General features: G+C 61.2%; 34 protein-coding genes and 1 tRNA gene (1 of these 35 running past the window's edge). 18 read left to right on the top strand and 17 right to left on the bottom strand.

Annotation, left to right across the window (positions count from 1 at the left end; all coding sequences use genetic code 11):
• The 8 genes in view from HY962_05305 to vanZ are tightly spaced (at most 58 nt apart) and all read left to right on the top strand, a layout consistent with a single transcriptional unit that may run on beyond the window.
• Positions 1-151: the final stretch of an NADH-quinone oxidoreductase subunit J gene (locus tag HY962_05305; protein MBI5646330.1), read on the top strand. 371 nt of this gene lie to the left of the window's left edge; only the last 151 of its 522 coding nucleotides appear in the window; the start codon falls outside the window, past its left edge; it ends in the stop codon at positions 149-151.
• A 19-nt stretch (positions 152-170) separates the two neighbouring features.
• On the top strand, positions 171-473 hold the full coding sequence (gene nuoK, locus HY962_05300; protein MBI5646329.1) for an NADH-quinone oxidoreductase subunit NuoK: 303 nt from the start codon (positions 171-173) through the stop codon (positions 471-473).
• 30 nt (positions 474-503) lie between these two features.
• On the top strand, positions 504-2,441 hold the full coding sequence (gene nuoL, locus HY962_05295) for an NADH-quinone oxidoreductase subunit L (GenBank protein MBI5646328.1): 1,938 nt from the start codon (positions 504-506) through the stop codon (positions 2,439-2,441).
• 2 nt (positions 2,442-2,443) lie between these two features.
• A complete protein-coding gene (locus HY962_05290; GenBank protein ID MBI5646327.1) occupies positions 2,444-3,994 on the top strand; it encodes an NADH-quinone oxidoreductase subunit M in 1,551 nt (516 codons plus the stop codon).
• 58 nt (positions 3,995-4,052) lie between these two features.
• Positions 4,053-5,498, top strand: coding sequence for a sodium:proton antiporter (locus HY962_05285; GenBank protein MBI5646326.1), 1,446 nt, complete (start codon positions 4,053-4,055; stop codon positions 5,496-5,498).
• Positions 5,499-5,534: 36 nt separating this feature from the next.
• Complete coding sequence (locus HY962_05280; GenBank protein ID MBI5646325.1) at positions 5,535-6,962, top strand: NADH-quinone oxidoreductase subunit N; 1,428 nt, start codon at positions 5,535-5,537, stop codon at positions 6,960-6,962.
• On the top strand, positions 6,959-8,521 hold the full coding sequence (locus HY962_05275) for an NAD(P)H-hydrate dehydratase (protein ID MBI5646324.1): 1,563 nt from the start codon (positions 6,959-6,961) through the stop codon (positions 8,519-8,521). Before HY962_05280 ends, HY962_05275 begins: the two co-directional genes overlap by 4 nt.
• The gene (gene vanZ / locus HY962_05270; protein ID MBI5646323.1) at positions 8,518-8,940 is read left to right on the top strand and encodes a VanZ family protein; all 423 of its coding nucleotides are present in this window, start codon (positions 8,518-8,520) and stop codon (positions 8,938-8,940) included. Before HY962_05275 ends, vanZ begins: the two co-directional genes overlap by 4 nt.
• 193 nt (positions 8,941-9,133) lie before the next feature.
• On the opposite strand, the gene HY962_05265 is transcribed toward vanZ, so the two are convergent.
• The 8 genes from HY962_05265 to HY962_05230 form a co-directional block, all read right to left on the bottom strand.
• A complete protein-coding gene (locus HY962_05265; GenBank protein ID MBI5646322.1) occupies positions 9,134-9,538 on the bottom strand; it encodes a hypothetical protein in 405 nt (134 codons plus the stop codon).
• A 49-nt stretch (positions 9,539-9,587) separates the two neighbouring features.
• Positions 9,588-12,710: an efflux RND transporter permease subunit gene (locus tag HY962_05260; GenBank protein MBI5646321.1), complete on the bottom strand. Its 3,123-nt coding sequence runs from the start codon at positions 12,708-12,710 to the stop codon at positions 9,588-9,590.
• A 59-nt stretch (positions 12,711-12,769) separates the two neighbouring features.
• Positions 12,770-13,924, bottom strand: a complete 1,155-nt coding sequence (locus HY962_05255; protein MBI5646320.1) for an efflux RND transporter periplasmic adaptor subunit — start codon at positions 13,922-13,924, stop codon at positions 12,770-12,772.
• A 4-nt stretch (positions 13,925-13,928) separates the two neighbouring features.
• A complete protein-coding gene (locus HY962_05250) occupies positions 13,929-15,161 on the bottom strand; it encodes a TolC family protein (GenBank protein MBI5646319.1) in 1,233 nt (410 codons plus the stop codon).
• A gap of 28 nt (positions 15,162-15,189) precedes the next feature.
• Positions 15,190-16,272: a redox-regulated ATPase YchF gene (ychF, locus tag HY962_05245; protein MBI5646318.1), complete on the bottom strand. Its 1,083-nt coding sequence runs from the start codon at positions 16,270-16,272 to the stop codon at positions 15,190-15,192.
• Positions 16,273-16,362: 90 nt separating this feature from the next.
• Positions 16,363-23,085, bottom strand: coding sequence for an SBBP repeat-containing protein (locus HY962_05240; GenBank protein ID MBI5646317.1), 6,723 nt, complete (start codon positions 23,083-23,085; stop codon positions 16,363-16,365).
• A gap of 178 nt (positions 23,086-23,263) precedes the next feature.
• The gene (locus HY962_05235) at positions 23,264-24,541 is read right to left on the bottom strand and encodes a citrate (Si)-synthase (protein ID MBI5646316.1); all 1,278 of its coding nucleotides are present in this window, start codon (positions 24,539-24,541) and stop codon (positions 23,264-23,266) included.
• Entirely contained in the window at positions 24,484-24,657 is a 174-nt protein-coding gene (locus HY962_05230) for a BC10 family protein (protein MBI5646315.1), read from the bottom strand. Before HY962_05230 ends, HY962_05235 begins: the two co-directional genes overlap by 58 nt.
• A gap of 120 nt (positions 24,658-24,777) precedes the next feature.
• Here HY962_05230 and HY962_05225 point away from each other — a divergent pair, with 120 nt between their 5' ends.
• From HY962_05225 to HY962_05190, 8 genes are all read left to right on the top strand, one after another.
• A complete protein-coding gene (locus HY962_05225) occupies positions 24,778-25,185 on the top strand; it encodes a (deoxy)nucleoside triphosphate pyrophosphohydrolase (protein ID MBI5646314.1) in 408 nt (135 codons plus the stop codon).
• 1 nt (position 25,186) lies between these two features.
• Positions 25,187-26,164, top strand: coding sequence for an A/G-specific adenine glycosylase (locus HY962_05220; GenBank protein MBI5646313.1), 978 nt, complete (start codon positions 25,187-25,189; stop codon positions 26,162-26,164).
• Positions 26,161-26,799 (top strand): N-glycosylase/DNA lyase, encoded by a 639-nt coding sequence (locus tag HY962_05215; protein MBI5646312.1) that lies wholly within the window; start codon positions 26,161-26,163, stop codon positions 26,797-26,799. Before HY962_05220 ends, HY962_05215 begins: the two co-directional genes overlap by 4 nt.
• Complete coding sequence (locus HY962_05210; protein ID MBI5646311.1) at positions 26,796-27,650, top strand: ABC transporter ATP-binding protein; 855 nt, start codon at positions 26,796-26,798, stop codon at positions 27,648-27,650. Before HY962_05215 ends, HY962_05210 begins: the two co-directional genes overlap by 4 nt.
• Position 27,651: 1 nt before the next feature.
• Positions 27,652-28,128: a transcription antitermination factor NusB gene (gene nusB, locus HY962_05205; GenBank protein ID MBI5646310.1), complete on the top strand. Its 477-nt coding sequence runs from the start codon at positions 27,652-27,654 to the stop codon at positions 28,126-28,128.
• Positions 28,129-28,137: 9 nt separating this feature from the next.
• Positions 28,138-29,478 (top strand): MFS transporter, encoded by a 1,341-nt coding sequence (locus tag HY962_05200; GenBank protein MBI5646309.1) that lies wholly within the window; start codon positions 28,138-28,140, stop codon positions 29,476-29,478.
• Between the two features lie 73 nt (positions 29,479-29,551).
• A tRNA-Pro gene (locus HY962_05195) sits at positions 29,552-29,625 on the top strand.
• Positions 29,626-29,644: 19 nt separating this feature from the next.
• Positions 29,645-30,124: a putative metal-dependent hydrolase gene (locus HY962_05190; protein MBI5646308.1), complete on the top strand. Its 480-nt coding sequence runs from the start codon at positions 29,645-29,647 to the stop codon at positions 30,122-30,124.
• A gap of 227 nt (positions 30,125-30,351) precedes the next feature.
• On the opposite strand, the gene HY962_05185 is transcribed toward HY962_05190, so the two are convergent.
• The 5 genes from HY962_05185 to HY962_05165 form a co-directional block, all read right to left on the bottom strand.
• Positions 30,352-33,480 (bottom strand): DNA polymerase III subunit alpha, encoded by a 3,129-nt coding sequence (locus HY962_05185; protein MBI5646307.1) that lies wholly within the window; start codon positions 33,478-33,480, stop codon positions 30,352-30,354.
• Positions 33,481-33,497: 17 nt separating this feature from the next.
• The gene (locus HY962_05180) at positions 33,498-38,828 is read right to left on the bottom strand and encodes a hypothetical protein (GenBank protein ID MBI5646306.1); all 5,331 of its coding nucleotides are present in this window, start codon (positions 38,826-38,828) and stop codon (positions 33,498-33,500) included.
• A gap of 46 nt (positions 38,829-38,874) precedes the next feature.
• On the bottom strand, positions 38,875-44,193 hold the full coding sequence (locus tag HY962_05175; GenBank protein MBI5646305.1) for a T9SS type A sorting domain-containing protein: 5,319 nt from the start codon (positions 44,191-44,193) through the stop codon (positions 38,875-38,877).
• A gap of 51 nt (positions 44,194-44,244) precedes the next feature.
• The gene (gene lexA / locus HY962_05170) at positions 44,245-44,883 is read right to left on the bottom strand and encodes a repressor LexA (GenBank protein ID MBI5646304.1); all 639 of its coding nucleotides are present in this window, start codon (positions 44,881-44,883) and stop codon (positions 44,245-44,247) included.
• A gap of 344 nt (positions 44,884-45,227) precedes the next feature.
• Positions 45,228-46,082 (bottom strand): metallophosphoesterase, encoded by an 855-nt coding sequence (locus HY962_05165; protein MBI5646303.1) that lies wholly within the window; start codon positions 46,080-46,082, stop codon positions 45,228-45,230.
• Between the two features lie 244 nt (positions 46,083-46,326).
• Here HY962_05165 and HY962_05160 point away from each other — a divergent pair, with 244 nt between their 5' ends.
• The gene (locus HY962_05160; protein ID MBI5646302.1) at positions 46,327-48,666 is read left to right on the top strand and encodes an Omp28-related outer membrane protein; all 2,340 of its coding nucleotides are present in this window, start codon (positions 46,327-46,329) and stop codon (positions 48,664-48,666) included.
• A 380-nt stretch (positions 48,667-49,046) separates the two neighbouring features.
• On the opposite strand, the gene HY962_05155 is transcribed toward HY962_05160, so the two are convergent.
• From HY962_05155 to HY962_05140, 4 genes are all read right to left on the bottom strand, one after another.
• Positions 49,047-51,128 carry a S9 family peptidase gene (locus HY962_05155; GenBank protein MBI5646301.1) on the bottom strand — a complete coding sequence of 694 codons (2,082 nt, stop codon included), beginning with the start codon at positions 51,126-51,128 and terminating at the stop codon, positions 49,047-49,049.
• Positions 51,129-51,241: 113 nt separating this feature from the next.
• Complete coding sequence (locus HY962_05150; GenBank protein MBI5646300.1) at positions 51,242-53,620, bottom strand: glycoside hydrolase family 31 protein; 2,379 nt, start codon at positions 53,618-53,620, stop codon at positions 51,242-51,244.
• 445 nt (positions 53,621-54,065) lie between these two features.
• A complete protein-coding gene (locus HY962_05145; protein MBI5646299.1) occupies positions 54,066-55,514 on the bottom strand; it encodes a hypothetical protein in 1,449 nt (482 codons plus the stop codon).
• A gap of 54 nt (positions 55,515-55,568) precedes the next feature.
• The gene (locus HY962_05140) at positions 55,569-56,924 is read right to left on the bottom strand and encodes a hypothetical protein (GenBank protein ID MBI5646298.1); all 1,356 of its coding nucleotides are present in this window, start codon (positions 56,922-56,924) and stop codon (positions 55,569-55,571) included.
• Positions 56,925-57,110: 186 nt separating this feature from the next.
• Between HY962_05140 and HY962_05135 the strand changes: the two genes are divergently transcribed.
• Positions 57,111-57,371: a hypothetical protein gene (locus HY962_05135; protein ID MBI5646297.1), complete on the top strand. Its 261-nt coding sequence runs from the start codon at positions 57,111-57,113 to the stop codon at positions 57,369-57,371.
• The last annotated feature ends 300 nt before the right edge of the window (positions 57,372-57,671 follow it).

Genomic DNA, 57,671 nt, shown 5'->3' with positions numbered 1-57,671 from the left:
CGCGCAGTCGAATCCGGCCACGCTGGGCACGGTCGAGAGCATCGGCAACGAGCTGTTCCGCAACTTCCTTTTCCCCTTTGAAATGGCTTCGCTGCTGCTCCTCGCCGCCATTGTCGGCGCGGTGGTGCTGGCGAAGAAACGATTCCCCTGAACCCCTGCCCCACGCGACTATGATTCCCATCGAATGGTATCTGATCCTGAGCGCGGTGATGTTCGTGATCGGCGTTGCAGGCGTTTTGACGCGTCGGAACGCCATCATCATCTTCATGTGCATCGAGCTGATGCTCAACTCCGTGAACCTGACCTTTGTCGCATTTTCGGCCTATCTGGGCTCGGCGGCGGGACAGATCATCGTCTTTTTTGTGATGGCGGTGGCCGCCGCCGAAGCGGCGGTGGGCCTGGCCATCGTGATTGCGCTTTTCCGCAACAAACAGACAGTCGACATCAACGACGTGAACATTCTCAAGTGGTGACACGCGGCATCCGCCGTCTCTCGAGGTCTCATGCACGCCTACACGCCCCTCATCGTCCTTTTCCCGCTGCTCGGTTTTCTGTTCAACGGCCTGTTCGGCCGGAAGCTCCGTAATGAAAACCTGATCGGCTGGATCGGCAGTCTTGCGGTCGGCATTCCCTTCGTGGTTGCCGCTGCCATTTTCTTCTCGCTGCTCGGCGCGGATCCGGAACACCGCAGCCACATCGTGCCGTTGTTCACCTGGCTCACCGCGGGCTCCTTCACCGTGTCGGCCGCGTATCAGGTGGATCAGCTCTCGATCCTTATGACGCTCATCGTCACGGGAGTGGGTTTCCTGATCCACATTTACTCGATCGGCTACATGCACGGCGACCGGGGCTTCTGGCGCTTCTTCACCTACCTGAACCTCTTCATTTTCGCGATGCTCAATCTTGTGCTCGCGGACAATTATGTGCTGATGTTCCTCGGGTGGGAAGGCGTGGGCTTGTGCTCGTATCTGCTGATCGGCTTCTGGTACGACAGGAATTTCGAAGGCACGGGCATTGTGTGGACCGGCGACGCGGGCAACAAGGCCTTTTGGGTGAACCGCATCGGCGACTTCGCCTTTATGCTCGGCATGTTCCTGATCTTCCGCGAATTCGGTTCGCTGACTTTCCGCGAAGTCTTTGAAGGAGCGGCCTCATACAGTCCGGGCAATTCTACCATCATGTGGGCCACGCTGCTGCTCTTCATCGGCGCCACCGGCAAGAGCGCGCAGATTCCTCTGTTCATCTGGCTGCCCGACGCCATGGCGGGTCCCACTCCCGTGAGCGCCCTCATCCATGCCGCGACCATGGTCACCGCCGGCGTGTACATGGTGGCGCGCAATTCGCTGCTGTACGCGCTTGCACCCGACACGATGGCCGTGGTGGCCGTGATCGGCGCCCTGACCGCCATAGTGGCCGCCTCGATCGGCATCGCACAGAACGACATCAAGAAAGTGCTTGCCTATTCGACAGTGAGCCAGCTCGGGTACATGTTTCTCGCCCTGGGTGTCGGCGCATTCACCGCGGGCATTTTCCACGTGATGACACACGCGTTTTTCAAGGCCTGCCTCTTCCTCGGCAGCGGATCGGTGATACACGCCATGCACGAGGAACAGGACATCCGCCGCATGGGCGGACTCAAATCCGTGATGCCGCGCACGTACTGGACCTTCCTCATCTCGAGTTTCGCGATCGCGGGCTTCCCGCCTCTGTCGGGATTTTTCAGCAAGGACGAGATATTATGGAGCGCCTTCGCTGATGGATCCGTGCTGCTGTGGATGATAGGTGCGGCCGCCGCGCTGATGACGGCGTTCTACATGTTCCGCATGGTCACATTGACCTTCGACGGCGCCCCGCGTTGGGAGGCCGGCAAACATCCGCACGAGTCGCCCGCGACGATGACGATACCGCTGATACTGCTGGCCGCGCTGGCCGTGGTGGGCGGCTTCCTCGGCGTGCCCGCGGCTCTGGGCGGCGGCAACGCCCTGCATCAGTGGCTGCATCCCATCTTTGCTCCGGCCGCGGCGCATCTGCACGCGGGCCACGAATACAGCCATGCGACGGAGTACATTCTCATGGCCGTGAGTGTGGCCATCGGGGTGACAGGATTCTGGTTCGGCCGGAAAATCTACCGCGCAAATCCCTCGGCCGATGAGTCCTTCGTGGCGCGCGCCGGCGGTGTGCAGCGGACCCTCGCCCGCAAATACTACATCGACGAGGCCTATCTAGGCGCCATCGTCCGTCCGCTGGTCGGAGTCTCCGACCGCGTGCTCGCGCGAATCGTCGACACACGTCTCATCGATGGATTTGTCAACGGACTCGCCACCATCACCGGCAGGACGGCGGCCGGTATGCGTTTGATCCAGACCGGCGTCGTGCAGACCTATGCGACCATGATTGTCGCCGGCATCCTCATCGTACTCGGACTGCTTCTCCTCGCCTGACAATGCCCATGATCCCGAACCTGCTGAGCATTCTGATCTTCACGCCCGCGGCCGCCGGCGTGTTGCTGTTACTTCTGCGCCGCAACGAGCGCGTCATGAAGGCCGGCGCCGTCGCCATTAGCGCCGCGCTGTTTTTCCTTTCCCTGCCTCTCTACTTCGCCTACGATCCCGCGAACGCCTCGATGCAGTTCATCGAAAAGACGTTGTGGATCCCGTCGTTCAACGTCAGTTACCATGTGGGAATCGACGGACTTTCTCTGCTGCTGGTTTTGCTCACGACGTTTTTGACACCGATCGTCATCGTGTCATCGTGGAAGTCCGTCACAAAGCAGGTGCCGCTGTACCTCTTCCTGATGCTGCTGCTCGAGACAGGCATGCTGGGTGTTTTCTGTTCGCTCGATACGTTCCTTTTCTACGTGTTCTGGGAAGTGATCCTCATCCCGATGTACTTCATCATCGGCATCTGGGGCGGAAAGAACCGCGTGTACGCCACCGTGAAGTTCTTCATCTTCACGATGGTCGGCTCCCTTCTCATGCTGATTGCGATACTCTGGATGGGATGGTACGCGTCCACGCTGCCCGGAGGTGTTTTCACCACCGACTTCACCGCGCTGCTTGCCCTTGCCCCGCAGATTCCCGCACCGGCGCAGGCCTGGCTGTTCGCGGCCTTCGCCCTGAGTTTCCTGATCAAGGTGCCCGCGTTCCCGCTTCACACATGGCTTCCCGACGCACACGTCGAGGCGCCCACGGGTGGATCGGTCATACTCGCGGGTGTGCTGCTGAAACTCGGCACCTACGGCCTGGTGCGTTTCAACGTGCAGCTCTTTCCCGGCGCGACGCTCGAGTACGCGGGATGGCTCGCGGGGCTCGGCGTGGCGGGCATCATCTACGGCGCTCTCGTCTCGATGGTGCAGAAAGACGTGAAGAAGCTCGTGGCATACTCGTCCGTCAGCCACATGGGTTTCATCCTGCTCGGCATTTTCGGATTGACCGTCGAGGGCATGCAGGGCGGACTCATTCAAATGATCAACCACGGACTCTCCACGGGCGCGCTCTTCCTCCTTGTGGGAATGATCTACGACCGCAGGCATACGCGTATGATCGAGGATTTCGGCGGCCTGGCGCGCCACGTGCCGGTCTTTTCGACCATCTTCCTCATCGTCACCCTCTCGTCGATAGGGCTGCCGGGACTCAACGGTTTTGTGGGTGAATTCCTGATCCTGCTCGGGTCCTTCGGCTCCGTGACACTCGGTTCCATCTGGTACACCGTGTTTGCATCCACAGGTGTCGTGTTATCGGCCGTGTACATGCTGTGGATGTTCCAGCGCGTGGTGTTCGGCACGACGCGCAATGACGAGAACACACGCATCGCGGATCTCTCGCGCCGGGAAATCGGACTGCTTATTCCGATTCTCGTCTTCATCGTGTGGATCGGCGTGTTTCCCTCCACCTTCCTTTCAAAAACAGAACCGACGATGAAACGCATCGTCGGGCAGTATCACAGCGTTTCCGCGCCCGCGACTGCTCCCGCACCCGCCGCCGCGTCGAAGTGATCCCATTCCCATGACGTTCCGACTCCGCACATTCGGACTCGCGGCAACTGCGGCCGCGATGATTCCCGTCGTTACCGCGCGCGCCTCCGAGACGCATGCGGTGTCGCAGCCGCACCCCGCGATGATAGCCCCGTTCATTCTTCTGCTGCTGGCCATCGCGCTCATGCCCTTCATTCACAAACACTGGTGGGAGAAGTACTACGCGCACGTCTCCGTTGCGCTTGCGCTTGTCACCATCGTGTACTACGTCGGGGTGCTGTCGAATCCGGTGCGTATGCTGCATTCGGGCATCGAATTTTTCAGCTTTATCTGTCTGGTGGGATCCCTGTTTGTTGTTGCCGGCGGCATGCATATCGGTCTGAAGGGATATTCGACACCCGTGTCGAACACCATCCTCTTGCTGTTCGGCGCCGTGCTGTCGAATCTCGTGGGCACGACGGGCGCCTCGATGGTGCTGATCCGCCCATACATCAGGAACAACAGATATCGCATCCATCCCTACCACGTCGTCTTTTTTATCTTCATCGTGAGCAACATGGGCGGATCGCTGACGCCCATCGGCGACCCGCCGCTGTTCCTCGGATATCTGCGCGGCATACCCTTTTTCTGGGTGCTCACGAATCTCTGGCCGATCTGGCTGCTGTCGATAGCCCTGATACTCGCAGTGTTTGTGGTGATCGACACCCGCTACTACCGCAAGGTTCCCGCCAGTGTGCGCGCGTCGCTGCATGCCGGCGAGGAACACGCGAAGTTCGAGGGCTGGCACAACATGGGATTTCTGCTGGTAATACTCCTCGCCGTGTTCATCCAGGAGCCGCCGTATCTGCGCGAAGCACTGATGCTCGCCGCGGCGGCGGGCTCGTATCTCACGACCAACCGGAATATTCACAAGGCGAACGATTTCAACTTCGCGCCCATCAAGGAAGTGGGTTTCCTGTTTATCGGTCTTTTTGCAACGATGGTCCCCGCGCTCGACTGGCTTGAAGCGAACGCCGTGTCGCTCGGCATCACTTCCCCGGGCCATTTCTACTGGGGCTCTGGCGCGCTCTCGTCGTTCCTCGACAATGCCCCGACCTACCTGAACTTTCTGAGCGCGGCATTCGGCTTGTTCGTGACACCCGCCACGATCGACGCGGTACAGGCCCTTGTCAACTCGGGCGCGCCCACCGTTGCGGCTCACGCGCACGACGTGCAGCAGACCTACGCGATGCTGGTATCACATCATGCCGACATGGTGGCCGCGAAGTCGGTGCCCGTGGCCGACATCCAGGTCAGTTACCTGATGGCGATGCACCCGATATACATTCAGGCGATCAGCATCGGCGCCGTGTTTTTCGGCGCGAACACCTACATCGGCAACGCGCCGAATTTTATGGTGAAATCCATCTCCGAGCAGCTCGGCGTGCGTATGCCGTCGTTCTTCGGATACATGGTGCGTTATTCAATTCCCGTACTCATACCGATTTTTACGCTCGTGTGGCTGCTGTTCTTTTCAGCACACTAGACTCCGATTTTGCAACCCGACAGTCCCGTAGACCTCATGCAGCAACTCCTCACCGACACACTCGCCGCCGCGCCCCTCAGCGCCCTCATTGTCAGCAGTCTGCTCGTGATACTCCTGCACACGTTCCGCAAGGACGCGGAGCACGGCGTGTTCCTGCTGTCGCTCGCGGGCATCGCCGCTGCGCTCGTTTACGCCGTGCTGATGTTTCCAGAACGCGGGATCGCCTTCTCGGGCATGATCGTGACAGGCGGCTACGCGAGCATCATCACGGTCATCCTGCTGCTTGCGGCCGCGCTCGCGTTGTTGCACGCGCGCGAAGTTCTGCCGAAGATCGGCGCGCATTACGGCGAGTTCTACATCCTCGTGATGCTGTCCCTCACGGGTATGGTGACGCTGGCCACTGCGTACGATCTCGTCGCCGCGTTTATCGGACTCGAGATCATGTCGGTTTCGCTGTACGTTCTGGCGGGTCTGCTGCGCGCGCAGCGCCGCGCAAACGAGGCGGCCCTGAAGTACTTCCTGCTCGGCGCCTTTTCGACGGGCTTCATGCTCTATGGCATCGCGCTGATATACGGCGCAACCGGTGGCACGGGATATGAGATCATCATGCGTTCAACGGCCTCGCATGGCACGCCCGTCTTTCTTGCGGGACTCGGTCTGCTGCTGGTCGGTTTCGCCTTCAAGATCGGCGCGGTTCCCTTCCACATGTGGGTGCCCGATGTGTACGACGGCTCCTCCACGCTCGTCACCGCTTTCATGGCCACGGCTGCCAAGGCCTCCGCATTTTCCGCGATCATCGTCTTTTTCTCGATGACGTTCGACACCGGCGACAACCGCATAGGGATCACGATCGCCGTGCTCGCCACTGCCTCGATGCTGGTCGGCAACGTCGCCGCGCTTGCGCAGGACAGCGTGAAGCGTATGCTCGCCTATTCCAGCATCGCACACGCAGGCTACATGCTCGTCGGAATTTCATCGCTGTCGCTCGACGGGATGACTGGCGTGCTCTTCTATCTGCTCTCGTACGTGTTCACCACCGCGGGGTCCTTCGGTCTCGTGGCGCTGGTCGAGTCAGCAAACGACGGCGACGCATCCGTGAAACGTTTTGCGGGACTCGGCCGCACATCGCCGCTGCTTGCCGCGTTGATGACCCTGTTTCTGCTCTCTCTTATCGGCCTTCCGCCGCTCAGCGGATTTTTCGGAAAATACTACGTGTTCTTCGCCGCGGTGAAAGACGGCGCGATCTGGCTCGCCATCGCGGGCGTGGTGACCAGTATGATCTCGTTGTACTATTACCTGCGCGTGATCGTTGTTATGTATTTCACGACGGATGAGGATAGCGCTGCCGTGCCGGTCGGCGGGCTGGGCCTCGCCTCGCTGCTCCTTTCAGCGGCCGGCGTGCTGCTCTTCGGACTTTTCCCCCGCCTCTTTATCGACGTGGTGAAGCAGCTCCCCGGATCATGAAACCCGTCTTCACCGCGGCAGAAATGCGCGGCTGCGACGAGGCAGCCACCACGCGCTACGGCGTGCCGGGTATAGTGCTGATGGAAAACGCCGCGCGAGGCGCGGTGGATCTTGCCGAAGAGTGCCTCGGCGGATTACAGGATAAACACCTCCTGTTTCTGTGCGGGCGGGGGAACAACGGCGGCGACGGATATGCCATGGCACGCCACGCGCTGAACCGCGGAGCAAGGGCGACAGTGCTCGCGCTCGCCTTTGATAGCCACGGCGATGCCGAAGCGAACCTGACGATGCTGCGCGCTGCTCTGGCGGACACAACGCTGGGGCGGCTCGACGTACTGGATGACGGATCGCTGCAGGCCGCGCTCGATACGCGCCCGGATCTGCTGATCGACGCGCTGCTTGGCACAGGACTGACATCCGCCTTACATGATCCGGTGAGCGCCTACGTGCGCCAGGTGAACGACGCCGCTCTCCCCGTCCTTGCCGTCGATATTCCGACCGGAGTGAACAGCGACACAGGCGAGGCGACGGGCGGAGCCATCATGGCACGCTGGACGGCTGCCATGGGCGGCCTGAAGCGCGGACATCTGTTTGCGGACGGACGGAACCACAGCGGTATCACGGACGTCATCGACATCGGCATGCCGCGCGCGGGATATTACTCCGCAGCGACATCCACCTGGCTGATAGAATCAGGCGACGTTGCGGGGATGCTGCCGCGGCGAGCCGTCGACGCACACAAGTACGCGGCCGGCAGCGTCTGTATTGCCGCGGGATCATACGGGATGACAGGTGCGGCAGCGCTTGCAGGACTCGCATCACTGCGAGCCGGGGCGGGCATCAGTTTCCTTGCAACACCCGCGCCCCTGCACGACGCGCTCGTTCAGAAACTCACTGAAGTTATTCTCTGCCCCATGCCCGCGACCTCGGGTGCTGCCTTCGCGCGCGACGCGGTGTCCGGCCTGCTCGAACGCATGCGGACGTCACGCGCCTCCGCCATCGGTCCCGGCATCTCCCGTGACGAGGAGACGCAGGCGTGTGCGCGTGAGCTGATCGGCGCGGCCGATTTTCCGCTCGTCATCGATGCCGACGCGCTGTACGCGCTGACAGGACACCTCGACGTGCTGGCCGCCAACGCGGGTCGTTCGATACTCACACCACACGCGGGTGAATTCCAGCGGCTCAGCGGCATGACACGCGAGGATGTTTCGCGCGATCCCGTCGAGTGCGCGCGAAGTTTCGCGCGCGCGCACGGCTGCACGCTGCTTTTAAAAGGCGCACCCACTGTGATCGCGACGGCCGACGGCCGTGTGTTCGTCAACAGCACCGGGAACCCCGGAATGGCTACGGCCGGGTCAGGAGATGTCCTGACGGGCTTGCTCGCCGGATTTCTTGCACAGGGATTAGATCCTGTCGCCGCCGCGATCTGTGGCGCCTTTGTCCATGGCCAGGCGGGCGACCGCAGCGCGGCGGTGACGGGGATTCATTCACTGATCGCAGGCGACATTCTCGACCATATCCCGGAAACGCTCCGCCTGCTCACACCTTCCACGGCATGACCCTTTCGAAAAACGTCACCCTGTGGCGTATGCTCGCGGCCGGCTGGGCGGCCATGATTCTTTTTGTGCTTCTCGTGCCCGGTGACTCTGTTCCAACACTGCCCTACTGGCCGTTCCCCGTCCCGTACGACAAAACCGTACACACCGTCCTGTTCTTCGTGCAGGCCGTGTGTCTGCGGAAATCCATCACGGTGGCCGAGGGCGGAGACCGCCTCTTCGCGGCCGTCGCCGTGGCGCTCGCAACCAGTTCCTTCGGCACAGCGACGGAGGTGCTGCAGATGCTCGCCGTCGCGCGTTCGGCCAGCATGCTCGACGCCTTCGCGGATCTTGTCGGCGCGTGTGCGGGGGCGATGCTGGTGTACGGACTCGAGATGCGGGCCAGAAAAAAAGACGGACGCCCCGGGGGACGTCCGCAGTAACTGCTTCGGTGATATCAGAGTATCCGATCCGATACTCCCGTGTGTTAGAACACTCCCAGGAGTTTGAGGAGCAGCGCGGCGAGACCCGCTGCTATCACGAGTGCCATGAATAGAAATTCGCGCGGAAATGCGCTTCCGCCCTTTTCTTGTTCGGCCATGGAAAACCTCCGGAATGGCGTGAGAAATGACGCGTTCAACAGGTGTATGCGTTCATCCACACGCCGGCGGGCGGCGCCCTTGTAAGCCGTTCGTTTCCTCTACGCGGGACGTATTCCGGACAGATGTAGACGTCATACACGACGCGCACACGCGCACGGCGGGAGTCGATCCCGGCGCTGCGCACCTGACGGACAGCACGTTTATGGGTCGCGCAAACCGCGACGGCGTTCGACCGGTAGGACGCGCCTTTGTCATGATCCGGCGCCGCGGGGGGCACGGCACAGGGATTAAAGACATTGAGATGATGACGCGCGGCGCCGGTGTCGTCGTAGCGCCACTGACCGGCATGCCACGCGAGCATGCCTGCAATAACAGCCCCGAGAATCAGGCAGCGCGCGGCGAGCCGCGGCAGGGACCGGTATTGATAATCAGGTGTCATAGCAGTTGTAGAGTACGACATTCTCACGAGAAAATCACACCCGAACGTATCACCAGAACGACTTCGGCAGAACGATGCGGCGCAAGGTCTGCATGCCGCTCATCGAGGGTTCCACGCGTCGTTCAATCCACGCATAGAGTGTCGGAAGCACCAGCAACGTGAGAAGCGTCGATGTAATGAGACCGCCGATCACCACCGTGGCAAGCGGCCTCTGCACCTCGCTGCCCTGCGACGTGTTCAGCGCCATGGGCAGGAAGCCCAGACTCGCCACAAGGGCCGTCATCAGCACCGGACGGAGGCGGTCGATGGAGCCCTCGGTCACCGCCTCATCCAACGGACGACCGGTATGGCGCAGGTGATTGAGGTGTTCCACCAGCACAACGCCATTCAGCACAGCCACGCCGAACAGCGCGATGAACCCGATGGCGCTGGTGACACTGATGTTGAGTCCGCGCAGCCACAAAGCGATGAGTCCGCCGCTCAACGCGAAGGGCAGATTCGTCAGAATAAGCATGGCGTGCCGCAGTTTGCCGAACATGGTGAAAAGCAGCAGGTAGATGATGAGCAGTGCAAGAGGCACCACAAGCAGGAGGCGGCTCATCGCGCGCTGTTGATTCTCGAACTGTCCACCGTACTCGAGGAAATAGCCTGGAGGCAGCTTCAGGGAGGTCCCGATGCTCGCGCGCAGATCCTGTACGTAGCTGCCGACATCACGATCCGCGAGATTGATGCCGACCACCATGCGGCGTTGTCCTTTTTCGCGACTGATCTGCACGGGCCCCTCCACCGCCTCCACGCGGGCAAGGGAGGAGAGCGGGACGCGTCCGCCGGACGGAAGATCCACCAGCACGTCGCGTATCGCCTGTATCGAGTTGCGGTGCGCTTCACCGAGGCGGAGCACCACCGCCGTGCGGCGCGTGCCTTCGAGCACCTCCGACACCGCCTTGCCGCCTATCGCCATCTCCACAACGTCGAGCACGGCGGCCGCATCGAGTCCGTAGCGGGCAAGCTGTTCCTGATCCATGGTGACGTCGAGGTAGGTCTGCCCCGATGTCTGTTCCACTATCGCATTGCCCGTGCCTTCGATCGATGACGCGAGCGCCGAAATATCGCGGGCCACCGCGTTCAAAACATCGAAGTCCTCGCCGAACACCTTCACCGCGATGTCCGACTTGACACCGGCCACGAGTTCGTCCACACGCATGGCTATGGGCTGTGTGATGTTGTAGCTGATGCCGGGCTCGCGCGCGACGATCTCCTCGATCTGCGCCCCTATGTCGGCCTTGGTCACGCCGTCCCGCCATTCCTTGCGCGGACGAAGCATGATGAAGCAGTCCGTCTCATGCACGCCCATGTAGTCGTTCGCAAGATCCGGCCTGCCGGTTTTGAACACCGCGGCGCGCACTTCCGGAATGGCGCGTATTTTCTTCTGCAGCGCGATTCCCCTTTCCACTGATTCCGACAGCGCGACACTCGGAAGGCGTTTGACTTCAAGCAGGAAGGAGCCCTCGTCCAGCTCCGGCAGGAATTCCGACCCGAGAAAGCCGAGCAGCAGCAGCGATGCCGCGAGTACGCCGAACGCCGTACCGAACGTGCGGCTGTAGTGCCTCAGCGACCAGACCAGCGCGCGACGGTACAGCGGCGTGAGGTGACGGATCACGATGTTCTCGCGAATGCGCTCGGGCACGGTGAGGAAAAACGACGAGACGACGGGAACGAAGGTAAAAATGAGAATAAGGGATCCGAGTATCGCAAATCCCACCGCGTATGCCATCGGTGCGAACATCTTCCCTTCCATGCCCTGGAAACTCAGGATGGGGATGTACACCATGAGTATGATCAGCACGCCGAAAGTGATCGGACGCGCGACCTCCTTCGTGCTCTCGGCGATGATGTCGATGCGCCTGCGCGCGAGTCCGCGTTGCGCCTGCATCGACCGCACGTAGTTGTCGATCAACACCACGGCGCCGTCGACGATCATGCCGAAATCGAGCGCTCCGAGACTCATGAGATTTGCGGAAAGGCCCAGCCACTCCATCCCGATGAAGGTGAAGAGCATGGCGAGCGGGATCACTCCCGCGACGATCAGCGCCGCGCGCCAGTTGCCGAGGAAGAAGAACAACACCACGATGACAAGAATACCACCCTCGATGAGATTCGTTTCGACCGTCGCGATCGTGTTGTTGACGAGTTCGGTCTGATCATAGAAGGAACGGATCACAACACCGGGAGGTAGAGAGGCATTTATCTCCTCGACCTTGGTCTTGATCCGCTCGATCACATCGCGGCTGTTCTGGCCGCGAAGCATCATCACGATGCCCGTCACAGCTTCGCCCGAGCTGTCCTTTGTCACCGCGCCGGCGCGCGTCTCGGGGCCCACGCGCACATCAGCCACATCGGAGATCCGCACAAAGACGCCACCGCGCGACGAGACCACCAGACGACGCAGGTCGGCTTCACCCGCGAGATATCCCAGACCCCGGATGATATACGACTCGCCGTTCGCCTCGAGGAAATTGCCCCCGACGCCCAGATTGTTGCGCGCCACGGCGGCCTGGACTTCCTCGAGCGTGAGTCCGGCCGCGGCCAGTTTCTCCGCGTCCACCAGGATATGATACTGGCGCACAAATCCGCCGAAACTGTTCACTTCCGTCACGCCGGGTATGGTCTTCAACTGCGGCTTGATGATCCATTCCTGAATGCTGCGCAGCTCCATGGCGCTGCGATCGGCGCCCTCGACCACGTACTGGTATATCTCTCCGAGGGCCGTCGAGATCGGTCCGAGCACGGGTTGATCCGCGCTCTCCGGCAGTTCCGACCGCATGCCGCTCAAGCGCTCCGAAATCAACTGCCGCGCGAAATACACGTTGACGCGGTCCTTGAACACCACCGTCACAACGCTCAGCCCGTGTTTCGAGATGGAGCGGACTATCTCGACATCGGGCAAACCGTTCATCGCATTCTCGATCGGATACGAGACGAAACGTTCCACGTCGAGAGGCGAGAGTGTCGGCGCGGTGGTGATGACCTGCACCTGATTGTTGGTCACGTCGGGAAACGCGTCGATGGGAATTTTCTGCAGCGCGATAATACCCAGCCCGACGATGGTGAGAAGAAAACCGATCACAAAGAGCCGGTTCTTCAGCACAAAGTTGATGATGCGCGCGCTCATGCCCGCTCAGCCCCGGATGCGCGATGTTTGGTCGTGATGCCGCAACAACGTTGCATGGCTCACTCCTCGTCCTGCGCGACTTTGAGCATGGATTTCAACGTGAATCCGCCGCGGCGGACCACAATATCACCCGGCTGTATGCCCTCGCGCAGGTCCACGCGGTCGTCGTGTTCGGCTGCGATGCGCACCTCGCGGTAGAGGAAGGTGCTGTCGTCGCTCCGCACAAACACGAAGGCGCGATTTCCGTCGCGCACGAGCGCCGAGGACGGGATGGAGAGCGCCGCGAGCCGGTCGGTCGCGATGATCAGGGTGCCGGGCAGATTCGGACGCAGGAGTCCTTTGTTGTTTTGAAAGGCGCAGCGCAGCGGCAGCGCGCGCGAGGCGGGATCGAGGACCGACCCGACATCGCTGACACGTCCTTGAAAGCTCTGTTCCGGATACGCGCGGGTTTCGAAAGTGACGGAGAGTCCGGGATGCACCAGGTCGATCTGCTCGAGGAACACTCCGCCTTCGACCACTGCCACCGACGGATCGACAATGCTGACAAGATCGGCGGCAGCGTCGGTGCGCTTGCCGATATTGGCATGAACCGCGCTCACAACACCCGTGATCGGCGCGCGCAAGCGCAGAAGTGTTTCGCCCTCACCGGGAGCGCGCAGCAGCGCGTCCAGATCCGCCTGCGCCATGCCCGCGCCGGTCAGGCGTTTCCGCGCGGCAAACACGCGCATGCGCGCTGAGACGGCCGCACTTTCCGCGTTTTGCAGTTCACGATCCGAAGCCACCTTTTCGCGATGGAGCAGTGTCACCCGCTCGGCCTCCGCGCCTGCAGCGCGCTCATCCGCCATGGCGCGAATACATTCGGCGACCATCTCGCCGAGGGCGGGACTCTCGATTTCGACGAGCACCGCACCCTTCGACACGCGCGCCCCGAGCCGCGCATGAATGGCGCGCACGCGGCCCTCCACGAGCGACCCCACGGTGGCCGAACGCGACGGATCGAGTATCACGGTTCCGGGCACACGAATGCTCCGCGATCGCGAGTCCGCATCGACGGTGTCGAATTCGAGTCCGATGCGCGCGCGCGTGTCGGCGTCTATCTGCACACGGTCGGCGAGGGACTTCTCCGGAGCCGCGTCCTTCGTCTGTCCGGAATCCCCCCCGCCGCAGGCGGCGAGGAGCAGGAGCGATACAAGAGCTGCGTTTCCGATTTTCATGATGTTATTCGTTGATGAGGGTTGAGCCGCTTGTCCGTTCGTATTCGGCGACGGCTCTCCCGAAATCCAGGAGTGCGTCGAGATACGCGAGTTCCATTGAATGCGCGCTGCGCAGCGCGTCGAGCAGTTCCATGTACGAGATCCGGCCCGCTGCAAACGAGACCTCCGCAGCGTGGAGGATGTCGCGCGCGTCCGTTTTCACCATGTCGGCATAGGTGCGCGCGGCGTTCCGGCTCGCGCGTAATTCGCCCAGTGCTGCGAGGTGTGCATCCATCCACTCGCGTTGAGCCAGCGTCGCAGCGGTCTCCGCCGCACGCGCCACGGCCTCGGCCTCTTCCGCCCTTCCCCTTTCACCGAGCAGGAACCACAGCGGCACCTGGGCCGAAAACTCCGCACCCCAGAACCAGCCCGCACCCACGGCCTCCTGCCTGAACCACGAGGCGCTGAATCGAGGAAGATACTCGAGCCATCGCCACGACGCGTCACTGCGCGCCGCCCGCGCTTCGTCCAAAGCCGGATCCGGCGGCGGATATCCTGTCACCTGCGGATCACCGACTGCGAGCACTGCCTCGAGATCCGTGTGCTGAAGATTGCCGGCCGAAAGGTCGGCGTTCCCCATGAGCAAACGCAGCCGGCGCTCGGCGGAGATCGATGCTTCCTCCGCGCGGGTGTACAACACGCGCGCATCCGCTCGCTCCGCGCGGAAGCGCAACTCCTCCAGTCGGGAGGCCTGTCCGGCCGCAGTACGCTTGGAAGCAAACGCCGCGAGAGTGTCGAGCCGCATTTGATTTTGCAACAGGATCTCGCGTTTCCGAAATGCGACCGAGGCCTCGGCGAATGCCACAATGGCATCCGCGCGTGTTTCGCGGCGGGCGCGTGCAAGACGCAGCACATCGGCACTCTCGAGATGCCGGTACTGCCAGGCGCGCGCACCGATCAGCAGCGGAATGTCGAAGGACTGGCTGATAGTGTAATACCGCATCATGCCGTCGCCGATGCCGCCCCGGCCGGGAATTTCCTCCTCGCTGTACGAGAGTGTCGGACTCTCGGGCGACAGCGCCTGCAGTCGGCGCGCGCGCGTGGCGTCGGCGCCCGCCTCAGCGTAGAGTATGCGTGGATGTGCCGCCTCAGCGCGGCGTATCACGTCGCGCAAGCCGAGGGTCTGTCCGCGCCCGGCAAGCGGGAGAACGGCGGAGAGCAGTAACAGTGTTGGGAGGAAAGGTGCGTGTCTCTTCATTGATCGCGGCGTCCTGCGCTGCCCTGTGTCAGCCGTGACGAATAAGCATCATGTCGCCATCCTTGACGACGTACTCCTTGCCTTCAAGGCGCCAGTGGCCCTTGTCCTTGCAAGCAGCAAGAGATCCGAGCGCGACGAAGTCGTCGAAGTGCACAACCTCGGCGCGTATGAACCGGTTCATGAGATCGGTGTGAATCACGCCTGCCGCTTCCTGCGCGCTGGTCCCGCGGCGGATTGTCCACGCGCGGCATTCGTCCTCGCCGTACGTGAGGAAGGAAATGAGTCCGAGCATGCGGTAGGCCGCGCCGATGATGCGCACGAGGGCCGATTCCGTGATGCCGTAATCGGCCATAAACGCGCCCGCGTCCTCGTCCGACAATTGCGCGAGTTCCATCTCGACCTTGCCCGAGAACGCATCCACCGCAATGCCCGCGCCCCCGAAGGCGGCGCGCAGCGGTTCTATGTGTGATTCACGCGAGGTGATGGCGCTCTCGTCGAGATTCAACACGGCAAGCAGCGGCTTCTCCGTCAGGAATTGATAGCCGCGGATGGCGCGCTTTTCGTTCGGATCGAGTTCGAGCATGCGCAGCGGCATCTCCTGTTCGAGCGCGGCAAAACCCTTCTCGAGCACCTGCAATTCGAACTTCTGCTTCTCATCCTGCGTCTTCTGAATCTGTTTGCGCAGCTTGTCGATGCGCGACTCCATCATGGCCAGATCACTGAGCAGAAATTCGGATTCAAGGATCCGAATATCGCGCGCGGGATCGATGGAACCCTCGGGATGCGGATACATGGGATCGTCGAATTGACGGACGACATGGATAAAGGCGTCGTTGGTTTTGACGCTGCCGAGGAAGGCGCTGGTGAACTGCGTCGAATCGCGGTCGCCCTTTTTCAGGCCCACCACGTCGACAAACTCGGTGGACGTGTACACCTTCTTTTTCGGATTGAAAATCCCCGCCAATGTGTCGATGCGCGCGTCGGGAACCTTCACCGTGGCGATGTTCGATTGCTGGCGGTGCGCCGCCCCTTCATCGAGGTGCGTGCGTGAAAGCGTCTGGAATAAGGTCGATTTGCCGCTGTAGGGCAGGCCGACGATGCCTATCTGCATGGAGTGTCCTGGAACTCGTACTGGGAGGACCGGACCACAAAAAGCGGCCCGGAAAACACCAATATCGCAAATTCCGCGGAGACTTCGTAGTTATTTGAGAACCACGAGGCGCAGGTCCGCGCGTAAAGTACCTGTCAGCAGCACGCAGTAATACGCGCCGCTGGCAATGTTGGAAGCGTCGAAATACACCTGATGTCCGCCCGCGGCAATGAGGCCGTTGACAGGTTCCGCCACACAACGCCCGAACGAATCGTAGATGCGCAGCACGGTGTACCCGGTCTCGACCGTGTTGAACTCGAGCCGCGCGCCGGCATTAAAGGGATTGGGCTGCGCCCGCAGGGCGAGGGTCTGCGACATATCGACAAGTCGCGCCCCGCCCTCCTCGCACACCTTCACCCGCAGTTCGCCGCTGTTCGTGCGTACGCTGACCGGAGCGCCGGACCAGACGAAACTCTCGACGCGTATTTCGCTGCGCTCGACCGCGCCCAGCGCCACGATCGCATCCAGGAACAGCAGTGAGTCCCCCGCTCCTGTATCGCGTCCCGTGAGTGTGACATGCCGCAGCAGACCCGTGTCCGCAAAGGCGACGTTCTGCGGCACCAGGAGATCCGCCCGGAACGACACGCGCGTGGTGAACGAGGAAAGACCGCGCGCGAAGTTCTGCGTGTTCTGCAAGACGAGCGGTATGCGGATGCGGTCGCCCGGAGCCGCCTCGATGTGCGGCACACCGATCACGGTGGATGCCGTTGCGGCGGGAGTGTAGGGGAACGGCAGGGATCTGTTCGCACAGCCGAAGGTGTTCGCAACTTCCACGACGTACGCGCCGGCCTGCGCGGGTTGCAGGGTCCGCGCGCTTTCACCGGGCAGCAGGACGCCGTCGCGATACCAGCGATACGTATCGGAAGGATCCGCGTACAGCGTGTCGCCTGAAAGCACGATGCGCGGCACGGCGGGTCGGGGATACACGACAACCCGCAGCGTATCCGTGATCCCTTCGCAGGTTCCCGCGCTGTCGACGCGCAGGAAGTACACACCGCTCGTGCGCACAACGATGACGCGCGTGCTCGCACCATTGCTCCACACGTATCGGTCGTACACTCCGTCAGCGCTCAGTGTCACACTGTCGCCTTCGCAGAATGACAGCGGACCCGATGCGAGGATGCGCGGCAGGGCTTTCGGAAGGAAGAAATACTCGTCCACGCTGGAAAGACCCGTGCATCCGTTGGAATCGAACACCGCGACGGATACTGAAGCGCGGGCACGGAGAACGATCTGCGCGGTGGTGTCGCCGGTGGACCAGCGGTAGCGCGCGTACGGCCGCGCCGTTTGAAGCACGATGCTGTCGCCGAGGCACGCAGTGCGACCGGGCGAGGCCTGTATCACAGGAGCTGGTTTCGTCGACACGGCGACGCGTACAGTGTCGGAAACACCCGAACAGCCGCGCCCGTCGGACACTTCGAGCGCAAAGGCGCCGCTCGTGTGTATGCGCAATACACGCGTGGTGTCGCCGGTGGACCAGCGGTATGACGTGTATCCGTCGGGACCCGAGAGGACGAGTGTGTCACCCTCGCAGAGTGTCGCATCTCCGGCGGGATCGAGCGCCACCTGCAGCGTGCTGCCCACGTCCACAACAATGGACGCGCTGGCATCGCAGGGTCCGGGTGCGTCAACATCGAGCGTGATTGTGTGTCGTCCCGCTGTTGCGAAGGTGAAACGCACCGTGGTTAAACCCGTATCGTCGAGCACGGTGCCGGGTCCGGCCCAGCGATATCTCGCGCCGCCTGTTGCTCCGACGGTGTACTCGGCTTCGGATCCGATACAGACATTGCGCGGTCCGCGTATGATCGTGTCGGGTCGCGCGTGCATCAACACCGCGGCTGTATCGGCCGCCCGGCAACCGGCTCCGGCGCTGACAGTCAGAATGTACAGGCCGCCGCGTTTCACGAGTATGCTCTCGGTGGTGTCGCCAGTCGACCACAGGTACGACGGCTGCGGGCTGTCGGAGCGGAGGCGCACGCTGTCGCCTTCGCAGAATTCCAGAGGTCCGGACGCGACGATGGCAGCAACGGGACGTGTCATGCCGCGTATCTCAACATCGGTCGAGACGCCCTCGCAGCCGATGCTGTCGCGCACTGTGACATGATATCGCGCTGCCGTGGATATTGCCCGTGCGAGAATGGCGCGTGTGGTGTCGCCCGTGTTCCACCGGTACATCGCGTACCCGCCTCCCGCGTCGAGCAGAACCGAGTCCCCTTCGCACATATCCAGCGGTCCCTCAGGGAACACACGCGGGGCGGGCGGCTGCTGTACCACAAATGAAACCGCAGTCGAGGAGCCCGAACATCCACCGGCGTCCTCGACACGCACGGTGTAGGAGCCACCGCTGCGTATCACGATGCGTCGTGTGGTGTCGCCGGTGTTCCAGCGGTACGACACGTACCCCTCGCCTGCGTCGAGTGTGGCGCTGTCGCCGGCACAGAATCGCGCTGCGCGGTCGGCCGTAATGCGCGGCGTCAGCGAGGGAGCAACAAGCACTTCGATGATAGTGTCGGAAGCGCATCCCGTGCGTATATCGGTGACGCGCACTTGCACACGACCTGTCAGCGGATTGTTCCAGCGCACGGCCAGGGTGTCGCCCGTCAAGGACGACTCCGCCATGCCGCCCGTAATGGACCAGCGCACGGTCTGTTCCGATCTGCGTGTCGCGTGATACAGCGCGCGCGTTCCGATACAGACCGAATTCGGACCGGCAGCGGCAACCACGGGCCGGGAGTTGAATGTGACCTGAAGCGCGGCCGACGTGTCGGGGCATACACCCGAACGCGATGCCACAAGCCGGTAGATGCCGGAAACTCGGGCGCGGTACACGGATCCGGTGTCGGGCATCAGGACGCCATTCAGCAACCACTGATACTGGACTCCGGATTCTCCCGCCGAACGCAGTCGTATCGTGTCGCCCTCACAGCCAGGATTCGCCCCCTGCACGGTAAGCGCGGTAGTGGGACGAGCGGCAAAACGCACCGGTAGCGCGGCCGAGAGAACCGTGCAGCCGAAAGGACTGCGCACACGCGCCGAGTACACACCCGATGTGCGGACGGTTAATGTGTCGGATACAGCCCCGGGGATATCGGTGCCGTCGCGCAGCCATTGCAGGTCCGATGCAAACACCTTCACCGCGCGCAGCACCACGCTGTCACCCGCGCAGGCGTCGATCTTGTCGGAAGAAATGTTGATGGCAGGCCGCGGCTTCACATCGACGATAATATCTCCCGAGGATGTGGTGCACGTGGGTGTCGCGGTGAAAATTACGGAGAAGACCCCCGGCTGTGCTGTCGCAAAACGCGGCTGCGTCGCGCCGGGAATTGGTGTTCCGTTGCGATACCACTGTATCGTCCACGATCCAGGCGGATCGGCGTTCAAACGCACGCTGTCGCCCTCGCAGATGGTATGTGGCCCTGCGGGTGATACCCGCGGCTTCGGGACCGTGTCGGTGCTGACCAACATCACTGGCGATGTGGATGTGCAGCCGGCCTTTGTTGTCACCACCACCGTGTATTCGCCCGCATCACGCACGCGCAGCGACGACGACACGGCCCCGGGTATGGCGGTGCCGTTCCTGCGCCATTGATACGTCTGGCCCGCCACCACCGAGGTCTGCAGCAGAACCGAGTCCCTGTTGCAGAGCGCATGGGGGCCGGGTGGTGTGACACTCGCATCGGGTTTTGGGAACACACGCACACGCACTGGATTCGACACGGCGGTGCATCCGTTGGGCGACTGCACCTCGATGTGGTACAGCCCGGCCACTGTCGCGCGCAGCGTGGCGGAAGTATCGTCGGGCAGGACGACGCCGTCTCGTTTCCACTGTTTGATGTACAGCGGATTGGCGGCGGACTGCAGCGTCGCGCTGTCACCTTCACAGATCGACACGGAGTCGAGAGGCGTGACAAGCACCGTGGGCGCATCGTCGAGTCGTACCCGCACACTCCCCGATGACAGCGGGCAGCGGTTCTGATTGATGATCATCACCGAGTACAGTCCGGAATCGCGCACGGCTATGCAGGACTGCGTTTCGTTCGGGATGGCGAGACCGTTGCGCTTCCACTGATAGGTGTATGTCGGTCTGTACACCGCGCAGATGCGCACGCTGTCGCCCGTACAAATGGTGGTCGAACCCGTGACCTGCAGGGCCGTGTCGGGCAGTGCGAAGATTACGATCTCGCTGCCGTTGTCGGCGCTGGTGATCTGCGGAAGGGACGATACGATTCGAACGCGGTAATTGGTTCCGGTCGGCGTGTTCGTAGGCACTGTACCGATGACGACGCCCGAGGTCGTCGACAGGACCTGACCGATCGAGACCGGTGTGGCCCAGCTTGCCGCGCCATTCGACAGTTCGAGCGTGAACATGTTCATCGGCTGATAGGAACCCGCCGCGGCGTAATACACCGTGATTGTCTCGCCTGCGCAGAGTGTGTCCTTGTCGACGTACTGGATAAGAATGTCGTTGCCCGATGAACTCCCGAAAAATCTTGCAACAAAACCGTCCTGCTGTCCGCCGAGAATCAACTGATGCGCGCTCGTTGTGGCGATGAATGCGCTGCTCGATGTGCTGCCGCAGATGACGGGACTTCCGCCCGGCATAAGCGCGATGCCGAAACCTCGATCGTCGGATCCGCCGCCGTAATATGTGGCCCACTCTATTGTGCCGGATGCGTCGAACTTCAGCAGCATCGCATCGAGCATGCCGCCAGGATTCCCCTGATGCACACTTCCGGTGGCGATACCCGTGCTGCTGTTGGTCCAGCCCGTGACAAAAATGTTGTCGCTGGCGTCCACCGCCAGACTCGACGCGTCGTCCTGCGACGCGTCGCCAAGATATGTTCCCCAGTCCTGGCTCCCCGTGTCAGGAAATTTCGCCAGGAAGCCGTCGCCGTTTGTCTGATATGTGCTCTTGTATGAACCGGAGGTCGCGATGCCCGTGGTGCTGTTCGTGCCACCGACAAGGAGGAGGTCGCCGTTTGCATTAAAGGCGCAATCGCGGCCGACATCGGTCGAGGTGCCGCCGAAGTATGTGGCCCCGGAGAGAGCGCCTGTCGAGGTGAATCGCGCGATGAAGGCATCCTGTCCGCCTGCGATGGCGGCTTGCATAGCACCGGTCGTCGCTATGCCGGTGGTGCTGCTGGTCAAGCCGGAAACAAGCACGTCGCCGGAATTGTTGATATCACACCCGAGGGCCTGATCGTCGGCCGAACCCCCGAAGTAGGACGACCAGGTACGCGCACCCGCGGTGGTGAAACGGAACACGATCCCGTCCCCCGCTCCGCCGCCGGGCGATCCCTGATGTCCGCCGCTGGCGAGGCCTGTGCTCCCGGTGGTCGTGCCCACGGTCACGATCTGTGCGTTCGAGTTCATCGCGACATCGAAAAGGTAGTCCGACGATGCGCCGCCGACGTAGCTGCTCCATGTGCGCGCGCCTGCAGCCGTCAATTGGAATATGAGCCCGTCATATGTGCCGCCGCCGTGGACAGTCTGGTAGACACCCGACGTCGCAATAGCCGTCGTGCTGGTAGTCACACCGGCAACTACGATCGTGTTCGCCACCTTTGCCGAGATGGCGTAGGCCGTTTCCGATCCACCTCCGCCGAAATACGTGCCCCATTGACGCACGCCTGACGAATTGAATTTCACGACATAGGCGTCGCCCATGCCGGTGTAGGACGATTGATACGTACCCACCGTGGCGATGTTTGCGGAACTGAGAGTGGTGCCGGCGGCGTACACATTACCGCTCGGATCTATGGCGACACCGTTTGTTTCATCGGAAAAGGAACCCCCGTAATACGTAGCCCACATCAGTGTCGGATCGATCACAAGCACGGAGTCGCCCGTTGGCGCATCCGCGGTAAATCCGATCATTCCCGACTCGCGCTTGTAACCGCACGACACCTCGCGTGATTGCGCGGGAAGCGCTGTCGAATTTCCGTCCGGCGTCCGCACAGAGACATAGGCGAGCGGTATCTGCTCCACAATGCGTCCGCCCTCCAAGGGCAGTGTCAACTGCCGTGACGCATGGTTTCCGTTTCCGAAGGTGTTTCCCTCGATCGCAGGCATCGCGCCATTGTATTTCAGGCGGATCATGGATGGATCTGCGCCCGGATGTACAATAAAATTGTATTTCAGATTTACTGATCCGGTATTGTTCCCCGCCTTCGACACATGGAATTCGAGATCGATGCCGGGATACACGTCGCGATACCGCACACCGCCGAAACGGACCACGTGTCTTACGCCCTGTTCTCCGAGGCCCTCGAGATAGTAGTGATCCGTGTCGGTTTTTCTGTCGAAGCCCTCCGGTGTACACGTGAACGATGCTCCCACCAGTTGCACATCCACTCGTTCGACGGTCACGAAATATTCCGGAGGAGGTGTGTGACCGTTGTCTCCGGGTTGTATGCCCTTGCCTGACGCTTCCGAGATACCCTCCGGATTTTTCCGTTCGTAACGCAGCAGTTCGTAACTGAAACCGTTGCGTGACAGTTGAAGATGGAAACCGGATTCGGCGTACAGGAAGTGCAGATCATCCCGCGCCGCACCATCTTGAGCACGGATTTGACCGCGGTTCTCGACAAAGGCCGGCGGACGCAGAGCCGACGTGGCGACGGAGGCCGGGGAAATTCCCGCTCCGTCAGGAATGCGCCGCGCACGCTGCGCCGCGGCGGGCACATTATCCGCGTATGCTGCGAGTGAGGTGGCGAGTACGAGCAGAGCGGCGTAAGCTAGGATGCAGTTGTATTTCTGGCGGGCGACGGACATGCGGAAACACCGTTCGGTAAGCGTGGGGAACAACTCCATTCAACTTGGAAATATCGCGTTTCTGTGGGTGCGGTCCAATGTGTACCTGATTGTCCACCACACCTGTCCATTCGCGCAAAAAAAACTCCGCGCCGGGTCGCGGCGCGGAGTGTATTTGCAGCGGAACGTATTTGAACCGTCAGCCGGCAACCGTCTTTTTGATCCACGAGGTCGGAACCGATTTGGGCCGTGTGATCGGGTAGCCCATCGCGCGATTCACAACCGCCTGTGCGGTGATGCCGAGCGCGCGACTGACGCTGAACAACACTGTGTAGTAGTCGAATTCCACGAGGCCGTAGTGATACAGGAGCGCGCCGCTGCCCGCGTCGACATTAGGCCAGGGATCCTTGATCTTCTGGACCTGGCGCAGCACATTCGGCACCGTGTCGAACACGTTCGACACGATCTGGAATACGGGATCCTCGGGCATGTACTTCTTGCCGAAGGCGAGGAACGCGTCGAAGCGCGGATCGGTGATGCGCAGCACAGCGTGACCGTAACCCGGCACAACCTTGCCGGATTCCAGCGTTTCCCACGCAAACTTTTCGAGCTGCTCGGCAGTCGGAACGCCGTTGAAACGCTCCTTCGTGTCGAGCACCCACTTCAGGCACTCCTGATTCGCAAGGCCGTGGAGAGGACCCGCGAGGCCGTTGAGTCCGGCGGAGAGCGAGTAGTACAGATCCGACAACGCGGAATTAACCGTTGCGGCCGAGAAGGCGCTCACGTTGCCGCTCTCGTGATCCGAATGAAGGACGAGGTAGAGCTGCATGAGCTTTGTGAATTCGCCGTTCGGATCGCCGAGGCCGAGCTGATGCACGTAATCGCCCGACCAGTCGCGCGTGGGATCGGAGGTGATGCGCGCGCCCTTGCCGAAACGCTTGCGGTAGATGCCGCCCGCGATGGCCGGCAGCTTCGCGACGATGTTGAGGGCGTCTTCCAGCGTCGCCTTCCAGTACTCGTCCTTCTTCATACCCGCGTTGTAGCGGCTGGCGAAGACGGACTCCTTCTGCATGATAAGGATGGCCGTGTTGAACATGGCCATGGGATGGGAATCCGCCGGCATGGCGTCGAACACGTCCCACACGTACTGCGGGACTTCCCCGCGGGCGCGCAGTTCCTGCTGCAGTTCGGCGAGTTCGGCCTCGTTCGGCAGTTCGCCCGAAAGGAGCAGCCAGTAGATCTCCTCGGGAAGTTTTTCGGTGAGATGTTTCAGTTCGATCCCGCGGATGATGAGTCCTTTGTCGGGGGGAACTTCCGAAGTGTCGCACACGAGGCCTTTTACGCCGCGCATGCCGCCATAGACCTGGGCCACGGTGACGTCGCCGAGCACCTTATCGCCGTGATCCTTGACAAGTGCTTTTACCTCTGCGCCTGCCGCCGCGTACGCCGCTGCAAGCTTGTCATACAGTAAGGACATGGATCAACCCTTATGGTGAAAGAGTGAAGGAAGAGAAGATTATTGGGATGGGAAAAGTACCAAATGGCGCGCCGAGAGTCAATTACCCTGTACCGGCAAACATGCGGGACGCAAATGGCCTTGAATCACACAAGGAAATCGGTATATTCGGTCTTTCGGAGTGACGCGACACAGAGCGCCTGGCGGCCGGACCGACGCGCGGTCGACGTTCTCATTACTCACCGGCAACGAGACGTATGTCCATGTACGGAGACAGTGAAGCCCCGGTTCGTGTGGCGGCTGGCATCATAAAAAAAGGCAATGATGTCCTTTTATGTCAGCGCGGCATCAATCACCGTTATGGTTTGAAGTGGGAATTTCCCGGGGGGAAATCGTACCCCGACGAAAGCATGGCGGAATGCCTCGAACGGGAGCTGGACGAGGAACTTGGAATCGTCCCGACTGTCGCGCGGGAGCTCAAGACGGTGCAGGCCGATTATTTCGACGGCGGGAAGTTTCTCATCACTTTTTTCCTCGTGACCGATTTTACCGGCGAGATACGCAACAAGGTATTTGAACGCGTGGAATGGGTGCCGGTCGACCGCGTGGCGGAATACGACATGCTCGAGGGCTCCTTCCCCATTCTTCCCTACCTCCAAGCGTAACATGACGGCGGCCGGCGTCCCGCGCGGCGGCACCGACAGACGCGCGTCGACGCTGCATCGGCTGCTCCTCCGCTGGTATAGGAAACACGGGCGTCCGCTGCCCTGGCGCATCGAGGGCGATCCCTATCGCGTTCTTGTAAGCGAGATCATGCTGCAGCAGACACAGGTGGCGCGTGTGCTCCCCGTCTTCGATGCGTGGATGGAGCGCTTCCCCGATCCCGCGGCCCTCGCAGCGGCATCGAAGCGCGACGTGTTGCTCGCATGGGCGGGACTCGGGTACAACCGCCGCGCCCTGCACCTCCACGAAGCGGCACGGATACTCACGCTGGAACACGCGGGACGGGTGCCCGACGACATCGAGGCCCTGCGCCGACTGCCGGGAGTGGGCCGATACACCGCTCACGCGCTCGCATGTTTCGCCTTCCGCAAGCGCGCGGCGGTGGTGGATGTGAATGTGCGTCGGATTTTCTCGCGCCTCTCGGTACGACGAAGCGACAGACATGATCTTATGCAGGAAAAGGATTCGTGGACGCTGGCCGAACTGTGGCTTCCCGCCCGCGCCTACTACGATTGGAATCAGGCGCTGATGGATCTTGGCGCCATGGTCTGTACCGCGTCATCACCCTCGTGCGGAGAGTGTCCGCTGCGCGGTGTATGCCCGTCCGCGGGACGGATCGGCGCAACGCCGCGGTCCGGACGCGGCGACGGAACGGTGCCGCGGCGCATCCATCGCGGACGCGTCCTTGCGCTGCTGCGGTCGTATCCGGGGCACAGCGCACCGCTGCTCGAGGTGGGCCGTTCACTCGTCGAGGATTTTAGCGTGCTGCACATTCCATGGCTTATGGACATCGTGGCGACCCTTCAGAAGGACGGACTCATCGAAGCGTGGAAGCACGGAGTTTCTTTTGTAATCAAAGCCGAGGAGACCCTTCCGTCCACACGCGCGTGTTCCACGATACAGATCCGGCTCCCGGAATGACATCCATCGACACAGCACACATAGACGAATTGCGCGGAATACACACGGAGGTGCGCGCACGCGCGCGCGCGCGGCTGAAGGAATTCCGTGCTGTGCCGCGCGAGCGGTACTTCTACGAATTGTGTTTCTGTCTGATGACACCGCAGAGCAGCGCCGTGCAGTGTTTCGCTGTCGCGGAAGAACTCGAACGCCGCGGATTCCTCGAGGCGGCTTTCGATGCAGCTCCGCTGCTGCGGTCACACGCGGGCGGGTACGTTCGTTTCCACAATACGAAGGCGCGGCATCTCGCCGAGGCGCGCGAGAATTTTGCGGCCGTGCTGCACCTGCTCGACACGATTCCACAGGCCAAGGATGTGCGCGACGCGCTTGTCGCCGACATCAGCGGGCTCGGCATGAAGGAGGCCAGTCACTTCCTGCGGAACATCGGACGCCCCGGCTGCACCATCGTCGACAGGCACATACTGCGCAACCTCGTGCGTGTCGGCGCGCTCGACGAGTGGCCGCGCAGCATCTCACGCACGCGGTATTTGCAGATCGAGGAAATCTTCGAAGATCTTGCCGCGCAGTGCGGCATTCCTCCCGACGAACTCGATCTCGTGTTGTGGAGCCGGGAGACCGGGGCTATTTTAAAATGATGCAAACACCCCGTGATACAGAACAGGCCGCGCCGTCGCTCGTCTTCGAGGATGTGTGTTTCGGTTTCCGCACCGAAGACGTCGTGTCGAAACTCTCCTTCTCCGTGAATCCTGGGGAGCTGCTGTGTATCGTGGGACCCAACGGCGCGGGCAAGACGACGCTCCTGCGGCTCGCCACAGGATACATCACGCCGCGAGCCGGACGCGTGTCGCTCGACGGCAGGGACGTGTCCTCTTATTCCGCCCTCGAACGAGCGAAACGCATCGCCCTCGTGCCGCAGAGTGAACCGCACACATTCGCGTTTACCGTCCGCGAACTGGTCCTTCTCGGCCGTTATCCGCACGCGGCGGGCCTTGGCTTCGAAAGCGAGGACGACACCGCCGCCTGCGACGCGGCGCTGCGCGCGACACAGCTTGCTTCACTCGCGCGCCGGCCTGTCACACATCTTTCCGGAGGCGAACAGCATCGCGCCGCTATCGCGCGCGTCCTGGCGCAGGACACCCCACTGCTGCTGCTCGATGAGCCGAGCGCGCACCTCGATCTCCGCCACCGCATCGCGTTGTTCGAGCTGCTGCGCGAGCTCTGCAGTCGCGGGCGCTGCGCGGTATGCGTGACACACGATCTGCAGTTCGCCGCTTCCTACGCGACACGGGTGGCCCTGCTCGTCGGCGGCACGATACGCGAGATTGGCGCGCCGGGCGACGTGCTGAAGGAATCACTCTTGAGTTCCGCGTTCGAGGCCCCCGTGCGTGTGTACCGCGACGAAAACGACGGCCTGATAGTGGTGCCCGGCGCCGCGCCCGCTGCCTCCGATTTCATCGGGAGCGATTCGCGTGATATTTTGACATGATATGACGACACACACACACGGCAGACAGACAACCAGGCGCGATGTGCGCGAGCGGGCAATGCAGGTGCTCTACGCGTACGAGATTTCGCAGGAGCCCATCGAAATGCTGATGGAAACCATCGCGGGCATCGAGCTGGACTCCGAACCGGAACTGTACACCTTCGCGCAGCAGCTTGTCTACTCCGTTCTGAACCATCGGCACGAAAGCGATCCCGTGATCAAACGTCTGACGGCGAACTGGGATTTCGAGCGTATCGCCGTGCTCGACCGCATCCTGCTTCGGATGGGCTTCTGCGAGTTCATGTACTTTTCCGACATTCCCGTCAAGGTTACCATCAACGAGTACGTCGACATCGCGAAGCGCTACAGCACTAACAAAAGCAGCGGCTTCCTGAACGGCATGCTCGACGCGGTGCTTCAGGACCTGCGCGGCCAGGGCCTTGTGACCAAGACCGGCCGCGGGATAATCGGCGCGTAGTTTTTTATCATGAGGATCGCGACGAAGCCCCATCCGCTGCACAAGCAGCGTTTCGGATGGTACATGTACGATTGGGCGAACTCCGCCTTCGCCGTGACAATACTCGCCGCCCTGTTCGGTCCCTATCTCGACAAGGTTGTTGTTCCCGCAAGCGGATACGTCCTTCCGCTGATCGGCACAACGCCGCTGAGCGCGACGTCGCTGTACGGATACGCGCTGGGGATTTCCGCCTTTGCCGTCCTGCTCTCGTCCCCCGTGCTCGGCGCCATTGCCGACGCCGGTTCCTCGCGCAAACGTTTCCTCGCCGTCTTTGCCATCCTGGGATCGACCGCATCCACTTTGTTCTTCCTCGTCGGGCAGGGCGACGTGGCGCTTGCGCTCGGCCTCTTTCTGGTGGCCAACTTCAGCTTCGTCTCAGGCAACGTGTTTTACGACTCCTTCCTGCCGCATCTCGCGGGACCCGAGGAACAGGACGCCGTCTCCGCGCGCGGGTATGCGTACGGCTACGCCGGCGGCGGGCTGCTCTTTATCCTGCACCTGCTGCTCGTGCAGTTCCACGACGCCGTGGGCATCAGCGATGTCACCATGGCGCTTCGTATCTCGCTCGGCAGCGTCGGCCTCTGGTGGGCGGGCTTCTCCCTCATCACCTTCCATCATTTGCGGGAGGACCACCACGACGGCGTCCGGCAATCGTGGAGCGCGCTCGCAAGGGCCGGCTTTGCGCGTGTCGCGCGCACCGCGGGTATCGTCGGAAGAATGAGGCAGCTCGTGCTGTTCCTGCTTGCGTTCATGGTGTACAACGACGGCATACAGACCGTGATCGCGATGGCCACGGTGTACGGCAGCGACGAGTTGCATTTCGACACTCTCACACTCATGGGCTGCCTGCTCATGGTGCAACTTGTCGGTGTTGCTGGCTCGCAGATGTTTGCACGGATATCCAAACGCACTGGGACAAAAAACGCGATCCTGCTCTCGCTGCTGATCTGGACCGCAGTGGTGGTATACGCCTACTTCATGAGTCAGCCCTTCGAATTCTGGATACTCGGCGGCGTTGTCGGACTTGTACTCGGCGGCAGCCAGGCGCTGTCGCGTTCGTTGTACAGCTCCATCATTCCAGTGGAAGCAGCCGCGGAGTTTTTTGGTTTCTTCTCGGTGTTCGAAAAGTTCAGCGCGATATGGGGGCCCATCGTGTTTGCAGTCGTACGTCAGACCACCGGATCCTCGCGCGACTCCATCATTTCGCTTGTCGTCTTCTTCCTCGTCGGCGGCATCGCGCTGCTCTTCCTGAACCTCAAAGCCGCGCGGGCCGAAAGCGTGGTTCTGGCGGACAAGATAGCGGGCGTCTGAGTGCCGCCCGTGACACATGAGCGAGGAACCGATTTCGCATTTCGGTGAAATCGACGTACCTTGTTATTTCCCCCGGGGAGTAGCGTAGCCCGGTATCGCGCCTGCTTTGGGAGCAGGAGATCGTCGGTTCAAATCCGGCCTCCCCGACAATACACAAGGAGCAACTATGATCGACGCAGGACAGCGGGCCGATTACGCGCGCGCCATTCGCCAACTACCTTCTTTTGCGCGTGAAGCAGTGCACGGTTTCACCGAGGAACAACTTGACACACGCTACCGCGAGGGGGGCTGGACAATACGGCAGGTGCTCCATCACCTCGCCGATTCCCACGCAAATGCCTACATCCGCTTCCGGCTCATCCTCACCGAGGACAATCCGACCTTGAAGCCCTACGATCAGGATCTGTGGGCCGCGCTGTCCGATGCCGCGCACGCTCCCATCGCAGCTTCGCTCGCGATGCTCGAAGGGATACACGACCGCTGGTCGCGCCTCATTGAGACGCTTGATGAAGCGGCCCTCGAGCGCACGGCCTTTCATCCTGAGAATGGAACGATGACGGCCATGGATGTGCTGCGGACCTATGCGCGGCACGGCGAGCATCACGTGCGGCAAATCTCGGATTGCCGGATGGTCAAGGGGTGGTAGAGCGCTAGATAGTAGATGGTAGTTGGGTAGATGGTAGATGCTAGATCGGTCTACTCTGTCCGTGTGAGGAGTCAGGATACAGGAGGAAGGAGGCCATCAAGCCAAAGTCTGTCTCCTGTCTCCTGTCTCCTCACTCACGTAGAGCAGATCACGCACCTACCAGCTACTGATCTACCAACTACCATCTACCATCTACCCAACTACCATCTACCATCTACCTTCCGCTATTACGAAGCCAACCTCTCGATCTTCTCCGCAACGACGTTGATCACGCCATATTCACGTGCGACGCGGCCGGTGACCAGATACGGTCCGGCGCTGCGGAGGAGATGCCCGAATTCGTGATAACATTTCGGAAACACGACCACATCGATCATGCCGGTGGAATCGTCGAGGTTCATGAACATCATTCGTTCGCCTTTTTTTGTACGCGACATTTTCGCGGCGACCATCCATCCTCCCACCGACACCCTGCGTCCGACCAGTGAGGCCAACTCACCCGCCCGCTTTGTGCCCGCCAGTTGTTCGCGGAAATTCTCGAGCACATGCGCCGACACGGTGTACGAAAACGTCTCCAGTTCTATCTCCGCAATCTGCGTGGTGCTGTAAGGCCGGAGACCCGACAGCTCGTCGTCGAACAGCGGCCGCTCGAGCGGCAGTTCGGGCGTACCTCCCGCTCCGCCCCTGGCGAGGAAGAGGCGCGCGAGCACCAGCATCGCAGGCCGCTCGCCACCCAGACAGTCGCATGCGCCGCAGCGTATCAGTATACACGCATCCTCGAAGGTCACACCGCCGCGCGCCAGGAAGTCCTGTATGTCGTTGAAGCGCCCGACCTCCTGCCGTGCCGCGAGCAGGGCCTGCTCCGATCTGTCGGACAGTCCTTTGACGTGCAGAAAGCCAAGCTGTATGGTGCTTTCGTCGGGACATGTGTGCAGCGTTGCACTCTCGTTCACACTCGGCAGGAGAATGCTAATGTTCAACCGACGGGCCTCCTGCACATATACCTCGGGCCGGTAGTATCCGCCCTGATTGTTCAGTACGGCGCAGAGGAAATAGGCGGGATAATGCGCCTTGAGATAGGCCTCCTGGAAAGAAAGCACCGCGTACGAGGCCGAGTGGGCCTTGCAGAACGAATACCCGGCGAAAGATTCCATCTGCCGCCAGATCTCGGCGGTCACGGACTCGTCGATGCCCCTGGACGCACAGCCGCGGAAAAAACCGTCCTTGAGCGCGCGCATCGCGTCTTGCGAGCGCATCTTGCCCGACATGGCGCGGCGCAGCACGTCGGCTTCGCCCAGCGACATGCCGCCGATAAAATGCGCCACCTTGATCACATCCTCCTGATACACCATCACACCGAAGGTGCTGTGCAGCAACTCGGCCATTTTCGGATGTGGTGGTCTTATTTTTGACGTATCGTGGTAGCGCTCGATGAAGGCCTGCATCATGCCCGATTGGGCCACGCCGGGACGGATGATGGAACTGGCAGCCGTGAGCATCTCGAACGTGTCGGTGCGGAGTTTTCGCAGGAGCTGTATCATGGCGGGCGATTCCACATAGAAACAGCCGATCGTCTTGCCCTCGCGCATGATGCGACGTGTTTCCGCATCCTCGCAGGCGTTTGTATACCGCAGCACCGGCGGCGTGTGCCCGTGTTTCTTCTCGACCGCGCGCATCGTATCCTCGAATGTCCCGAGGCCGCGCGTCGAAAGGATGTCGAGTTTCTCGAGGCGCCAGTCCTCTATCGAGAACATGTCCTGCTGCGTGATACGGACGCCCTTCGGCGCAATCTGCGTGGCCGTGTACCGCGTCATCTTCTCGGGAGCGAGGATGACTCCGCCCGAGTGTATACCATAGTGGTTCGGGAAATCGAGTATACGCGTGGCGAGCGCGATCCAGCGCGCGCCGTATTCCGATTGCAGTATGACGCCTGCATGGCGCCGGAACGGGGACTGCGGATCGTGCAGATCGCGCGCAGAGCCGTAACTCGAGAGCAGGGACGTGCATTGTTTCACCTCGGCCTCGCTGTACCCGAGCGCCTTGCCTGTTTCGCGCATCGCTCCGCGCGGACTGTAGGTCGACAGCGTGCAGATCATGGCGGTGCGTTCGTGACCGTATTTTCCGAGCACATAGTCGATCACGTCGTCGCGATTCCGCCACGAAAAATCGATGTCGAAGTCGGGAGGAGATTTCCTCTCGGGATTCAGAAATCGTTCGAAGAAGAGATCGAGTTCGATCGGATCCACATTGGTGATCTCGAGGCAGTATGCCACGATGCTGTTCGCGCCGGATCCGCGGCCCACGTACGGATAGTTCCTGTGTTTCGCGTAACGAACGAGATCCCATGCCACGAGGAAATAGTCCGCGAAGCCCAGCTCGGCGATGATGCGGAATTCCTTTTCAAGACGGTCGTGCACATCCCTGCCTCCTGCGGGATACCGGCCCGCCGCGCCTTTTTCCGCGAGGGCGCGGAGCTGCATGTGTTTCTCGTCGGCCGTGCGGTTTCCGAATGTTGTGAACTTCGATGTGGTGAAGTCCAATTGCAGGTCGCAGAGCGCGGCGATACATGCGCGATTCTCGAGCGCCGTCGGCAGCGAGTGGAACAACGCGCGGGTTTCCTCCTCCGACATAAAATACTGCGACGGGTGCGCCACTTCGGTGTCGTCGAGTGTTCCCATAGTGGTATTGGTTGAGATCGCGCGCAGCACGGAATGCAGGGTGCGGCCTCCCGGTTCGCCGAAGTAGACGTCGTTTGCCGCGACGAGCGGCACACGCAGCCGTTCCGCGTCGCGCAGCAGCGCGGGCCAGCGCGACTCGCGCGCGGGCACAAGTTCTGCGTACAAAGTATCCCGGGCGCACAGCGGCCGCAATGCCTCGAGCACGCCGCGGTCCTCGGTCATCACCACCAGGTCGTCGCTGACAAACTCCTCGAGTATGTCCACAAGTTCGATCCGTTCAGATCGGCCGTTCCGCGCGGGCGCATCCGCCTCAGCGACAGACCTGCGGGCCGCGTCCGCGCGCAGCGTTGCATCCTCGGCCCATGCCGCGTCTTCCGTGATACGCGCCGGGGGCTGCTGCGCCGCCGCGTGTGTGACGACCTCGCAGAGCCGCTGGTATCCGTCCCAGTTGCGCGCCAGAAGCACGGCGCGTGAGGCGCCCGCGCGAACATCGGCCCCGACTATCGGCTGTATCCCAGCCTCGCGGCATCGCGTGACAAATTCGGTCGCTCCCGTCACGTTGTTTGTGTCGGTGAGCGCCAGCGCGGCATGACCGTTGCGTTGTGCATACGCGACGAGACGCTCCAACGAGAGCGTCCCGGCGAGAAACGAATAATAACTGTGCGCATGCAGGTGCATACCTGCACCTTCGCGTGTCAGCGCAGCACGGCGAGGCGGCCGATGAATTCCTGCGATGCCGCGCCGCTTTTTGCGATCACTTTGTAGAAATACACGCCGTTGGCAAGCACGTCACCATCCTCGTCGGTGCCGTCCCACGCGACCGCGTTGAGCCCTACGCGCGGCGTGTTCGACGGACCGATAAATCGCGCCGAACCGTCGGAGGACTTCATTGTGCGTATCAGCCGCCCGGCCACTGTGTATATTTTCACCTGCACCTCGTCGGGAGCACCTGTGCCGGTCAGGGTGAACGTGAATGTTGTGGCGCCGGCGAAGGGGTTCGGGAAATTGTACACGTCGCGTATCGAGGCCTCGGTGACAACACGCACGAGAAGCTCGCGGTCGGTCTCCGCAACCTTGTTTCCACTGGCGTCCTCCGCGTTGAAATGGAAGATGTGATCACCAGGCGACAGGTGCGGCATAAGTGCAACGCTCGCATCGTTTGTCGCCGTCCCGGGCGTGAAGGTCATCGAATCGCAATGAAATGGCTGCTCGTCGAGGCGGACAGTGAATTTGTTGCAACTCGTGACAGGCAGCGGACTGCGGTCCACAAGAGTAAGAACGATACGTGGCGTCGGACTCACAATCTCGCCGTCAAGCGGAGGATACCCGTCGAGCAGCACATCGAGCATCGGACGCGTTGTGTCGGAGCGTACAACAAAACGCGCCGATATCGTGTTGTTGTCTTCGAATTGTTCCTGGACGGTCCCGTCCTTGTCGACAACAACAAGCGCCTGATATCCGTGCGCGAGTCCCGCCGTGGGTATCTGCACGCGCCCCTCGTACCATGCGCCATGTGCGAGACCCGGAACGGGCACTGTCTCGATCTGCCTGCGTATGTTGTCCTCGCCGACGATGTCCACCTGAAGCGTGAAGGGGCCCGCGTCGGTCTCTCCCGCGTTGAGCACATCCGCGTGCAGTTCCACTGCCGTACCCTGCCCCACCGTGTCGTTGACGACGGCGATGGACTGATAGTTCACCGCGAGCTCAGGAGCCATGCGATAGTCGACGGCCCAGGCGCGCAGCGCCGGCTGACCGGCGCCGAAGCGCGGAGCCATGACGGCGCGGAGGCGGAGCTGCGGATACCGTTTCGCGTCCAAGGAGGAAAGATCCAGCGAGTCGGGATTCGCTGCTGCAAGTACTTCCGTCTCCACTCCCGCGGTGTCGATGCCTCGCACGGTAACGGCGATGACGGTTGTATCCTTGCCGCTGCGCACGAGGCGCGCACTGACCCATCGCGCCGCGGGACCGATGGGCGGCGAGGTCACCACAGCCGTGTCGGGACGCAGATAGAAGATGGAGGATGTGTATGATTTTCCCTTTCCGGGAAGTCCGCGTGCCTCGGGCACACTGCCACGGGCGGCTCCGCGCCACCCGATCATACAATACGATCCGAGTGCAGCCACGCTGTCGATTCCCGAGCCGCCCAGCGCGTTCAGCGCGGATTGAAACACTGCGAGATTGCTGCGCGGGTCATAGGCCGACGTGATCGCCGCCAATTCACCGGGCTGAATGGAGTCGACATAGGCCTTGAAGGCGTTGCTCGCGACCCAGTTGTTCAGCGTTTCGAAATTGCGTTGCCGCTTCAACTGGAGTGTGAGACTGTCGAATACCACCACCGCATACCCTTGAAAGTATGTCGTGAGCAGAACGTTGAAGTCGTCGATTTCGACGGTCGCGTAGCCGCCATCCTGAATACCCGCGGACGATACGGCGATTTTCCGATATGGCGGCAGCACGGTCATACCTTTCGCGGCGTCGTAGAGCGCGGATCGTATTTCCGCGCGAGCAAACTCGGCGGAATCGCGCTGCACGAACAACGCGTTGCCGCTCCCCTTCCAGTACGCGAAGGGTCCGGCGTACAATGTGCTGCTGGTGGGCAGCGAGGCGCGCCAGTAATACTTGCCATCGGCGCCGGTCGAGGGTACCGCGTCGAGTACCGACTGCGTTTTCCCGTACGGTCCCTGGACAACCGTCGGCGCTTCGAAGCCCGGACTGGTGCTGAACTCATATTTCACGTTGGAAACGGCACCAGGATCTGAAATCGGATTGAGCACGGCAATCCGACGAAGATTTCCAATGCTGGTACCGAGCGGTTCGTTCACCGCCTTGATCTGTGTGCTGTACACGAAGTATTCGGCGATGGCGGTGTTGTCGGTCTCGCTGCTCTCATCGATGCGTCCCTCGGTATCCAACGTCACGCGTATGCGGCGTGTTCCGGCAATGCCGTTGACGGGGAACGCCACACGGACGGTGTCGCTTAGCAGGGGCGAAGCCCGGCGGGTTTCGACACGATGCAGCACGGTGTTCTGCTGCAAATCCTCGATGACGAGGGTCAGAGTATCTGCGCTGTAACGGCCCTCATTCCAGTAGGCGACATCAAAATGCAGTGAGTCGGCGACGTCGGTAAACAATTCTTCCACCGGATGCATCCAGTCGGGACGGGCCACGAGATTGGTCTTATGCGGGAAAGCGATACGCATGATGGGATCACCAATCAGGGCGTTCGAGCGGATCGCGATCATGTTGATTGTGGACAATCCGAACTTCCGGATGAGATTCCCCTTCGCCCTTCGATGTGCCTCGCCGATGCTGAGCGAATCCGAGAGAATCAACTCCGTGTAAAATTCGCTGGGAAGCACCAGCGATGTGGCCTCGAAGCCCAGTGAGGAATTACCGACATACGCGATGGCCTGGCCGTCCTTCGACGTCACGAATTTTTCGGAGAAGGATACGATGTCCGGCTCGGCGAATTTGCCTGTCGAACAGCCGAAGTCCGTCACCAACGAAGCACGCGCGCGTGCATTGTCGAGCTGCTGCGTTTCCTGTATGGCGTTGTCCCATACGTCGGTACCACTGTGCCCGATATACGAGATCATGATGCCGCCGTCGGAAATGCGTTTCTTGATCTGCTCGACTGTGTATGGTCCGAAATTCGACAATGGAGAAACCGTTTTGTAGAAATGGAATGACTGACCCGCCATGGGCGCAGGTTCCACGATGTCGCGAATCACCGCGCTGTTTACCTCGCGAAGGCGCAGTATGCTCTCAAGGCCCTTGTTTGCGTCGCCGCCGCTGAAGTGCAAGGTCGTCTTGTTCCAGATGTCGGGGACCATCGCCACGTACGCGCGGTGTTTCTCGAGATAGCGACGCAGATCGGCTGCTGAGGCCACCGGCAGTCGGCCGATGCTGATTTCCTGTTCGATGCCGAGTGTATCAAAACACACGAACCATGTGTCGGAGGCAGGCGCGCCGTACGTGGGCACATAATTCCTCGACCATGCACTCGCCTTGTTTTTCAGGTTCCAGTTTGCATCTCCCGCAAGCAGCACGTTCTCCGGCTCCTCCTGCGTCCACGTATTCCGCGCGTCCAGCAGGAAGAGCTTCAGTGCCTCTGGATTAAACGTGCCGAAAGAATAATTGTCGTAGATGTCCTCGACTGTCACAATCCGCGTGGTGGTGTTGTACTGCGACCGGATGAAGGCGGCATATTCTTCCGCGGCAGTCTGGAGTTCATCCGCCGTGAGGATGATATATTTCGCCTGTGGCGCCGGGACGCGAAGTTGTGGAACGTTTCGTGTACGGCCGGGAAACGGAGTGGCCATGCCGGCGATTGATGCGAGCGCGTACGTCGCGCCGTCGGTCACTGTGTCCACAAAACTGAGAGTCTTGTCGGAAGTGGCGAGATCGAGAGCGCTTATCCGTGTGATACCCGCACTGGTACGTTTCAGAAGCAGCGGATCGGCCGCCGTGACATTCGATACCTTTATACGCCTGATTCCCGCACCGAGGGCGTTTTCCAAACCGAAGAGAAGGATGTTTGACGTCGCGGTCAGGTAGCGCGGATACTCTATGTCGAACCAATCGGAGACGATCTGAATCTGCGGTCCGTCATACCCCGGGTAGACATCACGGTTGAACACTTCGATCTGATTTTCCCCCGCGAGTATGTTCGCCGTTGGAATGGTGGTCCTGAGCAGCGACTGCTCGTTAATGTTGAACTCGACCGAATCGAGCCACGGCCCGCCGTTGAGCCGCGCCAGGATCCGGTAATGTGGACGGGCCGGCGCCTCGGAATACCACGAAAAAAACTTGCCCCAGAAACGTGCGTCGATGCCGGGCTTCGGATTCGTGAGTGTGGTCCTGTAGGTCCGTACCTGCCCGTAGCGGACATAGCCGGCTCCACCGATATGCCAGGTGTCCTCGGAGGTCCAGTCGGAGGTTTGGATGCGGGTCTGCGACGTGTGGAGGCAGTGGAATTCGTCTTCGAGTTCGTAGCGATTCAGCGCGTAGTACCAGTCGAGCGTGTCCGAACCCGCGGTTCCCGCCGCTGCCGCGGTCGATATCCGCGCACCCGCGGTGATTCCGGGCACAATCCAGTACGCGACTGAATCCGTGTACTTGTTGAGGTATTCCGGATACGGTTCGTCACGCTCCTCGTATGTCGGGACGCGGCGGTAATTCGGATCCTCATAGTTTCGTTCGCCGAGAAAGACGAAATAGTCCGCATCGTCGAAGGAGCCGTCGTCCATACCCACCGCGAGCATCGGTACCTCGATGCCCTTCCGCATCAGACGCAGGTTCGCCGGATTCACACCGGTAAGCGAAAATCCTGAGGCGGCAAACCACGTCTTCGGAAGCTTGACGAGGCCGTCGTTTTTCACATAAAAACGGAGACTCTTGTCCGCATAATTCATCCACGCGCCACTCGTGTCGAGGTGGCGGCTGCGGCGCACGAAGGGTTGCCCGTTGTAGGGAGCTGCGGCGGCGGGAAGGGGCTGAGCGGCCGCGAGCCGGCTACCCTGCCGGGGACGCAGGGAGAAACTCTCGATCCAACGCAGTTCGTTCGTCGACGGATCGTAACTCACGAGAGGCACAACAAGCCGCACATACGGGGCGCCGTCGCGTACACCGTCGGTCTGCGATATCACCACGGGCCGGATGGCTGGACCGTCGGGAAGCGGACGCGCTTCGGCGGTGATTATCGAATCGACACCAAGCCGTTGTTCGTAGTACACATGCGGAGTCGCGCGCATCGGAGCGGACAGCCGAAGGTCGGCCATCTCCAACTCCGCGCACACCCCGTCAGGGCAGGGCAGCTCGACGATGCGATGCGGGTAGCGTATCATATCATGTATCGACGGCTGTATGCCGTCGACACGGAGAAGCGCAGTACCTCCCGTTTCTACGACACGGTATTTGTATGCGCTATTGTCGACACGCAACGGCTGCTGGGCATTCGCGGACATACTGAGCGCTGCGGCAAGAACAAACGCGCAAAGCGTGCTGCGGCTGGCTGAAAGTATCATGGGATGTCCTCTCGTCTGTGCGGCACACGGGCCGCTTCTGGCTGTATCAGCGGAGTTTAGCCAAACGCCCGAGTATCTCGCGCGTCGCGGCATTGCTGCGTGTAATGAACTTGTAGAAGTAGACGCCGTTGGCAATCACGTCCCCATCCTCGTCGCGTCCGTCCCAGGGGAGCACATTCTGTCCGAGGCGCAGCGCGCCGGGGTCGGCGATAATAGTACGAATCAGACGACCCGCCACGGTGTAGAGCTTGACCTCGATCGCTTCCGGCGGCGCTTCACCCGTGAGTGTGAACACAAACGCCGTGTTGTCGGCAAAGGGATTCGGATAGTTCACAAGCGACAGCACCTTGCCGTCGGTGTCGACGAGCACCCGCACCACAACATCGTCGGGTGTTGCGGGATTGCCGGATTCGTCGCGCGCATTAAATCGGAACACATGCTCCCCTGTCGCGAGTTGCGGCGTGTACTGCAGCTCGGCAGGACCCGTCGCGCTCATCGGCGTAAACGGCAGGCCGGCCGTCGAAACAGCCGAATCGTCGAGCGTGATGGTGAAGGCGGCGGGACTCGTGACACGCAGCGGACTCGCATCGGCGAGGCGCAGAAGCACCGCGGGTGTTGGACGGATGTAGTCGCCTTCCGGCGGATCCTGGCCGTCGAACAGCACCGTCAACATCGGAGGCACCGTGTCTCGCTGCACTTTCAGTCGCGTAATAAAGGAGTTGTTCGTCTCATATTGTTCGCTCACGGCGCCGTCACGGTCCACATACACCGCCACGTTCTGCGGGCCCGAAAATCCGGCTGTCGCGAGTGTGAGAGTTGTGTCGAACCATGCGCCGGATCGCAACGACACGACGGGCATCGCGGCGATCGGTCGGCGGATATTGTCTGGTCCGGTCGTCTCGACGTGCACCACAAAGCCGGCCGCATCACTCTCGCCCGCGTTTGTCACCGACACCGCCAGGTGCGCGGGATCACCCTGCGCCACGGAATCTGGGCTGATGGACACGGACTGATAGTTCAGCGCCAGTTCAGGAAGGAACACATATCCTGCGCTCCAGCCTTTAAGCACAGGAGGTGTTGAGCCGGGACGGGGAATCAACGACGCGGCAAGGCGCAGGCGCGGATAACGCGCCGCGTCGATTGCGGAAAGATCGAGCGTGTCGGGATTTGCGCGGGCAAGCACCGTCTCGATCGTGCCGTCGCGGCGCTGCCCTTCCACCATCACGGCTATGCCGGTTGCCGCCGTCGGTGTGCGTTCAAGATACGCGGTCGTCCACCGGCGCGCCGGCCCAAAAAACGGAGACACCACGAGAGCGGTATCGGAATCGACCACATAACTTGTGTCGAGCAGCACGCGGCCCTGAAATTTGGAGTTGAAGCCCTCCTGCACCGTGCCGCTCGCGGCCCCGCGCCGCCCGATGATGGCGTAGTTTCCGCGGTACGAATAGTCGTAGTTCAACAGTGTGTCGGCGTGTAGACTGCCGATGCCCTTGAGCGCGGCGGGGAGCGACGGGTGATACGAGAAGGGATCATCCATGGTCGCTATGGCGATGATCTTGCCGAAGGGCACCGACTGCAGAAAGGCCGCGGCACGCTGGCACTCGCCGGGATTTTCGTATGTGTCGTAGATGGCGATCGTATCTGGTGTAATCGTGACACTGTCGAGGATCACGATGTAGTATCCGCGTCCGAAGGTTGTCGGCAGTAGGTTCCGACCGTCCAGCGACACCGTGCCGTAGTTGCCGTCGTTATATCCGGAGCCGATCACGCGCAGGGCGCGCGCGCCCGGCGCAAGCGTGATACCCTCGCGTGTCAACAGCGCGTTTTCGCGCTGCACCGTCGCAAACGCCGCCGAGTCGCGCTGCACAAAGGGCAGCCGCGCGGTCGTGTTCCAGAAGCTGTACGGGCCCACGTATTCAGCCGCAGGCGCGTCGAGGCGCGCACGCCAGTACACACGCGCGCCGGGCGGCAAAGAGGCGGGCATGTCGATACGTGTGGTCGTGCGCTGGTATGGCAGGCGTTGCAGCAACGGCGATACAAAGGAGACGGTGGTGTCGAACTCCACCAGCACCTCGCGCACATCCCCGGGATTAAGAATGGGATTCAACATCACCGCCTCGGGCCGTCCGTCCGCGGTCTGCACCAGCGAGACGTTTGCGATCTGCAGATGCGTGCTCAACACGGTGAACGGATAATCGGCCGTATTGTCGTCCTCGCGCGACTCGTCCACGCGGGAGTCGGCATCCGCCATCACGCGCAGCACATGCGCGCCCGGCACGTCGCCGCCCGGAATGGACACGTCGAGCGTGTCGTACAGCGAGGGAAGCGGACGGCGGAAACGGCGTTCAACACGGGCGGAACCGGCCACCATGTCGCGCACGACGATGGTGACGGAGTCCGGTGTCAATGTGCCGAAGTTCGCGAGCACGATGCGGAAGGCGAGTGTGTCCATCGCATTTGTGAAGATGTCCGTCCCCGGTCTCACCCACTCGGCGCGCGCCACAAGATTCGGCGCGCGCGGCACGGGCAGCCGAGCGATGGGATCGCCGATCAGGGTGTTCGACTGTATCGCGATACGATTGACGACGGAATTGCCGTACAGACGCAGCAGTTCGCGCTTCGAGGCGAGATGCGCATCACCTATCGACGGCGCACCCTCGCGCAGCAGCGAGCGGTAGAACAGGACGGGCATGATGGCCGCGGTGCTCGTGTAGCCGATGGCCGCATTGCCGATATACCCGATTGCTTGCGTGCCCTCGGGCACCACAAACAGCTCGGCAAAGGCGCTGCCGTCGGGATCGGCGAATTTGCTGGTCGAGCAGCCGAAATCCGACACCAGAGAGGCCCGCCCGGAATTGTTGAAAAGCTGTGCCGGATCACCGATGGTGTTGTCCCAGGTCCGTATGGCCGCGTGCCCGATGTACGAAATGATGATGCCGCCTTCGCCGATTTTTTCCTGCACATACGACGCGGTGAAGGGACCAAAATCGGTGGGCGGAGTCTTGGTCTTGTAAAAATGCACGGGATTCCCCGCGTACGGCGCGGGTAGCACGGCCTCGCGAATCACGGACTCGTTGATACGCCGCAGTTCGTCGATTTTCTCCTGCGGGATGTTGGTTGTGCCTCCGCTGAAATGCAGCGAGGTCTTGTCCCACACGTCGGGCGGCGCCGCGAGCATACGCGCGTGTTTGTCGCGATACGCGAGCAGCTCGGCCCCGCTGTGCGCGGTGATACGGCCGATGGCCAGCGAGGGCTCGATGCTGAGCGTGTCGAAACTTCCGAACCAGATGTCGCTGACCGGGAAACCGTAGGTCGGCACAAAGTTGAACGACTGCGGCGTGGAAGCGTTTTTGTAGTTGTAATTGGCGTCGCCCGCAAGCAGCAGATAGCGTGGTGTCTGTTGCGTCCACGTGTTCATCGCGTCGAAGAGGAACACCTTTATCGCTTCCGGCTGGAACTGCCCGAAGCTGTAGTTATCGTACACATCCTCCACGGCCACAACACGTGTGCTCACATTGTACGACTGCGTGATGAAGCGCGAATATTCCTGCGCCTCCGCAAGGAAATCGCGCGCTGTGATCACCAGATACACCGCCTGTGACGCCGTCGAACGGAGATCGGCGATAACACGCTTCTGCGCGGGAGGAGCGGCCGGCACACTGTCGAGTGCGTGCACGGAATACTGCGTACCCGCGACCAGTGTGTCGGCAAACACCAGGGTGAACGGTGCAGTGGCGCTGATGGAGACCGGCGCGAGAGAAACGACATCGTTCCCCTTTCGGCGGAGGATCAGAGGGTTCGCTGCCGAGAGGCCCGTGATACGGAACAGTGCGGGGCCGGAGCCCATGTCGGGATCCACGCCGAAATCGAGGCGCGGACCGCGCGCAACGAGATGCCGCGGATACTCGACATCGAACCAGTCGAGATACAGGGCGTTGTCGCCCTCATAGAATTTGACGTTGCGCACGTCGAGCAGGTTCTCGCCGTTTTTAATGTCGGTGCCACTGCCACGCGCCACCACCAAACCCTGGCGGTTCACGTTGTACACGACGGAATCGAGCACGGGGCCGCCGTTCAACGCCACCGTCACGCGATGATTCGGGGTAAAGGATGTGGGCGCGGTCCAACTGCCGGACTTCTGCCAGATACGCGCGCGCGGACCGCTCCGCACGTTGTCGGCCTGGAAGGCGAAGGAGGCCTTTCCGATGCCGAGCCAGGTTTCGAACCACGTCTTGTCGGCCGTCCATGCGTTTACCTGCTGGCGGACCGGATCGGTGGAAACGGCGAAGAGATAGTTGTCGGCCTCGTGATGCACAAGTTCGAAGGCCCAGTTCACCGTGTCGCGCGGCGGCACGGCGGGCGCCGCAATCACCTGCGCACGGCGGCCGGACGCGGTTCCGAGAAAGAGCCAGTAGGCGGACGAGTCACCATACTTGTTGATGTACTGCGGACAAGGATCGTCGGGATCGGCGGGCACAAAGCGGTAGCCGCCGTCGTCGTAGCGGCGCTTGCCATAAAAGAAAAACGCATCCTGATCTCCGAAACTTCCGTCGTCGAGGCCCACGGCATGCAGAGGGATTTCGGTGCCGCGTTTGACCAGACGCACGCCCGCGGGATTGATTGACGCGGGATCAACTCCCGCCGCGCGCAGCCACGCGGCGTCGATTCTAACGATGCCGTCGGTGCGGATGTCAAAGCGCAGCGCCTCGGCACCCCGGTCGATCCACGCGCCGCTGGTGTCGAGATCCGCCGAGCGCCGTATGAAGGGCTGCGCCCTGTACGGCCCGCGCGCTGTGGGCGCGGGCAGGGAGCCGGCCGGACCCGCAGCAAACACATACTCGAATTCATAGGTGCGCACCCAACGCGTCTCTCCGCGCGCGGCATCGAAGTCCAGCAGCGGCACTTCGACCTCGGGCCGCAGCACACCGTCCTCATATGTCAGGCGCTGCGAGAGGATAGAGACGCCGGTGTCGGACGACGGCGCCTCGCGACGGATGTGGACCGCCGCCAGGGAGGAATCCGCCTGCAACACATACCGCGCGCCGTAGTAGGGCCAGGCCTTGTACGAGGCGCCGTATTCCACCGCGCGCAGCGCCACCACCGCCCCCTCCGGGGCTTCGGCAAACCGGATACGCCGCACTGGACGGCGGACAGGTCCATCCGCATCGGGAGCTATACCGTCCACCACAAACACATCCGCCGCACCCACACGTGTCACATGATGCGTGTACACGTCGTTCGTGACGCGGATCCGCGAGGTCTGCGCACGTGTCTGTACGGTAAAGGCGAGCGGCAACAGCGTGGCAAGAATTACCGCGCGGCTGAAGTGTGATACATGGAAAACGGAAGGTAATTGGAACTTCATAGTGGAGAGGCGGACGTCGGCCCCCGGCGACCGTGATACAAGGCGAATTGATCAGTTCAATTTCGCCGATTCGGTACGGAAGTCAAAACAGTTCCCGAGATCGCGAAGCACGAGCATCACCTTTCCGACAATAAAGAACTCATCCTCTTTTTCCACCTCGATCTCCTTGAACGAGGGATTGGCCGGCAAAAGCCGCACCCTGTGCCCGCTCTGCGAGAACGTCTTCACGGTCAAACCGCCGTTGTACCAGGCAACCACGGTTTCCCCCGTCGAGGCATGGCGCTGTTCGCGCAGCAGCACCACGTCCCCAGGCAGAATGCCCGCGTCCTTCATGCTGAAACCCTGCACACGCAGTGCAACGGGATTTTCAAAGGGCACGATGCGTTTGTCGAAGGTCAGGAACTCGAGCGCCTCCTCCTGCGCGAGTGCGGGCGCGCCTGCGCGCACATCCCCGAGTATCGGCACGCGCACCTCCATGTGGCGCATCAACCGGATGCCGCGACTGATGCCCGGCGTGATTTCGATCACGCCCATTTTTTCGAGGCCCTTCAGCACGATTTCGACGCTGCGCTTCCAGAGACCTGTCGCGTCGGCGATCTCATCCAGACTCGGCGCGCGCCCGTTTTCGTCCACGTAGCGCTCCAAAAATCGCGCGACCTTTTTTCTGTTTTCCGTCCACTGTACCGGCATCGTTTTCCTGTTTAGCTATTTGTCTAACCGAATCTACGCTGTCCGGGGATTCGATGCAAGTGGGATTGAAATCAGTCCGTTTTCCCATCTCTACAAGGTTTACTACGTGTGCGCGTGTGAGGAGTTAGGACACAGGATACAGGAGTAATATGTCGACCGGCTGTTGTCTCCTGTATCCGGTATCCTGTTTCCTCACGCTCGTGTTAGGAATCAGGAGAAAGGATGCAGGAGACATGGGTTGATTCAGTTGCTGACTCCTGTATCCTGTATCCTGTATCCTCACGCTCGTGTTAGGAGACAGGACACAGATCCGGCACAGAGAGTTTAAAGAAACAGCAGCACCACTACTCAATCCGGCATATCCGCATCGGTTCGGCGCCGTAGCCGACTTCCACAATTTGATCCGCATAGAGTTTAAAGACGGCGAAGGGCGGCTTCTCGGGATATTCGACAAGCGCTTTCACCGTGATGTGATGAACGCCGTTTCTGAGTGCGTAGCCGCCTATGTGGTCGTGGCCCGCTATCCAGGCCACAACGCAGCGGGAAGAATCGAGGATGGACAGTATCGGGGCGGGATTGTCGAGACGGTGATTGGGCGAGGCCTCGAAGAGCAGCGGGTAGTGGCAGAAGACAATCACCCGTTCGCGCTTTTTTGCCGCCGCGGCAAGCACTCCGCGCAGCCAGAGCTTCTGCTTCTCGCCGATTTCGGCGCCAGCGCCGTCGTTGGCGTCGAGCACAACGAAGTGCCAGCCCTTGGCCGCCGGCAGGACAAAGTCGTGGTACAGCGACTTCAGTTTCCACTTCTTCCGCAATACCGACGCCCCGGCACGATGGCAGTGATTGCCCGCCACGTACACTGTGCGGCCTTTGATAGCGGCGAAGGTACGCATCACGGTGTCGATGTCGCGACCGGAGCGCAGCGAATCGGTCTCCCACCCGTCGATATTGTCGCCGAGCGAGGCCGTGAACGCCACACCTTCCACACTCAGCGCGGCAAGCACGGTCCTGAGCCGCGCGAGCGAACCCCGATAGTCGCGCGGGCCGTCCGCGTCGCGGTCGGACCACTGCACGTCGGCCACGACACCAAACGACACCAGGGGTTTCTGCGCCAGCGCCGCGGATATCGTACACGAGACCGCAAGCACTATAAAAACGAGGGAGCGGATCAAAGCACTACGAAACGAGAAGCGGATCGCCATGGTGTACCTCCGATTGTGCTGGAAAAAAATACGGGATTCCCGCATGACCTGCGATTCCGGTGAAAGAAAAGTCGCTGTAGCCGGTCCTGTTTTTTCCTGCTTGACCTTCAAACGTGTCCTCCCTACATTGCTTCATTGTGCAGTACTAGGCATCCCGCCCTTACACCTCCCAACCCCAGGAAATTCAGACGCCGAGGCGGCATTCCGTCCGGCGACACGGCGATACACTTTTAAAGGAGTTCCTATGAGACGTGTGTACACGCTTCTCGCCCTGTTGTTTGCAACGGGCGTGTTTGTTTCCGCCATGCCATCCACACTGCTCGCGCAGGGTCAGGGCGAAGGCAATCGCGTCGCGGGTCAGTGGACGACGTTCACGAAGATGCCTGTCGCGAAAATCAATCATGCCGCCGCACGTATCGGCGGAGCAGTGTTTGTCCTCGGTGGCACCACTGGTACAGACGCATCACTCGATTCATACATTTACGACCTCGGCACCGACACGTGGACGCGCGGCATTCCATCGCCGCTGAACCGCAACTACGGCATCGCGGAATCGATCAACGACAAGGTGTATTTTATCGGCGGGTACTCGACACTCTCCCCCATTTTCCGACTGGTGAATCCGGTGTCCGAATTTGATCCGGCATCAAATCAGTGGAAGGAATTGTCGCCGATGCCCACGCCTGTGGCGGCCGCGGGTTCCTTTGTGGTCGACAACAAAATCTACGTGGTTGGCGGATCGGCCAGCGGCGGATTCAACACCGACTACAAGGATCTCGTGCAGATATTCGATCCCGCAACAAACAAGTGGGAAGCGGGAACGCCGCTCCCCTTCGCGGCGCGCAACATCGGCGCCACGGCCATCGGCAACACCTGCTACATCATCGGCGGCTACAACAACAAGGTGCAGCCCGCGGTGAAAAAGGAAGTGTACAAGGGCGAAGTATCGGGCACAACGATCACCTGGACCAAGGTAGCGGATTTCCCCGCCGGCACACCGGCAGGCATCGAACGCGCGAGTGTCGGCGCGGCCGAAGGCAAGATCTGGCTCGCGGGCGGACGCACGAACTCCGGCGTCAGCTCCAAGGCCTTTACCTACGATCCGGCAACCGACACCTGGGAAGCGCAGTCCGACAAACCCTCGGGTACACATTCCACCACACGCTTCATTTACGACGGCACGGGGCTCCTGTACGTGTTCGGCGGCACGATGGGCAGCGGACAGTCCGACGCGACCGAGGCGATTCAGACCAAGGCCTCGCCGAACTTCGCCGTCGCGGGTGTAAACATCAACACGCAGGTGAAGCCGGGCGACGCCAAGCGCTTCCTCGTGACGATTTCAAACACCGGCACCGGTTCGTGCACATGGAGCGCGGCGGTGTCGGGCGAAGGCGCGAGCGCGGTGAGAGTGGTGCAGTCGCAGGGCACATTGCGCACGGACGAGTATGGTCAGGTGACCATCATCATCGACGCCAACGGCATTGCGGCCGGTCCGCACACCGCCAGTGTCGATTTCACGAGCAGTGATCCCCTGCACGCGACCTACAAACTGCCCCTCTCGTTCACCGTCACAAATCCGTATCGCGTCGGGAAACGTGTCTTCCTCGAAGAGTGGACCGGAACCTGGTGCGGCTGGTGTCCCTACGGTGTGGACAGCATCCACGCGATCATGGAGCGTTATCCCGACAATCTCGTTGTCGCCTCCTATCACAACGGTGACGCGATGGAATTCATCTCCGACGCAGACCAGACTTGGCTCGGCGTGAAGTTCTTCCCCGGTGGTTTTGTGGATCGTAATTATTACGCCGGCGAGCAGTACACCATGGTCGGCCGCGATGTGTGGGGCAAGTATGTCGAAGCGCAGGCTGCAAAGACCACACCGGTCGACATCACCTTCTCGAACAAGACCTACGACCGTGCGACAAAACAGACCACCATCACCGTCAACGTGAAGTTCCTCGAAGACGTGCAGCCGCCGCTGCGACTGAACCTCCTGCTTATGGAGAGCGGCCAGAATTATCTGCACAAACTCTTCGGCAATCCGAACCAGACCATCATCAATCCGTTCTTCCACGAACACGTCGTGAAGCAGTTGCTCCCCGATGCGCTCGGAACGGAAGTGCTCGGAACGAATCCCGGCGCGGCCGGCACGATTTTCTCGCAGCAATATTCGTTCGTCTCGAAGGACTCGATTCCCGAGAACGCGGAACTCGTGGCCTTTGTCCATCGCAGCACGGCGAACGGCATCGGCGAGGTGCTGCAGGTAAACGATCACTATGTCGTCGACGACATTCTCACAGCGGTGGACGCTCCCCTCTCCACCAGCTTCGCGGTGCTCGAGAATTATCCGAATCCGTTTAATCCCGCGACCACCATTGTGTACAGCATCCCGGCCGCCTCGCGCGTGACGCTTGTTGTGACCGATATGATGGGCCGCGAAGTCGCCCGTCTTGCCGACGACGACAAGGCCGCCGGCACGTACACCGCGACATGGAACAGTGGCGCCCTCGCATCGGGCACGTATGTTGCGCGGCTCGTTGCGGGTAATACGGTGATTACGCGGAGTATGACGCTGATCAAGTAATTTTTTCGAGTGGACGAACAAAAAACGAGCGGCCGCCGGCCGCTCGTTTTTGTTTCCGCGAGTGGGATCTTTCCTACTCGTGCGAGGATACAGGATGAAGGAGACAGGAGACACGCACCGTGTCGATTCCTGTCTTCTGACTCCTGTCTCCTGACTCCTAACACTCGTGTGAGGATACAGGATGTAGGAGACAGGAGACACGCACTGTGTCGATTCCTGTCTTCTGACTCCTGTCTCCTGACTCCTAACACTCGTGTGAGGATACAGGAGGAAGGAGACAGGAGACACGCACCGTGTCGATTCCTGTCTCCTGACTCCTTTATCCTGACTCCTTTATCCTGACTCCTTACAGGCGTATGAGGATACAGCAAATCGTTGTGTCACTCGGCATTCATCCCCAGATGATACATCGTAAACGCATAGACATCGGCGGTTTCTTCAATGATTTTGCTCATCGGCTTGCCGCCGCCGTGTCCGGCCTTTGTGTCGATGCGGATAAGGACAGGTTTGTTACCCGTGTACTTTTCCTGAAGGGTCGCGATGTACTTGAAGGAGTGCGCGGGCACCACGCGGTCGTCGTGGTCGGCGGTGGTGACAAGCGTGGCGGGATAGTCGACGCCGCTGCGGATGTTGTGCAAGGGTGAATAGGCCTTGAGCGCGCGATACTCGGCGGGATCGTCACTCGATCCGTAATCACTCACCCACGCCCAGCCGATCGTGAAGGTGTGAAAACGCAGCATGTCCATCACACCGACTGCCGGAAGGGCCACCGCAAACAGGTCCGGACGCTGATTCGCCACCGCGCCAACAAGCAGTCCGCCATTCGATCCGCCCTGCATGGCGAGTTTGGACGGCGATGTGTATTTCTCTTTCACAAGATATTCGGCGGCCGCGATGAAATCGTCGAACACGTTCTGTTTGCGCAGGCGCGTGCCCGCCTTGTGCCACTCCTCGCCATACTCGCCTCCGCCACGAAGGCAGGCCATCGCGTACACACCGCCATTCTCGAGCCACACCAGGCGCGCGGCGCTGAACGAAGGTGTCATACTCGCATTAAATCCGCCATACGCATACAACAGCGTCGGATTCGTGCCGTCGAGCTTCAGGCCCTTCTTATGCACCAGAAACATCGGTACGCGCGTTCCATCCTTGCTGCGGTAAAACACCTGCCGGGTCTCGTAGGTTTCGAGGTCGGCGGCGATGTCGGGACGCCAGTACAGCGTGGACTTCCCCGTTGTGATCTCATACTTGTACACGGCGTTCGGGAAGGTGAACGATGTGACGGAATAAAAGGTAAACTGGTCCTCTTTTTTCCCGCCGAAGCCCCCCACGGTACACAGCGTGGGCAGCGTTATCTCGCGCTCGAGTTTTCCGTCGAGTGTGTATTGGAACACCGCGTGATGCGCGTCGTGCATATAGACGGCGATCAATCGCCCGCCCACCGTCCCCGCCGAGGCGAGCACGTCATTTTTCTGCGGCAGCAGCACGGTCCAGTTTTTTTCCTCGGGATGCGCGGGATCGATCCGCACCACCGTGCGGCGTGGCGCGCCCTTGTTGGTGTTGACGAGAAGTACACCGTTCTCGTGATCGATCACCCAGAAGTCGTCGTCGAACGTCTCGACGATCGGCCGCCACGTAGTCTCCTTTTTGGCGAGATCGCGCACATACAAGGCGTTGCCGTCCTTGCCCTGTTCGGAGACGGCAAGAATCAGGAAGCGTTCGTCGTCGGTGCTGCTCACCGAGAAGGTGCGGCGCGGATGTTCCGAGTCTTCATGGATCAGCACATCGGCGGACTGCGGCGTGCCGAGCTTGTGGTAGTACACTTTCTGCCGCTCGTTCACCGCCGAGAGCGAGAGGTCCTCCTTCGTCGGATCGCTGTAGCGGTTGTAGTAGAAGCCGTTGCCGTGCCAGCTCGCGCCGGAAAATTTTACGCCGGTGATGTGATCGGAAAGTTTTTCTCCGGTGGCGATGTTCTGCACGTGTATCTCCTGCCAGTCGGAGCCGCTGCGAGATATCGTGTAGGCCATGTATGTGCCGTCGTGGGAGTCGAACAGCCCGCCGAGCGCCACGGTCCCGTCCTTCGACAGTGTGTTCGGATCGAGGAATACACGTTCCGCGCCGTCGAGGCCCTTGCGCACGTACACGAGACTTTGATTCTGCAAACCGGTATTGCGGCTCATGAACCAATACTCTCCCGCGCGCCACGGCGCGCTCTGGCGTGGATAATTCCAGATGGCACTGAGGCGCGAGCGCAATTTTTCGCGGAACGGAATCTTTCCGAGATATTCGAAAGTCACCGCGTTCTGCTCCTTCACCCAATCAGCCACGGCGCTTGAATCCATGCTTTCAAGCCATCGGTATGGATCGGCGACCTTCTCGCCGTGATAGGCGTCCACATGATCCACTTTCGGTGTGTGCGGATACGTGAGCTTCTGCGCGGTGAGCGGACGTGCGAGCAGCATCAGGAGTGTGAGAAAAAGGGCGGCGCTTGGGATACGGCACATATGGGTGCTCCAGAGTTGAGAATCGTCTGTGTACGTGGAACGGGGGTGGAAAGATACGGGGAGGAGGCGCGTCAATCCCGCCACGTGATGGTCGTCTGCGGCGTAAAGGGCACGGTCAGCGAGCGTTGCTTCGGCGTGGATACGGTCCACGGAACCGAAACGCCGTTCACCGACGCGGATCCTTCCTTGTTCGATCCGTGCTGCACGAGGCGCACGACGCGCGCGCGGAAACTGCCCCGTCCCTCGGTATTTCCCCAGCTCAGCGAGCGGGACGCGGGATTGTGTTCGACAAGTGTCGATGCCGAGGGCGCGGCCACGCTGATGCCGTCGTCCTCGCGATAGACCATCGCGGTGATGGCACCGCCCTCCCACACGTGCAGCTCGAGTGTATCGCCGATACTATCGCTCGTGCTCCGCCCGACCGGGCGCATCGGTATGATGGCGCCGGCGCGCACAAACACGGGCAGGTCGGCGATGGGCGCCGTGACGGTGTGGATGCTTCCTCCGAGAAAAAGACTGTCCGATCCGAATCTGTACCAGATGCCGGCGGGCAGATACACATCCGCGCGGCGGTCGGTCGAGGGCACGGGCGCGACGAGCAGATGGTCGCCGAACAGGTACTCGCTGTGGAAACGCCAGTCGTACACCATGGGATCGTGCGACCATTCGATGGCGAGGGAACGCGCCACGGGCAGACCCGTCCGTTCATGCGTGCGGAAGGCCGCTTCGATGTAGGGCAACAGGCGATAGCGCAGGCGGATCAGCAAGCGCATCGTGTTCTCGGCATCGCGGCCGAAGGCCCAGGGTTCGGCCGACTTGCCACCGTAATGTTTATGCGCACGGAAGAAGGGCGTGAATACGCCGAGGTTCATCCAGCGTGTCATGAGATCGGGCGAAGGATCGCCGATAAAGCCGCCGACATCGGATCCGGTGAAGGGCACACCGGAGAGTCCGAGCCCCTGCACCATGCGCGACGACAGCATGAGATGTTCGTCCGATGCGAGATTGTCGCCCGTCCACACCGCGGAATAGCGCTGCACGCCCGCGTATGCCGCGCGTGTCAGGGTATAGGGTCGGATGTTGGGACGGAGCTTCAGCGCGCCTTCGTACGAGGCGCGCGCCATGCCGAGGCCGTACACGTTGTGCGCCTCGCGCATCGAGGCCGGCAGACCGTTGAACCCGAAACGCACAACGTCGGGTATGTTCTGTCCCCAGGCCGCGGGTTCGTTCATGTCGTTCCAGAAACCGTCCACTCCCGCGTCGGTCAGCGCGCGCATGGAGCGGCCCCACCAGAGCCGCGTCTTTTCATTCGTAAAATCCGGGAAGTGGCAGCGGCCGGGCCACACCTCGCCGATGTAGAGTGTGCCGTCGGGATACGTCACAAAGTGACCATCGCGCAGACCCTCCTCGTACGCGGGATATCCCTTTTCGATCTTGATGCCCGGATCCACGATGGTGACGAGACGAAAACCCAGTGCGTGCAGCGAATCAGCCAGACGTTTGGGATCAGGGAAACGATCGGGATGCCACGTGAAAATTTTGTAGGCGTCCATGTAATGGATATCGAGCGTGATCACGTCGCAGGGAATGTCTTTCTCGCGGAAGGTGCGGGCGAGATTCAGGACTTCGGACTCCGGATAATAACTCCACCGGCACTGCTGATATCCGAGTGCCCAGCGCGGCGGCATGGGCGCGCGGCCGGTCAGCGTGGTGTATTGCCGGATCACGTCGGCAACGGTCGGACCCGCACAGACGTAATAATCGAGATCGCCCGCGGGCGCGGAGAAACTCATGAAGCGTCCGTCGCTCGACGCGCCGAAGTCGAAGACGGTTTTCCGTGTGTTGTCGAAAAAGATTCCGTAGGCGAGCGAATCGTGCACGCCGATGAAAAACGGGATGCTCACGTACAGCGGATCCTGCTCGATGCCGTATGCGGGGAAGTCGGTATTCCAATTCACGAAACGGCGGCCGCGCCTGTCCAGCGGACCGGTCTTCTCGCCCATCCCCAGGAAATGTTCGTCGCGGAACAGGGTCCGATGACTGGTGACGTCGCTCCCCTGCCAGGTCACGCCGAAGCCCGCGTTGTCCTCGGTGAGCACACGGCCGTCGGGCGTGAGCAGGCGGAGGCGTGACGTGCCGCGCGTTATCTCCACGGTGATCGCCGCGGTGGAATATCGGATCGATGTATCCGTTTCTTCGACATGCGGGCTGATGGCCCGGCCGGATGTCAGCACCACCGCGGATGAACGTTCGGCGTCGAAGGCGTCGCGCGCGAAGCGCACACGCACAATCTCGTCGGAATACCACGTCAGCGTGGCGCGCGCGTTGTCACAGCGAAGCTCGACGGTATTGCCGTTCTGTTTCGCCGACACGATTCGTCCGGGCTGCACGAGTTCCTGCGCCGAGGTGTACGCCGCGAGTACGAGGAGGAGGAGTGGGATGCGGAGCATTTGTGGAGTAGGGAGTTGGGAGTTGGGAGTGGGGAGTGGGGACGGGGGACTGGGGACGGGGGACTGGGGACGGGGGACTGGGGACTGGGGACTGGGGACTGGGGACGAGGGACTGGGGAGTAGGGACGAGGGACGAAGGCGGTTACGCGACGTGGTGTCTCACTGAGTCCGCCTCTGGCGGAAAGTGCGACGGCACTGGGGACTACTGAAGACGTAAAGTACCAATTCGTTTCCTGTAACACATACGTCCTCACCAACTCGCAGGTGAAGCTTTCCAACTCACGCGCGACGATACACCGCACAGAACATATAAGATCCGTCACCCTCTCCCGCTGTCCCACTCTCCCGCTGTCCCACTCTCCCGCTGTCCCGCTCTCCCGTTGTCCCGCTCTCTCGCTGTCCCACTCTCCCGCTGTCCCGCTCTCCCGCTGTCCCGTCGCGCTCGCTAGAAGCGCCCGAACACACTCAGAAACGGCAGCGGCCTGATGGTGCGTGAGGTAACAAACAAAGCGGCGGGATTGATCGAGATATCGATGGATGTACGGCTGCGCTCTTCCTGCGCATGTGCGCGCGCGTCGCGGTCGTACGCGCTCAGCGTGAGGACAAATCCGGCCAAGGCACCGCCCATTGTGCAGGCCATGAGAATGCGGCCTTCGCTGCGATCCTGTGCCTCTTCTGCAATTGCACCAACCCCTAAACCGACGAGTGCTCCGACACCTGTTCCGAGCTGCACGAAGGTTGCCTCCGACGTGAGGAAATCGCGCCGCTCGAGGTAGGAATGTGCGTACACCATGCCCGCGATTCCGCCTATGACCCACGCGGTGCCGTAGTGGCTTAGCTTTTCGTCTTCGGCCAGGACAAGGGCCGTGCTGGGCACAGCCGCACCCATCACCGCAAACGTCGCAAGCACATTGGCGTCGCCCGTGGTGTAGTGCGAGGTGCTGGTTATGTGCGCGGCGGTTGCATAGCCGACTGCCGATCCTGCTAGCGCCGCAACTTTTCCGGGCACTCCATCGCCGTTGAATGCGTCCCCACCCGCCACCATGACGGCGGCCGAACTGCCGATGCCGAAACCCAGATTGCCGCCTATCGCTATGCTGCTCGCGCGGCCCGCGTCGAGGTTGTAGGCATCGGCGATCATGTAACCCGCGGAAAGTTCGCCCAGACTCAATGCGAGGGGAATAAACGCGTAGGTATCGTCCCGCAGGTCCAGAATATTCACGAGGAATACACCGTCCACGAGTCCGCGAAGACCACCTTGAAACGCCAGTGCGGCCATGCCCTCCGTGACCCGATGGCTGTGTGTCAGCGCATAGGGAACAACAAAGCTCATTCCCGCTGTGAGCAGGGATGTGCCGATGCGCTGCCGTTCACCGCGTATCTCGAATCCATCGGCAATGAGCTGTCCCCAGAAAGTGCCGCCAAGTCCGGCGCATGTGGCGATGAAGGCGGTGCGGCCCTCGCGGTCCACAACCATCTCGGGCATGTACAGATGCGCGCGGTTGGTGACCTCGCGCCGCAGATCCTGCATCTGTTCGCGTGTCATCACACGTTCGCTGCGCAACGGCGCTGTATCGGTGCCGTGATCGATGACCAGCACATAGGTGGAATCGGCCCTTTCGAACAGGCGCGCCTCGAGGAAACCGCTGACATCGGGGAAAAGATGGATGCGCCGCTCCAATTCGGCGCTCAGATGATCGAGCCGCGCCTCCGCATCAACAGGGATGAGCAGATCCTGCGCGCGTGCTGAACACGCGGTTCCGAATAGAAGCAGCACACAGCACACGGCTCCACGCATCGCGTCGCGGCGGAATTGCCGCCATCGATGCCGCGAACTCTCAGTGCCCGAATCCATACGTCCCTTCCCTGCTTTGTTTGTTGGATGTGCGGTCATGGTATTCCACATTCGCGACGCGTCGATCTTTTTCTTCGCACACATGCTCACACCTCAGAAGGTCGCGTGGATAGAGAGAAATGGCAGCGTCTGGCGGCGTGTGGCCGGCGAGTCGGCCAGTGTGAGCGCCAGCACCTCGGGCGCAAAATTGACGCGCAACGAAAACGAGCGCGCTGCCGCCTTGGCCTCGTCGTCGAACGACAGCAGCATGGTGGCGAAGCCCGACGCAGATCCGAGCAGCGTGGCAACGGCGATGACGGGTTCCGGCGTGTCGTCCGGTGCGAGGAGAAATCCCAGGCCCGCGCCGATGAGTCCGCCCGCGAGTGTGCCGCCGTACACGTAATAGCCCTGGCTCGCAGAGTAGTCGCGGTCGCGCAGATACGTGTGTGCGAGACCGAGTCCGACCATCGACCCGAGCGACATCGCGCCCGCGAACACACGCTCGTCCTCCGAACGTGTCGCAACGAGGACACAGGCGGGCACTGCCGCACCGAGCAGCCCCGTGGTTGTGACAACATCCACATCACCTGTCGAGTAGTTCGATTCGGCGCTCAGGTACGCGCCGAGACCGTAGCCGATGGCACTGCCGCCGAGCAGCCATGCAGCGCCGCCGGCATCGTCGAACGGATCACTCTCCGCAACTATGCCGGCGCCGAGTCCGATGCCCAGGCCGAAATTGCCGTACGTGGCAATGGTGGCCGCCCGTCCGCGCGTAAACGCGTTGTCACGCGCGATCACATATCCCGCGTACATTTCCGCCACGCTCGCGCCGGTCGCCAACGCAACAACACCCTGCACATCCATGTCGGGATCGATGAGAGAGGCGAATAGAAGTCCGTCGACACTGCCGCGGTACCCACCCTGCAGCGCGAGTGTGGCCATCCCGTCGGTGAGCGAACGGTTCGCCGTGACGGCGGAGGCAAAGAAATAACTTCCGGCTCCCATGGCGAGTCCGACACCCACGGCGCCGCCGCCATCCGCGTCGAGGATCACGGGCAGCGACCAGGAATAGAGACCGATCGAGAGTCCGGCCATGCCCACGAGAAATCGCGTGCGGCCCTCCTGATCGAAGGCGAGTGCCGCGGGTTTGCGCGTCAGGAGCTGTGCCGTCCGCAAACGCCAGGCGTCGCCATCGGCTGTGCTCATGGGGATGGACAGCCGCGCTGTGCGTCCGTCCTGTGTGTATTCGATGTCGAGTGAGTATGTGGAATCGGGATTCCGGAACAGACGCAGCTCGGAGAGGCCGCGATACTCCGGCAGCAGGTCGAGCCGGTCGACCGTCTCGCCGGACAGGCGTAGGACACGTCCGGCAGAATCGAGCGGCACCGCCACCCGCTGCCCCACGCTCTCGACTCCGCATAAAACAACGGCCGCTCCGATAAGCAGGAATACACGCACAGTTCGCATCATACCCCCGTGTTTATCCACCGTATTACATCGTATCGCACTAACAGGTCTGAAATAACTTACTGCATTTTATGGCGTGAGACAAGGTGGAGTGGGGAGTAGGGAGTAGGGAGTGGGGAGTAGGGAGTAGGGACTTTTTCGTATTTTTCTGCACCAATAAATGTTCCGCACCTCAATCGGGAGCACCTCATGAAAAAATCCATTCTCCTCATCCTCATCGGAAAACGTGGTGAAGCCGCGGTCAATGTGCAGAAAGTTCTTACCGCCTGGGGCTGTATCATCAAGACACGCCTGGGCATTCACGACGGCGTACTCGACAACTGTTCCGACGAGGGACTGCTGATTCTTGAACTACACGGCAGCGACGAACAGAAGGAGGAACTCGCCCGCAAAGTTGCAGTGATTCCGGGCGTGGAGTCGAAGCTCGTGGACCTCAGTCTTCAGGCGTAAAGAGGTAAAGGCATAAAGGCGTAAAGGGGTAAAGGCGTAAAGGGGTAAAGAGGTGAAGGGGTAACCAGGATGAACGCTGTCCTGCTCTCCCGCTGTCCTGCTCTCCCGCTGTCCCGCTCTCCCGCTGTCCCGCTCTCCCGCTGTCCCGCTCTCCCGCTCTCCCGCTCTCCCGCTTTTATGTTAACACACAAGAGCACGAGAGTTTTTTCTGTTATTTCTTTTTCACTCATAACTCGGACTGGCTGGGGCGGCGCAGGGCGGGCTCGGGTGAGACGTTCGGCAGAACGGCGGCGCGCGCAG

The sequence above is a fragment of the Ignavibacteriota bacterium genome (genome assembly GCA_016218045.1).
Lineage (GTDB): Bacteria > Bacteroidota > Ignavibacteria > SZUA-365 > SZUA-365 > JACRFB01.
The sequence above is the reverse complement of the archived record's forward strand: the minus strand, read 5'-3'. Positions and strand labels throughout refer to the sequence as shown.

Bases quoted from the DNA above. Each gene is read 5' to 3' on its own strand.
- nuoK (MBI5646329.1), top strand. From the start codon at position 171: ATGATTCCCATCGAATGGTATCTGATCCTGAGCGCGGTGATGTTCGTG.
- nuoL (MBI5646328.1), top strand. From the start codon at position 504: ATGCACGCCTACACGCCCCTCATCGTCCTTTTCCCGCTGCTCGGTTTT.
- HY962_05290 (MBI5646327.1), top strand. From the start codon at position 2,444: ATGCCCATGATCCCGAACCTGCTGAGCATTCTGATCTTCACGCCCGCG.
- HY962_05285 (MBI5646326.1), top strand. From the start codon at position 4,053: ATGATTCCCGTCGTTACCGCGCGCGCCTCCGAGACGCATGCGGTGTCG.
- HY962_05280 (MBI5646325.1), top strand. From the start codon at position 5,535: ATGCAGCAACTCCTCACCGACACACTCGCCGCCGCGCCCCTCAGCGCC.
- HY962_05275 (MBI5646324.1), top strand. From the start codon at position 6,959: ATGAAACCCGTCTTCACCGCGGCAGAAATGCGCGGCTGCGACGAGGCA.
- vanZ (MBI5646323.1), top strand. From the start codon at position 8,518: ATGACCCTTTCGAAAAACGTCACCCTGTGGCGTATGCTCGCGGCCGGC.
- HY962_05265 (MBI5646322.1), bottom strand. From the start codon at position 9,538: ATGACACCTGATTATCAATACCGGTCCCTGCCGCGGCTCGCCGCGCGC.
- HY962_05260 (MBI5646321.1), bottom strand. From the start codon at position 12,710: ATGAGCGCGCGCATCATCAACTTTGTGCTGAAGAACCGGCTCTTTGTG.
- HY962_05255 (MBI5646320.1), bottom strand. From the start codon at position 13,924: ATGAAAATCGGAAACGCAGCTCTTGTATCGCTCCTGCTCCTCGCCGCC.
- HY962_05250 (MBI5646319.1), bottom strand. From the start codon at position 15,161: ATGAAGAGACACGCACCTTTCCTCCCAACACTGTTACTGCTCTCCGCC.
- ychF (MBI5646318.1), bottom strand. From the start codon at position 16,272: ATGCAGATAGGCATCGTCGGCCTGCCCTACAGCGGCAAATCGACCTTA.
- HY962_05240 (MBI5646317.1), bottom strand. From the start codon at position 23,085: ATGTCCGTCGCCCGCCAGAAATACAACTGCATCCTAGCTTACGCCGCT.
- HY962_05235 (MBI5646316.1), bottom strand. From the start codon at position 24,541: ATGTCCTTACTGTATGACAAGCTTGCAGCGGCGTACGCGGCGGCAGGC.
- HY962_05225 (MBI5646314.1), top strand. From the start codon at position 24,778: ATGTCCATGTACGGAGACAGTGAAGCCCCGGTTCGTGTGGCGGCTGGC.
- HY962_05220 (MBI5646313.1), top strand. From the start codon at position 25,187: ATGACGGCGGCCGGCGTCCCGCGCGGCGGCACCGACAGACGCGCGTCG.
- HY962_05215 (MBI5646312.1), top strand. From the start codon at position 26,161: ATGACATCCATCGACACAGCACACATAGACGAATTGCGCGGAATACAC.
- HY962_05210 (MBI5646311.1), top strand. From the start codon at position 26,796: ATGATGCAAACACCCCGTGATACAGAACAGGCCGCGCCGTCGCTCGTC.
- nusB (MBI5646310.1), top strand. From the start codon at position 27,652: ATGACGACACACACACACGGCAGACAGACAACCAGGCGCGATGTGCGC.
- HY962_05200 (MBI5646309.1), top strand. From the start codon at position 28,138: ATGAGGATCGCGACGAAGCCCCATCCGCTGCACAAGCAGCGTTTCGGA.
- HY962_05190 (MBI5646308.1), top strand. From the start codon at position 29,645: ATGATCGACGCAGGACAGCGGGCCGATTACGCGCGCGCCATTCGCCAA.
- HY962_05185 (MBI5646307.1), bottom strand. From the start codon at position 33,480: ATGCACCTGCATGCGCACAGTTATTATTCGTTTCTCGCCGGGACGCTC.
- HY962_05180 (MBI5646306.1), bottom strand. From the start codon at position 38,828: ATGATACTTTCAGCCAGCCGCAGCACGCTTTGCGCGTTTGTTCTTGCC.
- HY962_05175 (MBI5646305.1), bottom strand. From the start codon at position 44,193: ATGAAGTTCCAATTACCTTCCGTTTTCCATGTATCACACTTCAGCCGC.
- lexA (MBI5646304.1), bottom strand. From the start codon at position 44,883: ATGCCGGTACAGTGGACGGAAAACAGAAAAAAGGTCGCGCGATTTTTG.
- HY962_05165 (MBI5646303.1), bottom strand. From the start codon at position 46,082: ATGGCGATCCGCTTCTCGTTTCGTAGTGCTTTGATCCGCTCCCTCGTT.
- HY962_05160 (MBI5646302.1), top strand. From the start codon at position 46,327: ATGAGACGTGTGTACACGCTTCTCGCCCTGTTGTTTGCAACGGGCGTG.
- HY962_05155 (MBI5646301.1), bottom strand. From the start codon at position 51,128: ATGCTGCTCGCACGTCCGCTCACCGCGCAGAAGCTCACGTATCCGCAC.
- HY962_05150 (MBI5646300.1), bottom strand. From the start codon at position 53,620: ATGCTCCGCATCCCACTCCTCCTCCTCGTACTCGCGGCGTACACCTCG.
- HY962_05145 (MBI5646299.1), bottom strand. From the start codon at position 55,514: ATGACCGCACATCCAACAAACAAAGCAGGGAAGGGACGTATGGATTCG.
- HY962_05140 (MBI5646298.1), bottom strand. From the start codon at position 56,924: ATGATGCGAACTGTGCGTGTATTCCTGCTTATCGGAGCGGCCGTTGTT.
- HY962_05135 (MBI5646297.1), top strand. From the start codon at position 57,111: ATGAAAAAATCCATTCTCCTCATCCTCATCGGAAAACGTGGTGAAGCC.